This window comes from Amaricoccus sp. (genome assembly GCF_017995835.1).
Taxonomy (GTDB): domain Bacteria; phylum Pseudomonadota; class Alphaproteobacteria; order Rhodobacterales; family Rhodobacteraceae; genus Amaricoccus.
Genome location: NZ_JAGOID010000006.1, coordinates 1 through 55,820, shown reverse-complemented (window position 1 = coordinate 55,820; position 55,820 = coordinate 1). Strand labels below are relative to the sequence as shown.

At 72.5% G+C, this 55,820-nt stretch carries 52 protein-coding genes (1 of these 52 running past the window's edge); 31 read left to right on the top strand and 21 right to left on the bottom strand.

What is annotated here, in order from left to right; translation table 11 throughout:
* Positions 1-667, top strand: the 3' portion of a protein-coding gene (locus KBA23_RS02145) for an ArgK/MeaB family GTPase (protein WP_290736264.1). The gene continues 275 nt to the left of window position 1, outside the view; 667 of the gene's 942 nt are visible here — the last part of the coding sequence; its start codon lies beyond the left edge, outside the window; the stop codon is at positions 665-667.
* Between the two features lie 173 nt (positions 668-840).
* Entirely contained in the window at positions 841-1,611 is a 771-nt protein-coding gene (locus tag KBA23_RS02140; protein ID WP_290736261.1) for a cell wall hydrolase, read from the top strand.
* Positions 1,612-1,627: 16 nt separating this feature from the next.
* On the opposite strand, the gene KBA23_RS02135 is transcribed toward KBA23_RS02140, so the two are convergent.
* Positions 1,628-2,197 carry a CAP domain-containing protein gene (locus KBA23_RS02135; RefSeq protein ID WP_290736258.1) on the bottom strand — a complete coding sequence of 190 codons (570 nt, stop codon included), beginning with the start codon at positions 2,195-2,197 and terminating at the stop codon, positions 1,628-1,630.
* A gap of 5 nt (positions 2,198-2,202) precedes the next feature.
* Entirely contained in the window at positions 2,203-2,793 is a 591-nt protein-coding gene (locus KBA23_RS02130) for a CAP domain-containing protein (RefSeq protein ID WP_290736255.1), read from the bottom strand.
* A 268-nt stretch (positions 2,794-3,061) separates the two neighbouring features.
* Between KBA23_RS02130 and KBA23_RS02125 the strand changes: the two genes are divergently transcribed.
* The 5 genes from KBA23_RS02125 to glmM are packed head-to-tail and all read left to right on the top strand — an operon-like array spanning position 3,062 to position 7,564.
* A complete protein-coding gene (locus KBA23_RS02125; protein ID WP_290736252.1) occupies positions 3,062-3,988 on the top strand; it encodes a dihydroneopterin aldolase in 927 nt (308 codons plus the stop codon).
* Positions 3,989-3,991: 3 nt separating this feature from the next.
* Positions 3,992-4,540, top strand: a complete 549-nt coding sequence (locus KBA23_RS02120; RefSeq protein WP_290736249.1) for a thioredoxin family protein — start codon at positions 3,992-3,994, stop codon at positions 4,538-4,540.
* Positions 4,540-5,202 (top strand): HAD-IA family hydrolase, encoded by a 663-nt coding sequence (locus tag KBA23_RS02115; protein ID WP_290736246.1) that lies wholly within the window; start codon positions 4,540-4,542, stop codon positions 5,200-5,202. The genes KBA23_RS02120 and KBA23_RS02115 overlap by 1 nt, the downstream gene beginning before the upstream one ends.
* Positions 5,199-6,227 (top strand): dihydropteroate synthase, encoded by a 1,029-nt coding sequence (gene folP / locus KBA23_RS02110; protein WP_290736243.1) that lies wholly within the window; start codon positions 5,199-5,201, stop codon positions 6,225-6,227. Before KBA23_RS02115 ends, folP begins: the two co-directional genes overlap by 4 nt.
* Positions 6,224-7,564: a phosphoglucosamine mutase gene (glmM, locus tag KBA23_RS02105; RefSeq protein WP_290736240.1), complete on the top strand. Its 1,341-nt coding sequence runs from the start codon at positions 6,224-6,226 to the stop codon at positions 7,562-7,564. Before folP ends, glmM begins: the two co-directional genes overlap by 4 nt.
* Positions 7,565-7,570: 6 nt before the next feature.
* Here glmM and KBA23_RS02100 read toward each other — a convergent pair whose 3' ends face one another.
* The 6 genes from KBA23_RS02100 to KBA23_RS02075 all read right to left on the bottom strand — a co-directional run bounded on the left by KBA23_RS02100 (position 7,571) and on the right by KBA23_RS02075 (position 17,842).
* The gene (locus tag KBA23_RS02100) at positions 7,571-8,773 is read right to left on the bottom strand and encodes an MFS transporter (protein WP_290736237.1); all 1,203 of its coding nucleotides are present in this window, start codon (positions 8,771-8,773) and stop codon (positions 7,571-7,573) included.
* Positions 8,770-11,838: an efflux RND transporter permease subunit gene (locus tag KBA23_RS02095; RefSeq protein WP_290736234.1), complete on the bottom strand. Its 3,069-nt coding sequence runs from the start codon at positions 11,836-11,838 to the stop codon at positions 8,770-8,772. The genes KBA23_RS02100 and KBA23_RS02095 overlap by 4 nt, the downstream gene beginning before the upstream one ends.
* Before the next feature lie 10 nt (positions 11,839-11,848).
* A complete protein-coding gene (locus KBA23_RS02090; RefSeq protein WP_290736231.1) occupies positions 11,849-12,931 on the bottom strand; it encodes an efflux RND transporter periplasmic adaptor subunit in 1,083 nt (360 codons plus the stop codon).
* Between the two features lie 211 nt (positions 12,932-13,142).
* Complete coding sequence (gene trpE, locus KBA23_RS02085; RefSeq protein WP_290736228.1) at positions 13,143-14,657, bottom strand: anthranilate synthase component I; 1,515 nt, start codon at positions 14,655-14,657, stop codon at positions 13,143-13,145.
* Positions 14,658-14,664: 7 nt separating this feature from the next.
* Positions 14,665-16,530: a peptidylprolyl isomerase gene (locus tag KBA23_RS02080; protein WP_290736225.1), complete on the bottom strand. Its 1,866-nt coding sequence runs from the start codon at positions 16,528-16,530 to the stop codon at positions 14,665-14,667.
* A gap of 100 nt (positions 16,531-16,630) precedes the next feature.
* A complete protein-coding gene (locus tag KBA23_RS02075) occupies positions 16,631-17,842 on the bottom strand; it encodes an aminotransferase (RefSeq protein WP_290736221.1) in 1,212 nt (403 codons plus the stop codon).
* Between the two features lie 255 nt (positions 17,843-18,097).
* Here KBA23_RS02075 and KBA23_RS02070 point away from each other — a divergent pair, with 255 nt between their 5' ends.
* The 3 genes from KBA23_RS02070 (at position 18,098) to KBA23_RS02060 (ending at position 23,157) form a co-directional block, all read left to right on the top strand.
* A complete protein-coding gene (locus tag KBA23_RS02070) occupies positions 18,098-19,915 on the top strand; it encodes an ATP-binding cassette domain-containing protein (protein WP_290736218.1) in 1,818 nt (605 codons plus the stop codon).
* A gap of 93 nt (positions 19,916-20,008) precedes the next feature.
* Complete coding sequence (locus KBA23_RS02065) at positions 20,009-20,878, top strand: LysR family transcriptional regulator (protein ID WP_290736215.1); 870 nt, start codon at positions 20,009-20,011, stop codon at positions 20,876-20,878.
* A gap of 404 nt (positions 20,879-21,282) precedes the next feature.
* A complete protein-coding gene (locus KBA23_RS02060) occupies positions 21,283-23,157 on the top strand; it encodes a M10 family metallopeptidase C-terminal domain-containing protein (RefSeq protein WP_290736212.1) in 1,875 nt (624 codons plus the stop codon).
* An 89-nt stretch (positions 23,158-23,246) separates the two neighbouring features.
* On the opposite strand, the gene KBA23_RS02055 is transcribed toward KBA23_RS02060, so the two are convergent.
* The 3 genes from KBA23_RS02055 to KBA23_RS02045 form a co-directional block, all read right to left on the bottom strand.
* Complete coding sequence (locus KBA23_RS02055; protein WP_290736209.1) at positions 23,247-24,869, bottom strand: MBL fold metallo-hydrolase; 1,623 nt, start codon at positions 24,867-24,869, stop codon at positions 23,247-23,249.
* A 141-nt stretch (positions 24,870-25,010) separates the two neighbouring features.
* A complete protein-coding gene (locus tag KBA23_RS02050; protein ID WP_290736206.1) occupies positions 25,011-25,868 on the bottom strand; it encodes a MaoC family dehydratase N-terminal domain-containing protein in 858 nt (285 codons plus the stop codon).
* Positions 25,869-25,871: 3 nt separating this feature from the next.
* A complete protein-coding gene (locus tag KBA23_RS02045) occupies positions 25,872-27,035 on the bottom strand; it encodes an acyl-CoA dehydrogenase family protein (protein ID WP_290736203.1) in 1,164 nt (387 codons plus the stop codon).
* A gap of 234 nt (positions 27,036-27,269) precedes the next feature.
* Between KBA23_RS02045 and KBA23_RS02040 the strand changes: the two genes are divergently transcribed.
* The 5 genes from KBA23_RS02040 (at position 27,270) to KBA23_RS02020 (ending at position 30,957) form a co-directional block, all read left to right on the top strand.
* Positions 27,270-27,611 carry a gamma-glutamylcyclotransferase gene (locus KBA23_RS02040; RefSeq protein ID WP_290736200.1) on the top strand — a complete coding sequence of 114 codons (342 nt, stop codon included), beginning with the start codon at positions 27,270-27,272 and terminating at the stop codon, positions 27,609-27,611.
* A gap of 115 nt (positions 27,612-27,726) precedes the next feature.
* On the top strand, positions 27,727-28,629 hold the full coding sequence (locus KBA23_RS02035) for a co-chaperone YbbN (protein WP_290736197.1): 903 nt from the start codon (positions 27,727-27,729) through the stop codon (positions 28,627-28,629).
* Between the two features lie 41 nt (positions 28,630-28,670).
* Positions 28,671-29,327 carry an LON peptidase substrate-binding domain-containing protein gene (locus KBA23_RS02030; protein WP_290736194.1) on the top strand — a complete coding sequence of 219 codons (657 nt, stop codon included), beginning with the start codon at positions 28,671-28,673 and terminating at the stop codon, positions 29,325-29,327.
* Positions 29,328-29,413: 86 nt separating this feature from the next.
* Positions 29,414-29,566, top strand: a complete 153-nt coding sequence (locus KBA23_RS02025) for a Trm112 family protein (protein WP_290736280.1) — start codon at positions 29,414-29,416, stop codon at positions 29,564-29,566.
* A gap of 80 nt (positions 29,567-29,646) precedes the next feature.
* Positions 29,647-30,957: an MFS transporter gene (locus tag KBA23_RS02020; RefSeq protein WP_290736192.1), complete on the top strand. Its 1,311-nt coding sequence runs from the start codon at positions 29,647-29,649 to the stop codon at positions 30,955-30,957.
* Between the two features lie 7 nt (positions 30,958-30,964).
* Here KBA23_RS02020 and KBA23_RS02015 read toward each other — a convergent pair whose 3' ends face one another.
* Both KBA23_RS02015 and KBA23_RS02010 read right to left on the bottom strand, forming a co-directional pair.
* The gene (locus tag KBA23_RS02015; protein WP_290736189.1) at positions 30,965-32,092 is read right to left on the bottom strand and encodes an aminotransferase class V-fold PLP-dependent enzyme; all 1,128 of its coding nucleotides are present in this window, start codon (positions 32,090-32,092) and stop codon (positions 30,965-30,967) included.
* Positions 32,089-33,105 (bottom strand): DUF2125 domain-containing protein, encoded by a 1,017-nt coding sequence (locus KBA23_RS02010; RefSeq protein ID WP_290736186.1) that lies wholly within the window; start codon positions 33,103-33,105, stop codon positions 32,089-32,091. Before KBA23_RS02010 ends, KBA23_RS02015 begins: the two co-directional genes overlap by 4 nt.
* Before the next feature lie 63 nt (positions 33,106-33,168).
* On the opposite strand from KBA23_RS02010, the gene KBA23_RS02005 reads away from it, so the two are divergent.
* Positions 33,169-33,705 (top strand): gamma-glutamylcyclotransferase, encoded by a 537-nt coding sequence (locus KBA23_RS02005; RefSeq protein ID WP_290736184.1) that lies wholly within the window; start codon positions 33,169-33,171, stop codon positions 33,703-33,705.
* A 187-nt stretch (positions 33,706-33,892) separates the two neighbouring features.
* A complete protein-coding gene (gene gluQRS / locus KBA23_RS02000) occupies positions 33,893-34,702 on the top strand; it encodes a tRNA glutamyl-Q(34) synthetase GluQRS (protein WP_290736181.1) in 810 nt (269 codons plus the stop codon).
* Here gluQRS and hisI read toward each other — a convergent pair.
* Complete coding sequence (hisI, locus tag KBA23_RS01995) at positions 34,697-35,068, bottom strand: phosphoribosyl-AMP cyclohydrolase (protein ID WP_290736178.1); 372 nt, start codon at positions 35,066-35,068, stop codon at positions 34,697-34,699. The genes gluQRS and hisI overlap by 6 nt on opposite strands.
* A 75-nt stretch (positions 35,069-35,143) precedes the next feature.
* Between hisI and KBA23_RS01990 the strand changes: the two genes are divergently transcribed.
* Positions 35,144-35,602 carry an iron-sulfur cluster assembly scaffold protein gene (locus KBA23_RS01990; protein ID WP_290736175.1) on the top strand — a complete coding sequence of 153 codons (459 nt, stop codon included), beginning with the start codon at positions 35,144-35,146 and terminating at the stop codon, positions 35,600-35,602.
* Positions 35,603-35,631: 29 nt separating this feature from the next.
* Here KBA23_RS01990 and KBA23_RS01985 read toward each other — a convergent pair whose 3' ends face one another.
* On the bottom strand, positions 35,632-36,567 hold the full coding sequence (locus tag KBA23_RS01985) for a cation diffusion facilitator family transporter (RefSeq protein WP_290736172.1): 936 nt from the start codon (positions 36,565-36,567) through the stop codon (positions 35,632-35,634).
* A 103-nt stretch (positions 36,568-36,670) separates the two neighbouring features.
* Here KBA23_RS01985 and rlmJ point away from each other — a divergent pair, with 103 nt between their 5' ends.
* Together rlmJ and KBA23_RS01975 are read left to right on the top strand one after the other, a co-directional pair.
* On the top strand, positions 36,671-37,438 hold the full coding sequence (gene rlmJ / locus KBA23_RS01980) for a 23S rRNA (adenine(2030)-N(6))-methyltransferase RlmJ (protein WP_290736169.1): 768 nt from the start codon (positions 36,671-36,673) through the stop codon (positions 37,436-37,438).
* Positions 37,435-37,737 (top strand): hypothetical protein, encoded by a 303-nt coding sequence (locus tag KBA23_RS01975; protein WP_290736167.1) that lies wholly within the window; start codon positions 37,435-37,437, stop codon positions 37,735-37,737. Before rlmJ ends, KBA23_RS01975 begins: the two co-directional genes overlap by 4 nt.
* Before the next feature lie 82 nt (positions 37,738-37,819).
* On the opposite strand, the gene KBA23_RS01970 is transcribed toward KBA23_RS01975, so the two are convergent.
* From KBA23_RS01970 to KBA23_RS01960, 3 genes are all read right to left on the bottom strand, one after another.
* Positions 37,820-38,365 carry a HutD family protein gene (locus tag KBA23_RS01970; RefSeq protein WP_290736165.1) on the bottom strand — a complete coding sequence of 182 codons (546 nt, stop codon included), beginning with the start codon at positions 38,363-38,365 and terminating at the stop codon, positions 37,820-37,822.
* Positions 38,366-38,462: 97 nt separating this feature from the next.
* A complete protein-coding gene (locus KBA23_RS01965) occupies positions 38,463-39,194 on the bottom strand; it encodes a GntR family transcriptional regulator (protein ID WP_290736161.1) in 732 nt (243 codons plus the stop codon).
* Positions 39,191-40,555, bottom strand: a complete 1,365-nt coding sequence (locus tag KBA23_RS01960; protein WP_290736158.1) for a formimidoylglutamate deiminase — start codon at positions 40,553-40,555, stop codon at positions 39,191-39,193. Before KBA23_RS01960 ends, KBA23_RS01965 begins: the two co-directional genes overlap by 4 nt.
* Positions 40,556-40,662: 107 nt before the next feature.
* Here KBA23_RS01960 and hutI point away from each other — a divergent pair, with 107 nt between their 5' ends.
* The 10 genes from hutI to KBA23_RS01910 all read left to right on the top strand — a co-directional run bounded on the left by hutI (position 40,663) and on the right by KBA23_RS01910 (position 51,213).
* A complete protein-coding gene (gene hutI, locus KBA23_RS01955; RefSeq protein WP_290736155.1) occupies positions 40,663-41,865 on the top strand; it encodes an imidazolonepropionase in 1,203 nt (400 codons plus the stop codon).
* Positions 41,834-43,399 (top strand): histidine ammonia-lyase, encoded by a 1,566-nt coding sequence (hutH, locus tag KBA23_RS01950; protein ID WP_290736152.1) that lies wholly within the window; start codon positions 41,834-41,836, stop codon positions 43,397-43,399. The genes hutI and hutH overlap by 32 nt, the downstream gene beginning before the upstream one ends.
* Positions 43,396-44,193 carry an N-formylglutamate deformylase gene (gene hutG, locus KBA23_RS01945; RefSeq protein WP_290736149.1) on the top strand — a complete coding sequence of 266 codons (798 nt, stop codon included), beginning with the start codon at positions 43,396-43,398 and terminating at the stop codon, positions 44,191-44,193. Before hutH ends, hutG begins: the two co-directional genes overlap by 4 nt.
* The gene (locus tag KBA23_RS01940) at positions 44,190-45,341 is read left to right on the top strand and encodes a CoA transferase (protein ID WP_290736146.1); all 1,152 of its coding nucleotides are present in this window, start codon (positions 44,190-44,192) and stop codon (positions 45,339-45,341) included. Before hutG ends, KBA23_RS01940 begins: the two co-directional genes overlap by 4 nt.
* A complete protein-coding gene (locus KBA23_RS01935; protein ID WP_290736144.1) occupies positions 45,338-46,495 on the top strand; it encodes an acyl-CoA dehydrogenase family protein in 1,158 nt (385 codons plus the stop codon). Before KBA23_RS01940 ends, KBA23_RS01935 begins: the two co-directional genes overlap by 4 nt.
* 19 nt (positions 46,496-46,514) lie before the next feature.
* On the top strand, positions 46,515-48,179 hold the full coding sequence (gene hutU / locus KBA23_RS01930) for a urocanate hydratase (protein ID WP_290736141.1): 1,665 nt from the start codon (positions 46,515-46,517) through the stop codon (positions 48,177-48,179).
* 43 nt (positions 48,180-48,222) lie between these two features.
* Positions 48,223-49,044, top strand: a complete 822-nt coding sequence (locus KBA23_RS01925; protein WP_290736138.1) for a transporter substrate-binding domain-containing protein — start codon at positions 48,223-48,225, stop codon at positions 49,042-49,044.
* 75 nt (positions 49,045-49,119) lie between these two features.
* On the top strand, positions 49,120-49,767 hold the full coding sequence (locus tag KBA23_RS01920) for an amino acid ABC transporter permease (RefSeq protein WP_290736135.1): 648 nt from the start codon (positions 49,120-49,122) through the stop codon (positions 49,765-49,767).
* Positions 49,767-50,435 (top strand): amino acid ABC transporter permease, encoded by a 669-nt coding sequence (locus KBA23_RS01915; RefSeq protein ID WP_290736133.1) that lies wholly within the window; start codon positions 49,767-49,769, stop codon positions 50,433-50,435. Before KBA23_RS01920 ends, KBA23_RS01915 begins: the two co-directional genes overlap by 1 nt.
* Before the next feature lies 1 nt (position 50,436).
* The gene (locus KBA23_RS01910) at positions 50,437-51,213 is read left to right on the top strand and encodes an amino acid ABC transporter ATP-binding protein (protein WP_290736130.1); all 777 of its coding nucleotides are present in this window, start codon (positions 50,437-50,439) and stop codon (positions 51,211-51,213) included.
* 51 nt (positions 51,214-51,264) lie between these two features.
* On the opposite strand, the gene KBA23_RS01905 is transcribed toward KBA23_RS01910, so the two are convergent.
* The 3 genes from KBA23_RS01905 to KBA23_RS01895 all read right to left on the bottom strand — a co-directional run bounded on the left by KBA23_RS01905 (position 51,265) and on the right by KBA23_RS01895 (position 53,945).
* Complete coding sequence (locus tag KBA23_RS01905; RefSeq protein WP_290736127.1) at positions 51,265-52,533, bottom strand: hypothetical protein; 1,269 nt, start codon at positions 52,531-52,533, stop codon at positions 51,265-51,267.
* Positions 52,534-52,596: 63 nt separating this feature from the next.
* Positions 52,597-52,758, bottom strand: a complete 162-nt coding sequence (locus tag KBA23_RS01900; protein WP_290736124.1) for a hypothetical protein — start codon at positions 52,756-52,758, stop codon at positions 52,597-52,599.
* A 23-nt stretch (positions 52,759-52,781) separates the two neighbouring features.
* Positions 52,782-53,945, bottom strand: coding sequence for a calcium-binding protein (locus KBA23_RS01895; protein WP_290736119.1), 1,164 nt, complete (start codon positions 53,943-53,945; stop codon positions 52,782-52,784).
* 154 nt (positions 53,946-54,099) lie between these two features.
* Here KBA23_RS01895 and KBA23_RS01890 point away from each other — a divergent pair, with 154 nt between their 5' ends.
* Positions 54,100-55,641: a winged helix-turn-helix domain-containing protein gene (locus KBA23_RS01890; protein ID WP_290736114.1), complete on the top strand. Its 1,542-nt coding sequence runs from the start codon at positions 54,100-54,102 to the stop codon at positions 55,639-55,641.
* Positions 55,642-55,820 lie beyond the last annotated feature (179 nt).

Genomic DNA, 55,820 nt, shown 5'->3' with positions numbered 1-55,820 from the left:
GGGGGGCGCGCTGCTGGGCGACCGCACCCGGATCGAGACCGACCCGGAGGATCGGGGCGTGTTCGTGCGCTCGATGGCGGCGCGCAGGCGTCTCGGCGGGCTCGCGGACATCACCTATCCGGCCATGACGCTGATGCGCGCGGTGTTCGACCTCGTGATCGTCGAGACCGTCGGCGTCGGCCAGTCCGAGACCGAGATCGGCGACGTGGCGGACCTCGTGGTGTTCTGCGCGCAGCCCGGATCGGGGGACGCGCTCCAGTTCATGAAGGCGGGGGTGATGGAGGTGCCCGACGTGGTGCTCGTCACCAAGGGCGACCTCGGCCTGCCGGCGCGGCGGGCGGCGGCGGACTTGCGGGGCGCGCTGTCGCTCGCCGCCGGGAACGGGCCGGCGCCCGACGTGTCGATCGTCTCCGCGCTGGACGGGACCGGCGTCGACGCCGCCCTGGACCGGATCGCGGCGCGCATGGCGGCGGCGCCCGACGCGCCGGCGCGACGGCGCGCGCAGGGCCGCGCCTGGGCCGAGGCGCGCATCGCCGATTCGTTCGGATCGGTCGGGCTGGCGGCGCTCGGTCCGCGGATCGCGGCTTCGCCGAGCCCGTTCCAGGCGGTCGCGCGGCTGCTCGAGGCGGGCCGCCGAGCGGTTCACGACTGTCTTAAAGAAGTCTGAATCCCTTCGCCTTTCGTCCCGCCTGACCGGTCGAGGCGCGCGCCGCGATTGGCGGGTTTCCGCTTACTCATTGCAATCGTTTGGACTTTTGGCGGCCGGCACGGTCTCTATGCCCGCGAAATCGTCAACGACGCGATCCCGTCAGGGTCGCGCGCCAGGGCTTGAGAGGGACAATGACCGGACGCGCCACCATCGGCTGGGCTCGAATCGTGCGGCCTGCCGCGTTCGCCGCGGCGCTCGTCGCCGGTCTCGGGAGCGGGCTCGCCGCCGGTGGCGCCGCCGCCGATACGGGCGCCGATGGCGACGCCGCCGCCGGGCAGCTGTCCCGCATCATGTCGCGCGAGTCGGCCGCGATGGACGCGGTCGGGGCGGGTCGGATCGAGAAGCTGGCCGGCGCCCGCGCCGAAGCGGCCTCCCGGATCACGGTCGCGGCGCGGCAGGCCGCGCCCGACCTGCCGACCCCCGACCGGCCGGCGTCGGTGGGGCCGGCGCGGCTCGACTTCGCTGCGCTCGACGGGATGGCGCCGGCCTCCGGCGACGCGCAGTTCCAGTGCCTGGCCGAGGCGGTCTACTTCGAATCGCGCGGCGAGCCGCTGGCCGGCCAGATCGGCGTCGCCGAGGTAGTCCTGAACCGCGTCGATTCGCCGCAGTATCCCGGAACGGTCTGCGGGGTGACGCGGCAGGGCGCGGGCGGCGGCGGCGGTTGCCAGTTCTCCTATGCCTGCGACGGCCGGTCCGACGCGATGGCGAGCGGCGTCGCCCGGGCCCGCGCCGAGAAGATCGCCCGCATGATGCTGGACGGCCGCGCCCGCGACATCACCGACGGCGCGACCAACTTCCACGCCACCTATGTCCGGCCCGGGTGGTCGCGCACCTTCACCCGCACCGCGGCGATCGGCGCCCATATCTTCTACCGCCAGCCGACCCGCGTCGCGCAGCGCTGACGCGCGGAGCGGGGCCTCAGCCGGCGAAGACCTGCGCCACGTAGATCTGGCCGCAGTCCGGGGCGGCGGCCACGATCCCGAAGGCGCCGCCGGCGCGGCGGAATCGCGGATTGGCGATGTTGGCGAAGTGCTTCGCGGAGCCGATCCAGCGCGGAACCGAGACGGTGGCGACGTCCTGCGCCAGCCGGTGCGGCAGGTCGGCCGAGACGGCGGCGCAGCCGAGGTCGTAGCGGGAGAGATTGTCGCGCAGGATGTTCTCGCCGGCGGTGCGCGGCCGCGCCCGGGCGGCGCGGAGCCGGGCAGGGAAGTTCGGCGTCCCGGGTATCTCGTGCTCCATGATCCGCGCGTTCGCCATGATCCCGGCCTGGGCCCGGGCGGCGGCGGTCAGCCGGGCGTCGCGCGCCAGCGGCTTCAGCCCGAGGGAGACGCGCTCGCTGTTGATGCCGGCGAGGAGCGCGGCGCAGAAATCGTCGCCCGACAGGAGCGCGTCCGCGCTGATGGTCGCGGCCCGGGCGGGCGCCCGCAGCGCCGCGCCGAGGCAGATCGCCAGGAGCCATCCCGTCGCTTGCCGTCGAGATGGCTCCATGATCGTCACCCCGTGAAGTTCTGCGCCAGGTAGACGTCGCCGCAGGCCGGTCCGCCGGGATCTATGGCGGCGCCGGCGCCCATGCGGCGGAAGTTCGGGTCGAGGATGTTGTCGCGGTGTCCCTTGGAGTTCATCCAGCGCGTCACCGCCGCGGTGGCGAGGCTCGCGTGGGTGTGCCGCGGCACGGGCTCGCCGGTGTCGGCATAGGTGAAGGCGCAGCCGACGGCGCGGGTCGAGATCGGCCGGCCGACCAGGCGAAACGCCTTGTCCATGGCGATGTTCTCGCCGGCGCGCCGGTAGGGCACGCCGTTGCCCTGGAGCCGCTCGACCAGCTTGCCGCCCTTGGGCACGGCGAGCCGGTGGCTCATCAGGCGGTGCGCGGCCATGTTGGCGGCGTGGCCGGCCGCGACGCGGGCGAGCTTCGCGTCGTTGGCGAGCGATCGCTGGCCGGCGCGGCGACGCTCGACGTTGACGTAGAAGAGCACCGCTTCCTGGAACAGCCGTTCGTCCGGGCCTTCCGGGCCGACGGGCCGATCGAATCGGGCCGGATGGCTGTCCTGCGCGCCAGCGCCAGAGGCAAGGAGGCAGATCGTCATGGTATTAACCAGCCAATTCGGGATGAACCGCCACATCTCGTCTACACCTGTTCGGGCGGCTCTCCTGCGTATACGATGCGCCGTGGCCGCGGGTCGTCAACCATCGTTCTGCGACCGGGATGGCGGCAGCAGATGCCCGCGCACGCGCGGCGGGCAAGACGAGCCTGTGGGCGCCGGCTTGCGGCCGGGTTAACGCGACCGCGACGGCGGTCGGGCCGGCGCTTGCGGCCCGGGGCCGGCGGCGCTATGGGGCGCGCATGGGCGCCCCATGAACGAGACAGCGATCGCCTTCGAGCCGCCGCACGTGCGCGCCGCCGCCGACGGCCTGCCGCTCGATCGCATCTCGCTGCGCGACCATGTCCGCGCCGTCGAGATCGGCGCCTTTCATGTCGAGCGCGGCGTCGCCCAGCGCGTGCAGTTCGACGTGGTGCTCGAGGTCGTGCCCGGCCTTGCCGGGCAGAGCGACGACGTCGACCGGGTGCTGTCCTACGACACGATCATCGAGGCGATCACCGCCGCGCTCGCCGCCGAGCGGGTGAACCTGCTCGAGACGCTGGCCGAGCGCGTCGCCGCCGGGTGTCTCGCCGATGCGCGGACCGTCCGCGCCTTCGTCCGGGTGCAGAAGCTCGACCGCGCGCCGGGGGCGCTCGGCGTCGAGATCGTGCGCCGGCGGCTGCCGGACGGGGCGGTGCGCCTGCACGGGCCCGAGGCCGCCGCCGCGCCGGGCGTGGCGCGGGTGATCCATCTCGGCCGCGCAGCGCTTGGCGGACCGGACGCGGCCGCCTGGCTCGCCGCCGCGCTGGCCGCGCCGCGCGCGGCGCTGACGGTCGCCCCGGCGACGCCGCAGGCGGCGGCGGCGGACGAGCCCGGGTTCCGCATCGGGCTGCTCGCCATCGACCAGGCGGCCTGGGCGCTCAGCGCCCGCGCGCCCGGGCTCGCCGTGGCGTCGAGCCGGGCCGAACTCGACTGGGCGGCGCGCGCGGGACGCCCGGCGGTCTGGGCCCCGGCGCGGATGCTCGCTGACGCCGCGCCCCGGCCTCCGCTCGACGCGAGCCGCCCGGCCGAGGCCGCGGCCTGGCTCGCCGGCGAGCTCGGCGCGGGGGAGGTCGTCGTCTGCGGCGACGCCGCCCCCGAACGGCTGCCGTCCGGCGTGGCGCTGCGCCTGGCGTCCTCGCCTGCGCGTATCGGAGCCTGAGCCATGGCCGCCATTCCGCCCGTCTGCGACTTCGGCCTCTCCGCCCCGGATTTCGCGCTGCCCGACACCGAGGGCCGCATCCGCACCCGCGACGAGCTGAAGGGGCCGAAGGGGCTGCTGGTCGTCTTCATCTGCAACCATTGCCGTTACGTGAAGGCCATCGCCGGTCGGCTGGCGGCGGAGGGGCGGGCGCTCGCCGCGCTCGGGTTCGGCGTCGTGGCGATCAACGCCAACGACCCGACCGACCGGGCGGAGGACGCGCCCGAGCGGATGGGGCCGTTCGCCCGCGCCCATGACTTCACGTTCCCCTATCTCCACGACGCGACGCAGGAGGTGGCCCGCGCCTATGGCGCCGTCTGCACGCCGGACTTCTTCGGCTACAACGCCGCGCTGGAGTTGCAGTATCGCGGCCGGCTCGACGCGAGCGGGCGGGAGGCGGCCCCGGACGCGCCGCGCGAGCTTTATGCGGCGATGGAACGGATCGCGGCGACGGGCCGCGGGCCGGAGGCGCAGGTCGCCTCGATCGGCTGCTCGATCAAGTGGAGGGCGTGATGGCGCGGCTGGTCTTCGATCTCGACGGCACGCTGGTGCATTCCGCGCCGACGATGACCGTCGCCGCGAACGCGATGCTCGCCGAGATCGGCCGGCGACCGGCGCCGGAGGCGACGGTGCTCGGCTTCGTCGGCCACGGCATGCGCCGGCTGGTCGAGCGCCTGCTCGAGGTGACGGGGGGCGTGCCGGAGGGCGGTGTCGAGCCTCATCTCGCGGCCTATCGCCGTCACTACGAAGCCGATCCGGTCACCGGCACGTCGCCCTATCCCGGCGTGCCCGAGGCGCTCGCCCGGCTGGCGGCGGACGGCCACGGCATCGCGGTCTGCACCCAGAAGCCGGACCGGCCGGCGCGGGCGATCATCGACGGCGTCGGGCTCGGCCGGCACGTCGCGGCGCTGACCGGGGGCGACAGCCTGCCCGGCGTGCTCAAGCCCGACCCGCGGCTCTTTCGCCACGCCGCCGACCGGCTGGCCCCGGGGCCGGAGATCATGATCGGCGACAGCGCCACCGACGCGGAGACCGCGCGCGCCGCGGGCGCGAAGTTCCTGCTCCACACCGAAGGCTACAACGCCCGGCGGCCGGAGACGTTCGGCGCGGACGGGGTCTTTGCCGACTATGCCGAGCTTCCGGGCCTCGTGAGCGCCGTGCTCGCCCGCGCGTGACCTGGTTCCGGCCGATCCCGCAAACCGAGCGTTCGCGGCCGCCGGGCGCGCTGGCGCTCGCCGGCGGGCCGCTGTGGTTCGACCGCGTGGCCGTCCATGTCCGGGGCGCGCCGCCGCGGATCGTTCCGGCGACCGAGGCGCCGGCCGCGGCGCTCGCCGCGCTGACGGCGCCGCGGGCGCCCGTCTGCGGCCTCTCGCTGGACCGGCCGCGGATCATGGCGGTGATCAACGTCACGCCCGACAGCTTCTCCGACGGCGGGCGGCACCTGCGGCGCGAGGACGCGCTGCGCCAGGCCGAGGCGCTGGTGGCAGGGGGCGCCGACATCCTCGACATCGGCGGCGAGAGCACGCGGCCCGGGGCCGATCCGACGCCGGAGGCGGTGGAGATCGACCGCGTCGTGCCGGTGATTGCGGGCTTGCGCGCCGCCGGCGTCGCCATCCCGATCTCGATCGACACCCGCAAGGCCGCGGTCGCCCGCGCCGCCTTCGACGCGGGGGCGGACCTGCTCAACGACGTCTCGGCGCTCGGCTACGATCCCGACAGCCTGCCGGCGGCGGTCGCGGGCGGCTGGCCGGTGGCGCTGATGCATGCGCAGGGCGATCCCAGGACCATGCAGGACGCGCCCGCCTACGACGACGTGCTGCTCGACGTCGCCGACTATCTCGCCGCGCGAGTCGCGGCGGCGGAAGCGGCCGGCGTGCCGCGGGCGCGCCTCCTGGTCGATCCGGGCATCGGCTTCGGCAAGACGGTCGAGCACAATCTCGCGCTGATTCGCGGGCTCGCGATCCTGCACGGGCTCGGCTGTCCGATCCTGTTCGGGGCCTCGCGCAAGCGCTTCATCGGCACGATCGGCGGCGCGCCGGAACCCTCCGGTCGCGGTCCCGGCTCGATTGCCGTAGCGCTCGAGGCTTTGCGGCAGGGCGCGCAGGTGATACGAGTTCATGACGCAGCCGAGACGCGACAGGCGTTCGCCCTGTGGGCGGCCCTCAACGCTCCGGACCCGGACAGAGGCGACATGAAATGAGCAGGAAACTCTTTGGCACCGATGGCGTGCGCGGCCGCGCCAACGACGATCCGATGACCCCGGAGACCGCGCTGCGGCTCGGGCAGGCGGCGGGGCGCTTCTTCACCAACGGCGGGCACGCGCACCGCGTCGTCATCGGCAAGGACACCCGCCGCTCCTGCTACATGCTGGAGACGGCGCTGACCGCGGGCTTCACCTCGGTGGGGATGGACGTCTTTCTCGTCGGCCCGATCCCGACGCCGGCCGTGGGCTTTCTCACCCGCTCGATGCGCGCCGATCTCGGCGTGATGATCTCCGCCTCGCACAACCCCTATCAGGACAACGGCATCAAGTTCTTCGGCCCCGACGGGTTCAAGCTCTCCGACGCCGCCGAGGAGGAGATCGAGGCCCTGCTCGAGGGTCCGCCGGCGCTGGCCGTCCCCGAGCGCATCGGCCGCGTCACCCGGATCGACGACGGGCGCGGCCGCTACATGGAGTTCGCCAAGACCACCTTCCCGCGCGGCCTGCGGCTCGACGGGCTGAAGGTGGTGATCGACTGCGCCAACGGCGCCTCCTACCGCACCGCGCCGCAGGTGCTCTGGGAGCTCGGCGCCGAGGTCGTGCCGGTCGGGGTGACGCCGAACGGCTTCAACATCAACGACGGTTGCGGCTCGACCGACGCCGCGGCCGCGGCGGCGGCGGTGGTCGCGCACGGGGCCGATCTCGGCGTCTGCCTCGACGGCGACGCCGACCGGGTGCTGATCCTCGACGAGACCGGAAAGCTCGCCGACGGCGACCAGTTCATGGGGCTGATCGCCGACCGCTGGGCCGCCGAGGGGCGGCTGGAAAAGGGAACGCTGGTCGCGAGCGTGATGTCGAACCTCGGGCTGGAACGCCACCTCGCCGGGCAGGGGCTGCGGCTGCTGCGCGCTCCGGTCGGGGACCGCTACGTGGTCGAGGCGATGCGCGAGGGCGGCTACAATCTCGGCGGCGAGCAGTCCGGCCATATCGTGATGACCGACTACGTGACGACGGGCGACGGGCTGATCGCCGCGCTGCAGTTCCTGTCGGCGATGGTGGAGACCGGCAAGCGCGCCTCGGAGATCGCCCGCGTGTTCGACCCCTATCCGCAGGTGCTGCGCAACGTCCGCTACCGCAAGGGGGCGACGCCGCTCGATCAGGCGCGCGTGCGTGCGGCCATCGCCGAGGGCGAGGCGCGCATCGCCGGCCGCGGGCGGCTCGTCATCCGCAAGTCGGGCACCGAGCCCTTGGTGCGCATCATGGGCGAATGCGAGGATCCGGCGCTGCTCGACGACGTTCTGGGCCAGATCGAGGCCGAGGTCGCGGCGTTCGCCTGACTGCGCTCAGGTCGCGGCGGCGGCCGGCCTGCCGGTGGGGAGCAGGGCCGCGGCGGCGAGGGTGGCCCCGGCCGCAAGCGCGGCGAGGGCGAGGAAGCCGGGACGGTGGGTGACGTCCGCGGCGCCGACCCAGCCCGCGATCGGATAGGCGACGAGAAGCGCCGCGTTGGCGAGCGCGAACATGGCGGCGTAGGCGCTGGCATGGCGGCGCGGCGGCGTCAGGCGGCGCAGCATCATCGGCGCAGGCGTCACCGCGAGCGCCGCGCCGAGGCCGACGAGCGCCCAGACCACCAGAAGACCGGTCCACGCCGACGCCGCCGCGGCGCCGGCGAGGAGCGCCGCGGCGACGAGGGCGCAGCCGGCGGTCATGATCCGCCGCTCGCTGTAGCGGGCCAGCAGGCCCGGCACGGCCAGCGCGCCGGCGACGGAGCCGAGGCCGAAGATCGCGAAGGCGGCGGTTGCGGCGCGGGCGTCTAGCCCGAGATCGCCCTGGACCAGCACGACGGTGTTGACGGTCACCATCGCCGCGCCTGCGGCGGCGGCGAGGTGGACGGGCACGAGGCCGCGAAGCTCGGGCCGCGCCAGCAGCCGCAGCCCCAGCGTCATGCGCCAGAGCGCGAAGCCGGCGGGGGCGGGCGGCAGGGTCGGCAGGCGCGTGCGGGCGATGATGACGGCGGAGACGAGGAACGCGGCGACCACCGCGACGAAGAGGCCGCGACCGCTGAGGAACAGCAGGAGTCCCGCCGCCACGGCCGGGCTCAGGCCGTTCTCGAGCTCGACCGCGACGCGGGACTTGGCCAGCGCGCGGGCGTAGTCGTCCGGGTCGGGCAGCAGGTGCGGCACCAGCGCCTGGTAGGTGGGCGTGAAGGTGGCCGACGCGACCGTGAAGACGAGGATGGCCGCATAGAGTTGCCAGGCGGCGGTGGCGAAGGGGAGCGAAACCAGTGCCGCGGCGCGCACGAGGTCGAGCGCGATCAGGAGCGGCTTCTTGGCGGTGCGGCCGGTCAGCGCCGCGGCGACAGGCGGCACGATGACGTAGGCCGCAACCTTGATCGTCAGTGCGGTCGCGAGGATCTTGCCGCCGCCCTCGCCCGACAGGTCGAAGGCGAGCAGCGCCAGCCCGACGATGGCGACCCCGGTCCCGATCAGGGCGAGGACGTAGGCAGAGAACAGCCAGGCGTAGTCGCGCGCCCCGGGGGACCGCATCATGTCGGCGCGGGGTCTTCGCTGACCGGGGCGGCCGGGTCGTCGCGGTAGAGCGTGGTGTAGAGCACCGGCATGAAGACGAGCGTCAGCAGGGTGGCGACGAGGAGCCCGCCCATGATCGCGAAGGCCATCGGACCCCAGAACAGCGTGGGGGCGATCGGCAGCAGCCCGAGCACCGTCGAGAAGGCGGTGAGCGTCAGCGGCCGCATGCGGTTCTTGGCGGCCGAGACCGCGGCCTCGCGCACGCCGAGCCCCTCGGCGCGCTCGTCCTCGATCTGGGTGATGAGGATCACGGCGTTCTTGGCGATCATGCCGATCAGCGCGAGGATGCCGAGGATCGCCACGAAGCCGAGTGGGCGGCCGAAGAGCAGTAGCGCGCCGACGACGCCGATCAGCCCGAGCGGCAGCAGCACCACGGTGATGAAGGCCGCGCGGAAGCTCTGGAGCTGGACCATCAGCAGCGTGACCATGATGAAGATCATCAGCGGCACGACGGCGAAGACCGCCTCCTGGCTCTCGGCCGAGGTCTCGACCGTGCCGCCGGTCTCGATGCGGTAGCCCTGCGGCAGGGCGGCGGCGAGCGCGTCGACGTCGGCCTCGATCGCGCCCACGGCCGCTTCCGGCAGGAGGCCGGGGGCGACGTCGGCGAGGACGGTCAGGGTGGGGGCGCCGTCGCGCCGCCAGACCAGCGGCTGCTCCTGGTCGTAGCGGAAGCTGGCGAACTGCTCGAGCGCCACGGTGCGCCCGCCCGGAATGGGGATTTGCAGGTTGGCGAGACGGTCCAGCGCGATGCGGTCCTCGGCGTCGGAGCGGGCCACGACGTCGATCGAGTAGATTCCATCGCGGAGCTGGGTCACGGTCGCGCCGGAGACGGCGGTCTGCAACGCGTCGGAGAGCTGCCGACTGGACAGGCCGAGCCGGCGCGCCTGGTCCTGGTCGACGTCGATCACCAGCGCGCGGGCGGGTTCGATCCAGTCGAAATGCACGCGGCGCGCGCCGGGGAAGCTCGCGATCACCTCGGCGAGCTTCAGCGCCTCGGCGCGCAGCACCTCCACGTCGGGGCCGGAGATGCGGTACTGGACCGGCCAGCCGATCGGCGGGCCCATCTCCAGCGGGCTGACGCGGACCACCGCCTCGGGGAAGGTCTCGACGAGCCAGGCGTCGAGCGCCTCCTCGAGCCGGATGCGCTCGTCGAGGCCGTTGGCCATGACGACGAGCTGGCTGTGGTGGTCCGAGGGCGGCAGGATGGCGAGCGGCAGGTAGAAGCGGACGACGTTGCGGCCGACATAGGACGAGAAGTGGTCGACGTCCTCGTTGGCGGCGAGCCAGCCCTCGATCTGCTCGACGGCGTCGAGGCTCGCGTAGATCGAGCTCGACCGGGGGAGCTGGAAGTCGACGACCAGCTCGAAGCGGTCCGAGGGCGGGAAGAACTGGCGGCTGACCTTGCCGAGGCCGACGACGGCGAGGGCGAAGAGGGCGATGGTCACCGCGATGGTGATCCAGCGGCCGCTGATCGCGAGGTTGAGGAAGCGGCCGTAGGTTCGCAGGAGCCAGCCTTCCTGTCGCTGGGCGCCGGGGGCGGGCGGCTTCAGGATGAGCCCGCCGACGATGGGCGTGAACAGCACGGCGACGAACCACGAGGCGATGAGCGCGATCGCGACGACCTGGAAGAGCGAGATCGTGTACTCGCCCGCCATGCTCTCGGCGAAGCCGATGGGCACGAAGCCCGCGATGGTGATGAGGGTGCCGGTCAGCATCGGCGCGGCGAGGCGGGAATAGGCCCATTGCGCGCCCTCGGCCACGGTGTCGCCGACGGCGAGGCGGCGCAGGATCGCGTCGGTCGTCGTCATGGCGTCGTCGACGAGCAGCGCGAGCGCGATGATGAGCGCGCCGAGCGAGACGCGGTGCAGGTCGATCCCGAGCGTCTGCATGATCAGGAAGACCGTGGCGAGCGTCACCGGGATCGCCACCGCCACCACGGCGCCGGGACGGACGCCGAGGCTGAGGAAGCTGACGCCGAGGATGATGGCGATGGCCTGGTAGAGCGAGGTGGTGAAGTCGCCGATGGCGCGGTCGACGACGACGGGCTGGTCGGAGACGAGGTGCGGCTCGACGCCGAGCGGCATGTCGGCGACGATGGCGGCCATCGCCGTGTCGATCTCGGCGCCGAGTTCGAGGATGTCGCCGCCCTCGCGCATCGAGATGGCGAGGCCGATCGCCGGCTCGCCGTCGACGCGGAACATCGGCGCGGGCGGGTCGACATGGCCGCGGCGGACGTTGGCGACGTCGCCGAGGCGGAAGCTGCGGCCGCCGGCGACCAGCGGGGTGTCGAGGATGTCGGTCTCGTCCTCGAAGGCGCCGCTGACGCGCAGCGTGAGGTTCTCGAGGCCGCTGTTGATGACGCCCGAGGGGCGCACGGCGTTCTGCGCGGCGATGGCGGCGAAGATCTGGCCGTAGTCGAGCCCGAGGGCGGCGACCTGGTCGGGGAGGAACTCGACGAAGATCGTCTCGTCCTGCACGCCGAGGAACTCGACCTTGGCGATGTCGGGGGCCCGGCGGATCAGCTCGGTGCGGACGCGGTCGACCTCGTCGCGAAGCTCTCGGTCGGAGAAGCCGTCGGCGGTGAAGCCGTAGACGATGCCGAAGACGTCGCCGAAATCGTCGTTGAAGAACGGGCCGAGGACGCCCGGGGGCAGCGTGTGGCGGATGTCGCCGACGGCGTTCCGGACCTCCTGCCAGACATCGGCGACGTCCTCGGGCGGGAACGGGCCTTCGAGCTCGACATAGATCGTGGTGACGCCCGGCCGGGTGATCGAGCGCAGGGCGTCGAGGCCGGTCGTCTCCTCCAGCCGGCGTTCCAGCCGGTCGGTGAGCTGGTCGAGGGTCTCCTCCATGGTCGCGCCGGGCCAGACGGCCGAGACGAGCATGGTCTTGATGGTGAAGGTCGGATCCTCGTCGCGGCCGAGGTTCGCGAAGGCGAAACCGCCGGCGATGACGGCCACGACCATCAGGTAGATGGTCAGCGCGCGCGAGCGGATCGCCCAGCCGGAAAGGTTCGGACCCATCATGGCGCGGCCCTCACGCGCCGGAGCCGAGGAGGCGGACTTCCTGTCCCGGGCGCAGCGCCTGCACCCCGGCGGTGACGACGATCTCGCCGACGGCGAGGCCGTCCGAGACGGCGACGCTTGCCGGGTCGAACCGCGCCACCCCGATCGGGCGCAGCGCCACGGTGTTGGTGGCGGGGTCGACCACCCAGACCGCGGGCCCGCCCTCGGCCGAGGTGAGGGCGCTGGCCGGCAGGACGATGCCGGCGTCCCCGCCGAAATGGACGCGGGCGGTGACCGGCGTGCCGAGGCGCATCTCGGCGGGCGGGTCGATCAGGCCGACGCGGACGCGGAATGTGCCGGTCACCGGGTCGGCGCGCGGGGCGATCTCGCGGACGCGGCCCCGGGCCGTCACGTCGGGGCGCAGCGTCATCAAGACCAGAACCTCCGGGTCGGGCGGGCTCGCCTCCATCGCCGCGGCGGCGACGTCGAAGACGCCGTCGAGGCCGCCGTCCTGGCTCTTCTGGACGATCATCCGGCCGGCGGGGACGACCTCGCCCGGCTCGGCGCCGATCTCGGTCACCACGCCGGGAGCGTCGGCGACAAGCTCGGTGTCGGCGAGGCGGCGGCGCGCGATGCCGGCCTGGGCCGCGGCGGCGTCGACGCCGGCCTGCGCCGTGGTGAAGACCTGCTCGGCGCGTTCGAACGCGGCGCGCGCCGCGATCTGGCGCTGGTAGAGGTGGCGATGGCGGTCATAGTTGATGCGCGCCTCGGAGAGCTGGCCCTCGGCGGCGGCGAGGCTCGCCTCGGCGGCGCGCAGCCCGTTCTCCTCGTCGGTCGGGTCGAGGCGGGCCACGACCTGGCCGGCCGTCACCGTGTCGCCGACGTCGACGAGGCGCTCGACCATGCGGCCGCCGATCCGGAAGGCGAGGTTGACCGTCGTGCGGCTCTCGACGACCCCGGCGAAGGCCAGCTCGCGGCCGCCGACGCTCTCCTCGACGACGATGGCGCGGACGGGACGGATCTCGGCCGGGGCCGGGGCGTCCTCGTCATCGCAGCCGGCGAGCGCCGCCAGCACCGCCGCCGCAAGGCCGAGGCGCCATCCCGCAATTGCCATCGTTCGCTCCCGCACACGCAAGTACCGTCACGGGGTAGCCCGCGCGGTTCGCGGCCGCAACCCGGATTGCGGCGTCATACCGGCGGGCTCACGAAACGACTCGCGGACCTTTTTGACCCTTAACGATTTTATCGTGTGTATTCAGGTAGTTACCCATCTATCACGCGTGTTAGCCCGTGTAGCGCCGGGTGGCCTGGTAGACTCGCGTGCATCAGTTGCCGCCGCGCGCCGCGACGAAGAGGCCGGCGTCGCGGGCGGCCTGGGTCAGCGCCTTGGACTTGTTGACGGTTTCCTGCAACTCCGCCTCGGGGTCGCTGTCGTAGACCACCCCGCCGCCGGCCTGGACGTAGAGCGCGCCGTCCTTCACCACGCCGGTGCGCAGCGCGATGCAGACGTCCATGTCCCCGCCGGCGGCGAAATAGCCGACGCCGCCGCCATAGACGCCGCGCTTCTCGGTCTCGAGCTCGTCGATGATCTCCATCGCCCGCACCTTGGGCGCGCCGGAGACGGTGCCGGCAGGCAGGCCGGCGAGCAGCGCCGAGAGGGCGTCGTGGCCCGCGGCGAGGTCGCCCTCGACGTTCGAGACGATGTGCATGACGTGGCTGTAGCGCTCGATCACGAACTGCTCGTTCGGCTCGATGGTGCCGACCCGCGCCACCCGGCCGACGTCGTTGCGGCCGAGATCGAGCAGCATCAGGTGCTCGGCCCGCTCCTTGGGGTCGGCGAGAAGCTCGTGCTCCAGCGCCAGATCCTCGGCCGGGGTCGCGCCGCGCGGCCGGGTGCCGGCGATCGGGCGGATGGTCACGCGCCCCTGCTTGACCCGGACGAGGATCTCCGGACTCGCGCCGACGACCTGGAAGCCGCCGAAGTCGAAATAGAACATGTAGGGCGAGGGGTTGGTCCGGCGCAGCGCCCGGTAGAGCGCGAAGGGCGGCAGGTCGAAGTCCAACCGCCAGCGTTGCGACGGCACGACCTGGAAGATGTCGCCGGCGCGGATGTATTCCTTGGCCTTCTCGACGGTGGCGCGGTAGGCCTCCGGCGTGACGTTCGAGACCGGGGCGCCGACGGCGGCGGCGGTTCCGAGGTCGCGGCCCGCCTGCGGCGGCGCGCGGTCGAGGTCGCGCACGGCGTCCATCACCCGCTCGGCCGCCTGGGCGTAGGCCGCGCGCGCGCTCAGGCCGGAACCGGCCCAGGCGGGGCTGACGACGGTGACCTCGCCCTTCACGCCGTCGACGACGACGACGACGGTCGGCCGCAGCATCACCGCGTCGGGCAGGCCGAGCGGGTCGGGGTTGGGCTCGGCCAGCCGCTCGACGAGGCGCACCATGTCGTAGCCGAGATAGCCGAAGAGGCCGGCCGACATGGCGGGCAGGTCGGCGGGCAGGTCGATGCGGCTCGCGGCGATCAGCCGGCGCAGGCTCGCCAGCGGATCGTCGGGCTCGTTCTCCCAGGCCTCGGGGTCGAAGCGGGCGGAGCGGTTCGTTCGCGCCGTGCGGCCCCGGCACTGCCAGACCAGATCGGGCTTCATCCCCATGATCGAGTAGCGGCCGCGGACCTCGCCGCCGGTGACGCTCTCCAGCAGGAAGCTGTCCTTGCGCGCGCCCGTCAGCTTCAGCATCAGCGACACCGGGGTGTCGAGGTCGGCGACGAGCCGGGTCCACACCACCTGGTTGCGGCCGGCGTCGAAGGCGGCGGCGAAGTCCTCGTAGGCGGGCGAGAGGGTCATCCCGGCCTCAGGGGAACTGCGCGAGCACGCGGTCGATCTGCGCCTGGTCGATGCGGACGCCCGACTGCGCCTGCAACGCCTGCGTGAAGAGCGCGAGCACGTCCTCGGCGGCCTGCGCGCCGAGCTGGCCGCTCACGTTCTGCACCAGCGCGGCGCCGTCGGCGTCGGTGGCGTCGAAGGGGATCACCTCGGCGACCTCGACGACCGCGACGCGGCCTTCGGCGTCGACGACCGCCGCGCTCCCCGCGGCGGTGGCGAAGACCGCATCGACGAGGCCGGCGGGCGCGCCCTGGACCGGGGCGGTGCGCGCCACTGGTCCGGCGGAGCGCACCAGCCGGCCGAGCCGGGTGGCGAGATCGCCGATCGGCAGCCCGCCATCGAGTTCGGCCTTCAGGCCCCCGGCCATCTCCGTGAGCCGCCGCGCGTCCTCCGCGGCCTTCCAGTCCGCCGCCACGCGGTCGCGGATCCCGGCGAGCGGGATCGGCGCCGGCGGCTCGATCGCGTCGACGCGCAGGGTGACGAGGCCGTCCGAGGCGAGGGTGACGAGGTCGGTCTCCGCGTCGACGTCCGCCGCCTCGGCGGCGGCGCGGAAGGCGGGATCGTCGGCGAGCCCGCCGGTGGTGTCCGCCGCGAGGTCGATCTGGCCCATCTCGAACTCCGACCCGGAGGCGATCTCCTCGATGCGCGCGCCGCCGGCGATCATGTCCTCGACGGCGCGGCCGGCGTCGACGACCTGCTTGCGCGCCTCGGCGAGGGCGCGGTCGGCGGCGATCTCGGCGCGGGCGGTCTCGAAGGGGACCGTCGTCGGCGCGAGGATGGCGTTGATGCGGAAGAGCGACGGCCCGAGCGGCGTGGCCGCCGGCCCGACGATCCCCGGCCCGGTCGCGTCGAAGACCGCCGCGGCGGCCTCGGGCGCGAGATCGGCGCGCCGCACCTCACCCTGGTCAAGCTCGGCGGGGGTGAGGCCGCGGGTCGCGGCGAGGGTGTCGAAGGTGATCTCGCCAGCCGTGATGCGCGCCAGCGCCGCGGCGGCATCTTCGGTCGTGCCGAAGCCGATGCGCTCGACGCTGCGCCGCTCCGGGGTCGAGAAGCGGTCGCCGGCGGCGTCGTAGGCCGCCCGCAGGTCGGCCTCGGGAACCTCGATCGTCGCGGCGAGCGCGGCGGGATCGAGGAGGGCGTAGGTGATCCTGCGCGTCTCCGGCCGGGTGTAGCGGGCGATGTTCGCTTCGTGGAAGGCGGCGAGTTCGTCCTCGGTCGGCGGCGGGGTCGGCGTGGCGAGGAGCATCGGGTCGAGCTCGATCCAGTCGAAGCGCCGCTCTTCGCCGGCATGGGCGAGCAGCGCCGTTGCCTCGGTCTCCGGCATGGAGGTGGCGCCCTGGACGGCGCCGGCGATCAGCTCGCGCGTTCCCTCGCGCCGGAGCATCGCCTCGAAGCGGTCGGGCGTCAGGCCGGCGCGCTCGAGCGCGAACCTGTAGGCCTCGCGGTCGAAGCCGCCGTTGACGCCGCGGAAGGCCGGCGTCGCCAGCACCATTTCCTGCACGGTCGCGTCCCCGGTCGAGATCTCGCGCCGCGCCGCCTCGTCGTCGAGGGCGGCGTCGGTGACCAGCCGGCCGAGCACCATGCGGTCGACGCCGAACTGGCGCGCCTCGGCCATGGGCAGCTGCCGGCCGAGCTGGCGGGAGAGCGCGTCGACCTCCTGGCCGACGGCGCGGGCGTACTCGTCGGCCGCGATCTCCTGGTCGCCGACCTCGGCGACCGAATAGCCGCCCGAGCCGGTCGCGGTGATGCCGAACCCGCCGAAGCCGATCACGATGATGATCAGGATCGCCCAGACGACGAAGTTGGATTTGCTGGCGCGAAAGGTCTTCAGCATCGGGGCGCGCGTCCTCGTCCGGGCGGATGCGGCGTCTTAGTCGCTGCCCCGCGGCGAGGCAAGCGCGCCCGAAGCGCCGGTGTGGCGCCCGGCGCGCGGTTCACCCCGCCGCAGGCGCCTCCCGGAACGCCGCCGTGAACGCGGCGAGGCGGCGGCCCGTTTCCGCGAGACCCTCGGGGCCGGAGTTGGCGAAGGCGACGCGCAGCGTCGCCTCGGCGACGCCGTCGCCGCCTTCGGCGCGCAGGGGCGCGAACATCGTGCCCGGCAGCATCAGCAGCGAGGCGTCGTGGACGAGCCGCTTCGCCACCACGTCGGAGGGCGCGGCGAAGGGGTGGCGCACATAGGCGAAGTAGGCGCCGGCGCCGAGAAGCTCCCAGCCGTCGAGGCCGGCGAAGGCGGCGCGGGCGGCGTCGCGGCGGCGCAGGATCTCGGCGCGCTCGCCGGCGACCCAGCCCATGAGGTTCCGCAGCCCCCAGAGCGCGGCGCGCTGGCCGAGCTGGGGCGCGCAGATCACCACGCTGTCGAGGAACTTCTCGGCCTCGGCGAGACGGGCGGGGTCGGCGACGATCACGCCGGTCCGGTGCCCGGTCAGGCGGAACGCCTTGGAGAAGGAATAGAGGTGGATCAGCCCCTCGCGCCAGTCGGGATCGGCGAAAAGCTCGTGCGGCCGGCCCTCGCGGCCGTCGAAGTCGCGGTAGGTCTCGTCGAGGACCAGCGCCGCGCCCGCCGCGCGCGCCAGCCCGGCGAAGGCGGCGACCGTCGCGCCGGGATATTCGGCGCCGGTGGGGTTGTTCGGGGTGACGAGGACGATCGCCTTGACCCGCGGCCCCATCAGCGCCCGCGCCGCGTCGAGGTCGGGCGTCATGTCGGGCCGGCAGGGGATGGGGATGGTCTCGATCCCCGTCGTGTCGAGCCACATCTTGTGGTTGAAGTACCAGGGCGTCGGCAGCATCACCGCGTCGCCCGGCGCGGCCAGCGTCGCCATCGCGGCGCAGAAGGCCATGTTGCAGCCGGCGGTGATCGCCACGTCGGCGGCGCGGATGTCGCCGCCATAGGCGGCGCTCCACTGCGCGGCGATCTCGTCGCGCAGGTCGGGATTGCCGAGGACCGGGCCGTAGAGGTGGCACTCGGGATCCTTCAGCATCTCCGCCATCGCGGCGCGCAGCGGCGCGGGCGGCGGCTCGACCGGCGCCGCCTGGCTGAGGTTGATGAGCGGCCGCTCCGGCGGGAAGACCGCGTCGGCGACCCAGCGCCGCGCCTCCATGACCGGGGGCGGCGGGGTGGCGGCGATGAGGGGGCTGAGCGGGGTCATGGGCGGGATGCTACGCGCGCGACGGGGCGTCCATCAAGCGCCGGATGCGGGCGTCGCGCCGTCATCCCGACCGCCCCGCCGCCACCGCCCGGCTGCGCCGGCCGGACCCGGGCGCCGCGTCGGCGTCGCGCCGGTGGCGGCGTCGCGCCCGCGGCGCGCTGCGGCGTCGCGCCCGGCGGCGCCGTCTCCCCGCCCCGGCGCGCCCCGGCGCGGGCCGGGCTTGACCGCCGCCGGCCGGCCCCTTAGCTCGCCGCCATGGCCGAGCCTCCGCTCCTGACCCTCTCCGACGTGAGCCTGACCTTCGGCGGCGAGCCGATCCTCGCCGGCGTCGACCTCGCCGTGCGTCCGGGCGAGCGCATCGCGCTGGTGGGTCGCAACGGTTCGGGCAAGTCCACGCTGATGAAGCTGATGGCCGGGCAGGTCGCCGCCGATTCCGGCGAACGCTTCGTGCGGCCGGGTGCGACGATCGGCTACATGGCCCAGGAGCCGGACTTCGCCGGGTTCGCGACGGTCGGCGCCTATGTCGAGGCGGGGCTGCCCGAGGCAGAGGCATGGCGGGCGGCGATGGCGATGGAGGGGGTCAAGCTCGACGCCGGCATCGATCCGGCCGTCGCCTCGGGCGGCGAGCGCCGCCGCGCCGCGCTGGCGCGCGTTCTCGCCGGGGCGCCCGACCTGATGCTGCTCGACGAGCCGACCAACCACCTCGACGTCGAGGCGATCGCCTGGCTGGAAGCCTGGCTGCGCGACAGCCGTGCCGCGGTCGTCGTCGTCAGCCACGATCGCGCCTTCCTGCGCGCATTGACCGAGGCGACGCTGTGGGTCGACCGGGGCGTGACGCGCCGGCTCGACCGCGGCTTCGCCGCCTTCGAGGACTGGCGCGACACGGTCTTCGAGGAGGAGGATCTGGCGCGCCACAAGCTCGACCGGCTGATCAAGGCCGAGGGCCGCTGGGCCGTCGAGGGCATCTCGGCGCGACGCAAGCGCAACCAGGGGCGGGTGCGCCGGCTGGCGGAGATGCGCGACGAGCGGCGGGCCCGGATCGCGCGCGCCGGAACCGCCCGCATGGCGTTCGGCGAGTCGCGGACCTCCGGCAGGCTGGCGATCGAGGCAGAGAACATATCGAAGGCCTACGGCCGGACGATCCTGCGCGATTTCTCGCTCCGGGTGCAGCGGGGCGAGCGGATCGCCATCGTCGGGCCGAACGGGGTCGGCAAGTCGACGCTGCTCGGGATGCTGATCGGGCAGATCCCGCCCGACGCGGGGACGGTGCGGCTCGGCGCCAATCTCGACCTCGCGGTCTTCGACCAGGCCCGCGCCGCGCTCGACCCGGACGCATCGCTCTGGGACACGCTGAACGGCGACGCCGAGATCGGCGTCTCGGGGCGCAACGACCAGGTGATGGTGCGCGGCACGCCCCGGCACGTCGTCGGCTACCTGAAGGACTTCCTGTTCTCCGAAGGCCAGGCACGCGGGCCGGTCTCGGCGCTGTCGGGCGGCGAGAAGGCGCGGCTGCTGCTCGCCCGGCTGATGGCGCGGCCCTCGAACCTGCTCGTCCTCGACGAGCCGACCAACGATCTCGACGTCGAGACGCTCGACCTGCTGGAGGAGCTCGTCGACGACTATCCCGGCACGGTGCTCCTTGTCAGCCACGACCGCGACTTCGTCGACCGGGTGGCGACGACGACGATCGCCATGGAGGGCGACGAAGGCGCGACGATCTACGCCGGCGGCTGGTCGGACTACCGCAGCCAGCGCCGCCCGGATGTCGCGCCGGATGCCTCGGCGCCGGCGCGGCCGAAGCCGGCGGCGGAGCGCCGGGCCGCGCCGGCGCGGGCGCCGCGCCTGAGCTTCGGGCAGTCCCACCGGCTGGAGCGTCTGCCCGGGGAGATGGAGCGCCTCGGCGCGGAGATCGCCCGGCTCGAGGCGCTGCTGGCCGATCCCGGCCTCTACGCCCGCGACCCGGCGCGCTTCGGCAAGGCGAGCGCGGCGCTCGCCGAGCGGCAGGCGGCGCTCGCCGCCGCAGAGACCGAGTGGCTGGAGCTCGAGGAACTCCGCGAGGCCGCGGGCGGGTAGAAGCGGCTCTGGTAGGAGCGGCTGGGGCCGGCCCTCGCGAGTCGCGGCGAAATCTGCTATGACGCGGGCTTTCCGGCAGGGTGGGGGGCGGCGGTGCGCAACCTCGACACGGCGGCGCTGCGGGCGCTGGTGGCGGTGGCGGAGATGGGCGGCGTCACCCGGGCCGCCGCCCAGCTCAACCTGACCCAGTCGGCGGTGTCGCTACAGGTCAAGCGGCTCGAGGAGACGCTCGACCAGTGCCTGATCGAGCGGGTCGGGCGCGGCGTCGCGTTGACGCTTCAGGGCGAGCAGCTCGTCGGCTATGCCCGTCGGCTGCTCGCGCTCAACGACGAGATCGTCGTTCGGATGTCGGGCGCGACCGCGGGCGGCGAACTGCGGGTTGGCGCCCCCTGCGACCTGATCCACCTGCACCTGCCGCAGGTGATCCGCGCATTCGGCGAGCGCCGGCCCGACGTGCGGATCGTGCTGGAGTCGCATGTGAGCGGCGCGCTGCACGAGCGGCTGCGGGCGGGCACGATCGACCTGATCCTGACCACCGACCTCGAACCCGCGCCCGGAGCCGAGACGCTGGCCGAGGCGCCGCTGGTCTGGATCGGCGCGCCCGGGGGCAATGCCTGGCGGCGGAGGCCGTTGCCCCTCGCCACCGTGGTCGGCTGCGCCTTCTCTCGCGCCGCCGTGGAGAGGCTCGGCGCCTCCGGCTTCGACTGGGAGATCGCGATGGAGGCGTCGAAGGTCAGCGTCGACGGCGCGGTCGCCGCGGACATGGCGGTCTACATGATGCTCGAGGGCACGATCCCGCCCGGGTTCGAGGTGATCGACCACCGTGGCGCGCTGCCCGACCTGCCCGGCTTCGGCATCAACATGGCGGCGACCCAGGGCCCGCGCCGGCGGCTCGCCGCGCTGCTCGCCGCCGACATGCGCCTCGCCTATGCCGCCCACGGCATGCGGATCGCCGCCGAGTAATACCGGCGAGCCTACCAGGCCGCCCGGCGCAGCACGGGCTAACACGCGTGATAGATAGGGTAACTGCCTGAGTACAAACGATAAAAGCGTTAAAGGCCAAAAAGCGCCCGCGAGTCGTTTCATGAGCCCGCCGGTATAAGGCGCGGGTCCGCGCCGACGGGGGTCGCCGGCGCCACGGAACGACGACCGATGAGGGTTCGTCATGAATCGGATTGCGAGAACTCGTTGGACGCGTGGGGTCGCCACGGGGCAGTTTGTCGGCGGTGACTGAACCGAAGAAGGACCACCGAGACCTGCGAGCCTGACCGACGCCCGCCACATTTCGGCAGGGGCGCTCCTTTCCAGTTCCGCCGCGCCCAATTCCGGCTGCGGCTCCCTCATCGTCATATCGAGAAGGCAGTACCATGACCGGCATCAACGTGCCCGTCGGCAACGTCGTCGACCGCGTAGGCGACGCCCGTGTGGACGGACTCATCGGCCTCAACTGGGGCTCGAACAATCTCAGCTACAGCGACCCGAACTCCCCTTCCGACTACGGCGCGTTCTATCCCGTGCCGATCCTCAGCGTGACGCAGATCTCCTCCGGCCAGCTCCTCGCCGTGCAATGGGCGCTCGACGCCAACGGGCCGATCGCGAGCAACGTCAACGCCGGCGTGTTCTCGGTCGAGGCGTTCACCAACGCCAACTTCGACTACCGGGGCGGCGGGACCGGCGCGGCTGTGCTGCGCTTCGCCAATTCCGAGGATCCCGGCACGGCGTATTCCTTCATGCCCCAGCAGGGCGACGTGCGCAGCGGCGACGTGTTCTTCGGGGGCTCCGGGCGGCTGCCGGTGCACGGGACGGCCGACTACCTGACGATCCTCCAGCAGGCCGCGCACGGCCTCGGGCTGAAATACGCCCATGACGCCTCGCAATGGGGGCCGGTCTCGGCCGCCTGGGACGCGCTCGAGTACACGGTCATGTCGTTCCGCTCCTATGTCGGGGCCGAGATCGGCGAGTACTCCAACGAGATCGGCGGAATGCCGCAGACCTACATGATGGGCGACATCCGCGCGCTCCAGCAGCAATACGGCGCGGACTTCTCCACCAACGCCGGGGCGACGGTGTACTCATGGAGCCCGACCACGGGCGACGCCTTCGTCAACGGCGCGCGGGCGCTCGACCCTTTGCAGAACCGGATCTTCATGACCATCTGGGACGGCGGGGGCTACGACACCTATGACCTCTCCAACTATTCCTCCGACCTCCGGATCGACCTGACCCCGGGCGGCTCGTCGAAGTTCGCGGACGTGCAGCTCGCGGCGCTCGGCGACGGCCATTACGCCCGCGGCAACGTCTACAATGCGCTCCAGTACCAGAACGACCCGCGCTCGCTGATCGAGGCGGTGATCGGCGGGTCGGGCGACGACGACATCCTCGGCAACGCCGCCGACAACGCGATCGAAGGCGGGGACGGGGACGACGTGCTGTCGGGCGGCGCCGGGAACGACGCGATCGACGGCAACGGCGGCAACGACACGATCTATGGCGGGCCGGGGAACGACGACATCCGCGGCGGCGCCGGCAACGACGTCATCTGGGGCAACGTCGGCGACGACATCATGGGCGGTGACGCCGGGAACGACACCTACCACGTCGACAGCCTCTCGGACTTCGTCTTCGAGTTCGCGGGCGAGGGAACCGACACGGTGATCTCGACGGTCGTCCACACGCTCGGGGACAACTTCGAGAACCTGACGCTTGTGGGCTCCTTCGCCACCGGCGGCACGGGCAACGCGCTCGCCAACCGTATCGCCGGCAGCGACTTCGCCGAGACCCTCGTCGGGCTCGGGGGGGCGGACACCCTCGTCGGCAACGGAGGCGCGGACTTTCTCCGCGGCGGCGACGGGCGCGACATCCTCGTCGGCGGCGTTGGCGCGGACGTGCTGATGGGCGGGCGCGGGCCGGACGTGTTCGACTTCGACGCCGCCGCGCATTCCCCGGGCGCGGCGCGCGACATTCTGCGCGCGGCGGATGGCGGCGTCGCTTTCGACGGCGCCGGTTCGGCGGCGGGCGATCTGATCGACCTCGCCGGCATCGACGCCGACGCAACCCGGTCCGGCAACCAGGCCTTCGCCTTCGGCCGGACCGGCGCGGGCGGGCTCTCGGTCGTGGAGTCCGGGGGGAACACGCTCGTCCGGGGCAACACGGACGGCGACGCGGCCTTCGAGTTCCAGCTCCTGATCGAGGACGGTGGCGTCCTCGCCGCGGCCTACCGGGCGTCCGACTTCGTCCTGTGACTCCGGAGCGGCCCCGGCTCACCATGTGACGTGGACCGGGGCCGCAGGACGGTGCGGCGGCCGCGGGTATGTCCCCGCGCCGGCAGGGGTCAACTGCCTCGCTTGCGCGGCTCCGCGCCGCCATCGTCCAGCGCCCGGCGCAGCCGGCGGATCAGGACGTCGCGCGCGCGTTCATCGGCGGCGTCGGCCAGCGCATCGTTGATGTCGAGGATCAGCCGCGAGACGTCGTTGTGCCAGTCGAGCCGCGCCACCCGTTCGGAGGGGAGGCGCGGGGCGCCGGCGGGGGGCAGGCTTCGCGCCCCCGCCGGCGCCAGCTCGAAGCCCTCGTCGAGCACGGGCGTCAGCACGCGGTCCGGGTCGAGGACGCCGGCCAGCCGCGCGGCCAGTCCGTCCATCGCCGGCGGCTCGCCGTGGACGAGAAACACCTCGCGGGCGATCGGCAGCCGTTCGCGGATCCACTCGGCCAGCTCCGGCCCGTCCGCATGGCCGGAATAGAGGTCGATCGAGCGGATGCGGGCGCGCACCGGGAAGTCCTCGCCCTGGATGCGCACGGTGCTCGCGCCGTCCTGGAGGATGCGGCCGAGCGTGCCCTCGGCCTGGTAGCCGACGAAGAGCACGGTTGCCTCGTCGCGCCAGATCCAGTTCTTCAGCCGGTGGCGGATGCGGCCCGCCTCGCACATGCCGCTGGCGGCGATGACGATGTGGAAGCCCTGCTGGCGGTCGAGCGCCTTGCTCTGCTCCACCGTCTCGGTGAAATGCACCTGGCGCGAGCGCAGCCCGGCGAGCAGCCCCGCGCCCTCCTCGAGCTCGCGCGCGTGGCGGGCGAAGATGCGCGTGGCGCGGCTGGCGAGCGGCGAGTCGACGTGGATCGGGATCTGCGGCAACTCGCCCTCGGCCATCAGCCGGGTGAGATCGACGATCAGCTCCTGCGCGCGTTCCACCGCGAAGGACGGGATCAAGAGCGCGCCGTTCGGATGGATCGCGGCGCGGACCTCCTCGCCCAGCAGCGCGCGGCGGCTCGCGTCGGTCGCCTCGGGCCGGTCGGTGTCGCCATAGGTCGCCTCGCAGACGACGTAGTCGAGATCGCGCGGCGCCTCGGGATCGGGGTGCAGCAGCTTGAAGTCCGGGCCGATGTCGCCGGAGAACAGCAGCCGCAGCGGCCGCTCCGGGCCGGCGCCGGCCCCGGCGATCTCGATCTCGACCGAGGCCGAGCCGAGCAGGTGGCCGGCGTTCCAGAACCGGGCGCGGACGCCGGGCAGGACGTCGAACCAGCTCCCGTAGGATTCGCGGCGGAAGAGCCCGAGGCAGGCGTCGGCGTCGGCGCCGGTGTAGATCGGCTCGACCGGCGCGGCGCTCCAGCGCGCCTTGCGCCGGTTCAGCTGCTCGACCTCGATCGCCTGGATATGGGCGCTGTCGGGCAGCATGACGCTGGCGAGATCGGCGGTGGCGGCGGTCGCATGGATCGGGCCGGCGAAGCCGTCCTTGACCAGCTTCGGCAACAGGCCGCTGTGGTCGATATGCGCATGGGTCAGGATCGCCGCCGCGATCCCGTCCGGTCGGAACGGGAAGGCGCGATAGTTCAGCTCCTTCTCCGTCTTCGAGCCCTGGAACATGCCGCAGTCGATCAGCAGCTGACCCGCGCCGGCCTCCAGCCGGAAGCACGAGCCGGTGACGGCCCGGGCGGCGCCGTGAAAGGTCAGCCGTGGCGTCATCCGCACCTCCGAAGCCGACGGTCTCGGCGGTTCTGGTCTGCTCTGGCGCAGGCTATCGACCGCATGGCCCGGCGTCCATTCCTACTCCTCGAAGCGCACCGCGTTGACCACGGCGAGGGGCCTTCATCCCGGCGCCCCGGTTCAGTCCCACTCGGCTTCGCCGAGCGTGGCGACCGGCCCGCCCGCCTTCGCTGTCCAGACCTTGAGCCCGCCACCCGCCGCTTCTTCGGCGTGGAGCGCGATGGCGTCGTCGTCGAAGAGCGGCGAGAGGGCGCGGAAGCGGAACCGGGTCGGCGGCGCCCCACGCAGCTCGTGGGCGTAGCGGTAGAGCAGCGTCGTCTGGATCGGCCCGTGGACGACGAGGCCGGGATAGCCCTCGACCTCCTGCGCATAGCGGCGGTCGTAGTGGATGCGGTGGCCGTTGAAGGTGATCGCCGAGTAGCGGAAAAGCAGGGTCGGCGACACCGGTTGCGGCCGGCTCCAGGCGCCGGGCGCGGCGGCGGGCGGGGTCTTGCCCGGGCCCGCGGGACCGCCGTCGGGGCGGTAGACGATGTCCTCGGTCTCGGTGAGGACCGGCCGGCCGGCGACGGCGATGCGGTTCTCTATCGTGACGAAGCAGAGCGCGCCGCTGCGCCCCCGCTTGACGGCGACGTCGGTGATCCGGGCGATGCGCTCGATCGTGTCGCCGACGCGCAGATCGTCGCGGAAGGCGACGAAGCCGCCGGCGCGCATCCGCCGGGGCAGGGGCACGGGGGGCATGAAGCCGCCCCTCAGGGGATGACCGTCGCGGCCGAGCGCGCGCATCGGCCGGATCGCCGGGGTCAGGCAGAAGTGGATGAAGCGCGGCGCGATCTCGCCCGTCTGCGGGAAAGGCGCGTCGACGTCGAAGGTGGCGTTGAATTTCGCCACCAGGTCGGCGCTGACCACGTCGGTCGCGACCTCCTCGCGGCCGATCCAGCCGCGCAGGCGTTCGGCGTCGATCGTGGCGGTCTCGCTCATGGCTCAGAAGCTCCGCGGCAGGCCGAGGACATGCTCGGCGACGAAGGAAAGGATGAGGTTCGTCGAGATCGGCGCGACCTGGTAGAGCCGGGTCTCGCGGAACTTGCGCTCGACGTCGTACTCGCAGGCGAAGCCGAAGCCGCCGTGGAACTGGAGGCAGGCGTTGGCCGCCTTCCACGAGGCGTTGGCGGCGAGGTGCTTCGCCATGTTGGCCTGGGCGCCGCAGGGCTCGTCCGCGTCGTAGCGGCGGCAGGCCTCGAAGCGCATCAGGTTCGCCGCCTCGACGTCGATGAAAGCCTCGGCGATCGGGAACTGCACGCCCTGGTTCTGGCCGATCGGGCGGCCGAAGACGGTGCGCTCCTTGGCGTAGTGCGTGACCTTGTCGGTGAACCAGTAACCGTCGCCGATGCACTCCGCGGCGATCAGCGTCCGCTCGGCGTTGAGGCCGGTCAGGATGTACCTGAAGCCCTCACCTTCCTCGCCGATCAGGTTCTCCTCCGGGATCTCGAGGTTGTCGAAGAACAGCTCGCTGGTCTCGTGGTTGACCATGTTGAGGATCGGTCGGATGGTCATGCCCGACTGCATCGCCTGCGCAATGTCGACGATGAAGATCGACAGGCCCTCGGACTTCTTCCGCACCTCGGCAAGCGGGGCGGTGCGGGCGAGCAGGATCATCAGGTCGGAGTGCCGGACACGGCTGATCCAGACCTTCTGGCCGTTGACGACGTAGCGGCCGTCTTTCTTCACGGCGGTCGTCCTGATCTTCGTGGTGTCGGCGCCGGTCGTCGGCTCGGTGACGCCCATCGACTGAAGCCGCAGTTCGCCGGCGGCGATCTTCGGCAGGTACTTCCGGCGCTGCGCCTCGGAGCCGTGCCGGACCAGCGTGTTCATGTTGTACATCTGACCGTGGCAGGCGCCGGAATTGCCGCCCGCGCGGTTGATCTCCTCCATGATGACGCTCGCCTCGGTGAGCCCGAGACCGGAGCCGCCGTACTCCTCCGGGATCAGCGCGGCCATCCAGCCCGCCCTGGTCAGCGCGTCGACGAACGCATCGGGGTAGGCGCGGGCCTCGTCGACCTTGCGGTGGTACTCGGCCGGGTACCCGGCGCAGAGGGCGCGGACCGCGTCGCGGATGTCCTGGAACCGGTCGGTCGTCGTCGCGGGCATCGGAACGGGCCTTTCAACGTGGGCGGTCGGGTGCGCGGGCGGCGCGGAGCGGGATCGGCGAACGTGTCTGCCTCCCGTCCGCGTTCCGTGACGCCCGGCGCCCCGAAGCTATCGGAGCGCCGGACGCGGTCCAAGCGGTTGGTGATGCCGCCAGCCACGTCCCGCGATGACGCCTGTTGCGGACGTGCGGCGGCTGCTACGATCCGCACCGGCGGACAGGCAGGGGACGGACGAGTGGACGACGACGCGCGGACGCGGCTCGCGACCTACGGGACGCTCGGGCCGGGACGGCCGAACCACCATCACCTGGCGCCGCTCGGCGGGCGCTGGCTCAAGGGCGAGGTGCAGGGGCGGCTGGTCGCCGAAGGCTGGGGCGCGTCGATGGGCTTCCCCGGCCTGGTGCTCGACCCGTCGGGGCCGGCCGTCGCCATCGACCTGCTCGAGTCGGCGGAGCTGCCGCGCCACTGGCCGCGGCTCGATGCGTTCGAGGGCGTGGGCTACGAGAGGGTCGAGACGGTGGTCGCGACGGCGGAGGGCGCGCTGCGGGCCTGCATCTACGTGCTGGCGCGCGCGTAGCGCCGCGCGGGAATGCGCTTGACGGAGGGAGAACGCTGCACCACCTAGGCCGCGAACGGGAAGCATGCCGGCTGCGGGGCCGGCCTGCGCGAGGAAAGACGGAGACGGCCACGCCATGGAACTGAACGCGGCGGCGACGACGGATCAGGGGCTGATCAGGGACGGCACCGACCAGAGCTTCATGGAGGACGTGGTTCAGGCCTCGATGGACGTTCCGGTCATCGTCGATTTCTGGGCGCCGTGGTGCGGGCCCTGCAAGCAGCTCGGGCCGGCGCTGGAGAAGGCGGTGACCGACGCCAGGGGCAAGGTGCGGCTCGTCAAGGTCAACATCGACAAGCACCCGGCGATCGCGGGCCAGCTCAGGGTGCAGTCGATCCCGGCGGTCTTCGCCTTCATCGGCGGGCAGCCGGTCGACGCCTTCATGGGGGCGCAGTCGGCCTCGCAGATCAAGGCCTTCGTCGACCGGCTGATCGCGGCGGCGGGGCCGGCCGCCGGCGTCGAGGAGGCGCTCGACGCCGCCGACGAGATGCTGGCCGAAGGCGCGGTCGCCGACGCGGCGCAGACCTATGCGGCGATCCTTGCCGAGGACGACGCCAGCCTCCGGGCGATCGCGGGACTGGCGCGCAGCCATCTCGCCATGGGTGATTTCGAGAAGGCGAAGGGCGTCCTGGAGCTGACGCCGAAGGGCAAGGAGAGCGACGCGCTGATCGCCGCCGTCCGGGCGCAGATCGAGCTCGCCGAGGCGGCGGGCGACATCGGCGCGGCGGGCGAGCTGGCGGCCAGGGTCGCGAAGGATCCCGACGATCACCAGGCGCGGTTCGACCTCGCGGCGGCGGAGCTCGCCCGCGGCGACGCGGACGCGGCGATCGAGGGGCTGCTCGAGCTCTTCCGGCGCGACCGGGAGTGGAACGACGGCGCGGCGAAGGCGCAGCTTTTCAAGGTATTCGACAGCCTCGGGCCGAAGTCCGAGGCGGCCGCGCGCGGGCGGCGGCGGCTCTCTTCGATGATCTTCGCCTGAGTCGACGCGCCTTGACGCAGCAAGACTAGCCCGAGGGGGCCATGGGCCGGAAGTTCAGCCTCGCCGATCTACCGGACAGCATCCCGATCTTCCCCCTGCCGGGGGCGCTGCTGCTGCCGCGGGCCCGGCTGCCGCTCAACATCTTCGAGCCGCGCTATCTCGCCATGCTCGAGGACGCGCTGAAGACGCCGCACCGGCTGATCGGCATGGTCCAGCCGGTCGGCGCGCCGCAGGGCCACGGGGCGGAGCGGCTGCACCGGATCGGCTGCGCCGGTCGGGTGACGGCGTTCCAGGAGACCGAGGACGGGCGCTATCTGATCACGCTTTCCGGCGTGAGCCGGTTCCGCATGGCCCGGGAGGTGGAGGGCTTCGCGCCCTATCGCCGGGCCGAGATGGACTGGACGGGCTTCGCGCGCGACCTCGGCCGCAGCGAGACCTGCGAGGATTTCGACCGGGCGGAGTTCCTCGAAGTGCTGGCGCGGTTCTTCGAGGCGGCGCAGCTGTCATCGGACTGGGAAAGCCTGAAGGAGGCGGACGTGGAGCTGCTGGTCAATTCGCTGTCGATCCTCTGCCCGTTCGACCCGGAGGAAAAGCAGGCCCTGCTCGAGGCCCCGACGCTCGAGGAGCGCCGCGAGACCCTGGTGACGCTGATGGAGTTCGCGCTGCGCTCCGGCGGCGGCGAGGGGACGCTGCAATGACCCGGGACGCGGACGTCGCGCCGGGAGGGCAGGGCGAGGACGCCGACGCGTCCGCCGCGCCGGCGCGCGCGGAGGTCGATCGCCGCCTGCTGGAGCTGCTGGTCTGCCCGGTGACGCGCGGCCCGCTCGTCTACGACGCCGAGCGGGGCGAGCTGATCTCGAAGCGCGCGAAGCTCGCCTTTCCCGTTCACGACGGCATCCCGGTGCTGCTCGTCGACGAGGCGCGGCGGCTGGACTGATCGCGCGGCGCATCGGCGCTGGACATGCGCCGTTGCGGTCGCTAACGCGGTTCGGCGACGCGGTATGCCGGGGGCTGGCGATGCGGATTTCCTTCGACGAAGCGCTGGAGACCGCCGGGGCGGGCAGGTTCCAGCGGCGGCTTCTCGGGATTTTCGGGCTGGTCTGGGCGGCGGACGCGATGCAGGTGCTCGCGGTCGGCTTCACCGCCGGCTCGATCGCCAAGAGCTTCGGGCTGACCGTGCCGCAGGCCTTGCAAACCGGCACGCTGTTCTTCCTCGGGATGCTGATCGGCGCGACGGTCTTCGGGCGGCTGGCCGACCGGTTCGGGCGGCGCAACGTGCTGATCTGGACGGTGGCGGGCGACGCGGTCTTCGGGCTCCTGTCGGTGTTCGCGCCGAGCTTCGCGGTGCTTCTCGTGTTCCGCCTCCTGACCGGGATTGCGGTCGGGGGGACGCTGCCGGTCGACTACGCGATGATGGCGGAGTTCCTGCCGGCGCGGAACCGCGGCCGCTGGCTGGTGATCCTCGAAGGGTTCTGGGCGGTCGGCACCGTCGCTGTGGCCATGGTCGCGTGGTGGGCGGCCTCGGCCGGGGCGACGGAACCCTGGCGCTGGATCTTCGCCGCGACCGCGGCGCCCGCCTTCGTCGGTTTCTGGCTGCGGATGCGGCTGCCCGAAAGCCCGCTCTACCTGCTGAACGCCGGCCGCAACGCCGAGGCGCGGGCAGTGGTGGATCGGCTTCTCGTCGCCAACGGCAAGCCGGCGCTGGGGCCGGGGGTCGAGCTGACGCACGCCGCGACCGCGCCGGGCGGCAGCCTCTTCACCCCCGACCTGCGGCGGCGCAGCGTGATGATCCTCGCGGTCTGGTTCCTGGTCTCGCTCGCCTATTACGGCGTCTTCGTCTGGGTGCCGGCCAAGCTCGCCGCCGACGGGTTCGGCTTCGTGCGCGGCTTCGGCTTCCTGGTGCTGGTGGCGCTGGCGCAGCTTCCGGGCTATGCGCTCGCCGCCTACGGGGTCGAGAAGTGGGGGCGCAAGCCGACGCTGATCGGCTTTCTGGTGCTGAGCGCGGCGGGCTGCCTGATGTTCACCTTCGCCGGCAGCTCCGGCATGGTCGCCGTGGCGCTGCTCTTGATGAGCTTCGCGCTGCTCGGGAGCTGGGGCGGGCTCTACGCCTACACGCCCGAGCTCTACCCGACCGGCAAGCGGGCGACGGGGATGGGCACCGCCGGGGCGATGGCGCGGCTCGGCGCGCTGCTCGCGCCCTCGGCGCTGGGGCTGCTGTTCGTGCAGAGCTTCGCCGGGACGATCGGCTTCTTCGCGGTGCTGCTGATGGTCGCGGCCGTGGCGACGGCGCTGATAGACGTGGAGACGCGGGCGCGGGCGCTGGCCTGAGGCGTGGTCAGAGCGCGGCGGCGAGGGCCTCGATCAGGCGCTCGACGTCCTCGTCGTCGTTGTAGAGGTGCGGCGTCACCCGCAGCGTGTCGCCGCGCAGGCTGACATGCACCTGCGCCGCCGCGAGCCGGTCGGGCAGGTCCGGCGGCGGCGGGGCCGGAAAGCGCAGCCCGAGGAAATGCCCGGCGCGCAGCGACGGGTCCGAGGCCGCGAGGCCGAGCCCGGCGGCGCGCGCGGCGATCTCGCCCGTGCGCGCCGCGAGCGTCGCCTGGATCGCTTCGACGTCCCAGGCGAGGATGCGCTCGAGCCCGACGCGGAGCGCGGGCAGCAGCGCGAAGTTCGGGGCCTCGCCCATGTCGAAGCGCCGCGCGCCGGCGCGGTGGTCGTCGCGGTAGTCGATCAGCCGGGCGAAATTCTCCGAGCCGGCGCGGCCGAGCCAGGTCTGCTCCAGCGGCCTGCCGTCGCGGCGATGCGGCGCGACCCAGAGGAACCCGGTCGCATAAGGGCCGAGCAGCCACTTGTAGGCGGCGGCAGCGACGAAGTCCGGCCGGACCCCGGCCGCGTCGAAGGGGAGCGCCCCGGCGGACTGGGTGAGGTCGAGGACGAGCGCCGCGCCGACCGCGCGGGCGGCGGCGCCGACGCGGGCGAGATCGACGAGCGCCCCGTCGGTCCAGCGGCAATGGGCGCAGGCGACGACCGCGGTGCGCGAGTCGATGGCGGCGAGGAGCGCGGCGGTGAGGTCGGGCCCGGGGGCGGCGGTGACGACCTCCGCGCCTGCGGCCGCGGCGGCGGCGCGCCAGGGATAGAGGTTCGAGGGGAACTGCTCCGCCGGGACGACGATGGTGCGGCCGTGCCCGAGCGGCAGGTTCTGCGCCGCGGTGGCGATGGCGTAGCTTGCCGACGGCACGAGCGCGACGCCCTCGGCGTCGGCTCCGATCACCCGCGCGAAGAGCGGGCGCAGTTCCTCGGTCTGGTCGTGGAAGTCGGCGGGCCGGATCGTCCACGGCCGCGCCTTGCGGGCCAGCGCGGCCCGGCCGACCTCGACCGCCTCGGCGAGCATCGGGCCGATATAGGCGCAGTTGAGATAGGCGACCTCGCGCGGCAGGTCGAAGAGCGCGCGCTGGCTCGGGATCACGGCGCGGCGAGGCGGGGCGCGGGCCCGAGCGGGATCGGGCCGAGCCGCACCGAGCCGTCGGCGAATTCGAGCGGCGCCTGTATGCTGTCGCGATCGCCCCCCAGCCGGGCGATCAGCCCGAGCCCGCCCTGGAGCGCGCTCGCCACCCCGGAGGGGAGCGCGCCCGAGCGTTCGGCGATCTCGACCATCTCGCGCCAGTTGCGGGCGCGCAGGTCGATGCGACCCTCGGCGAGCCCGTTCGCGTCGGCGACCAGCGCGCCGGTGGCGCGCAGGTCGAGCCGGCCCCAGGCGAAGACCGCCTCGTCGACCGTCAGCCGCTCGATCGAGGGTCGCACGCCCTCGACGGCGGAGCGGTCGAGCGGGCGGTCAAGGACCGCGGTCGCCTTGAGACGCAGCGTGTCGATCTTGTCGGCCACGACGCCCGCAGGCAGGCTCCGGGCGAGCGCCGCGGGCGGCGTGACGCCCGCGGCGTCGAGGGCGACGTCGTAGGCGTTCGGCGGCGCGTCGGCGGCCTCGGCCTCGCGCACCGCGAGGACGCCCTCGGCGAGCCCGACCCGCCAGCCGCGGTCGCCGGCGAGGACGACATCGCCGAGCTCGATCGTGGCGCGGCGCAGGCCCAGCCGCGGGTTCGGCTGGAAGATCACCGACCCGCGCATGGTTTGCGACGTGACGTTCGTGACGCCGAAGGGCGTGGAGAAGCTCTGCTCGGGCGGCCAGATCGCGATCAGGTGGTTCGGCTGGTAGGCGAGCGCGGTGAACTGGAACTCCGGCGCCGTCCAGCTCCAGCCGCCCTTCGGATTGGCGAGTTCGAGACCGCGGATCGTGGTGTCGACGCGATAGGGAAAGCCGCCCACGTCGATCGCCGCGGCCTCGGCGACCCAGCCCTCGGCGCGGCGGGCGGCAAGCCAGCCCTCGAGCGCCCGGTCCTTGGCCGTGGCGATGAAGAACCACCAGGCGGTCCAGGCCAGGGCCGCCGCCACGATCACGCCGAGCATTGCATAGAGCATTCGCATGGCCTACCTCCTCGCCGACGTCCGGGCCGAGCGCAAGCCCCCCGGAAGAGGAGACAGCGGGACATGCCCGACAGCGTCTGGGTCTTCGCCTACGGCTCGCTGCTCTGGCGGCCGGGCTTCGACTTCGCCGAGCGCCGCCCGGCGACCCTCGAGGGCTACCGGCGGGCCTTCTGCATGACCTCGATGCACTATCGCGGCACGCCCGAGACGCCCGGCCTCGTCCTCGCGCTCGACGTCGAACCGGGCGGGCGCTGCGCCGGGCTCGCCTACCGGGTCGAGGCGGAGCGGGCCGAGGCGGTGGTGGCCTACCTGCGCGAGCGCGAGCTTGTCTCCTACGCCTACGACGAGATGCGCCTGCCGGTGCGGCTCGACGACGGCCGCGAGGTGGAGGCGCTCGCCTACGTGACCAACCGCGACCACCCGCAATACGCCGGCGGGCTCGGGCTGGACGAGCAGGCCGCGGTGATCGCCCGCGCCGTCGGGCCGATGGGTCCGAACGTCGAATACCTGACCAACACCATCGCGAGCCTCGCCGCCCTCGGCATCGAGGATCCCGACCTCGCCCACCTCGCCGACCTGGTCCGCGCCCGCCAGGGCTGACCGGCGGGGCCGGGAGACGGCGCCGGGATCGCGAAGCGAGGGTTAACCTCTCGCCAAGAAGTGGCGGGCCTGATTCCATCCGCCTTCCGGCCGCTCCAACCGATTACGGCGAGGGCCGAATTCCCGCCGCTTGCGCCCGGGGCCCGGCCGCCCTACCTGATCGCCATCAACCACGCCGGACGCTGACTTGCGCACCCGTTTCGCCCCTTCCCCGACGGGGCGCCTCCATCTCGGCCACGCCTTCTCCGCGCTTGTCGCCGCCGATCTGGCGCGCGCCGAGCGCGGCGAATTTCTCCTGCGAATAGAAGACATTGACCGCGGTCGCTGCCGCCCGGAATTCGAGGCCGGCCTCGTCGAGGATCTTCGCTGGCTCGGCCTGACCTGGCCCGAGCCGCCGCTGCGCCAGTCCGCCCGCGCCCCCGCCTACGCCGCCGCCCTCGACCGCCTGCGCGCCCTCGGCCTCCTCTACGCCTGCCGCTGCACCCGCCGCGACATCGCCCTCTCCGCCCCGCAGGAAGGCGCGGAAGGCCCAATCTATCCAGGCACTTGCCGCGGGAAGCTCCTGCCCGAGGCAGGCGCCGCGCTCCGCCTCGACCTCCGCGCCGCCCTCGCCCAGGCCGGCCCCCTCGCCTGGCATGAGGTCGGCCCCTGGCACGCCGGCGCCCGGCGGCTCGACCCCCGCCTCGCCGCCGAGCTCGGCGACCCGGTGCTGGCGCGAAAAGATCTCGGTGTTTCCTACCATTTGGCGGTCGTCGTTGACGACGCGGCGCAGGCGATCACCCACGTCGTCCGCGGCGAGGATCTCCGCCCCGTCACCCCGCTCCATCGCCTCCTCCAGGCCCTCCTCGACCTGCCGACGCCGGTCTGGCTGCACCACCGTCTCGTCCGCGACGAAGCCGGCCGCCGCCTCGCCAAACGCGACGACGCCCGCGCCCTCGCCACGCTCCGGGCCGACGGCGTGACGCCCGCGGAGGTGCGGGCGATGGTCGGACTATGAGACCGGCGCGGCGATCGTCACTTCAACCCCGTCGCGCAAGGCCGTGAAAAAGCACGAGCGGCGGTTGGTGTGGCAAGCCGGACCGGTCTGCTCGACGATCAGCAGCAGCGCGTCGCGGTCGCAGTCGATGCGCAGCTCGACCAGCCGCTGGACATGGCCCGAAGTCTCGCCCTTGCGCCAGAGCGCACCGCGCGAGCGCGACCAGTAGGTGACGCGGCCGGTCCGCAGGGTCTCGCCAAGGCTCGCGGCGTTCATCCAGGCGAGCATCAGCACCTCGCCGTCGGTGGACTGGGCGATGGCGGGCAGAAGGCCACGCGCATCCCAGGCGAGCGTGGCGGGGTCGAAGACGGGGGGGCTGTTGTCCATATGGGGGCTCCCCTTTGCGACGGGCGGCTGGCGCGTTATCTATGCGGGGAAGACCGCCTTGCATAGGACGTCCGGATGAGCGGCGAGAACGACCTGATCAAGCTCTATTCGCAGCGCATCCTGGCGCTGGCCGCCGACATTCCCCATGCCGCGCGGCTGGCGGCGCCGCAGGTGAGCGCGAAGCGCCGCTCGCCGCTCTGCGGCTCGACGGTGACGGTGGACCTGACGCTCGCGGACGGGCGGATCGCCGATTTCGGGCAGGACGTGAAGGCCTGCGCGCTCGGCCAGGCCGCGGCGGCGGTGGTGGGCGCGAACGCGATCGGGCGGACGCGCGCGGAGATCGCCACGGCGCGCGACCAGCTCTCGGCGATGCTGAAGGCGGGCGGGCCGGTTCCCGACGCGCCCTTCGACGGGCTCGAGGTGCTGCTGCCGGCGCGGGACTACAAGAACCGTCACGCCTCGATCCTGCTCGCGCTCGAGGCGACGCTCGCGGCGTTCGACGAGGCGCTCGACGCCGCGCGGGCGCAGGCGTGAGGAAAGCCTGACCCGCGTCCGGGGCGGCGTCAGCGCGCGGGCTCCGCGTGACCGATCGCCATGACGTCGCCGCAGGCATGCCGGGCGCATTCGAGTTCCAGCGTGGCGTGGGCGATACCGTAGCGGTCGCGCAGCATCGTCTTGGCGCGAACCTTGATGGCGTCGGCGTCCACCCAGCGGCCCGCCTCGACCACCAGATGCGCCTCCAGCGCCGCCGCGTGCTCCTGCATCTGCCAGAGATGCAGGTGGTGGGCCTCGCGCACCCCTTCGACCTCGGCGAGCGAGACCGCCACTCCGGCCGCGTCGAGTTCAGGCGGGCTGCCGAGCATCAGGATGCGGATCACCCCGCCGATCTCGGAGAGGGCCATCCACAGGATGTAGCCGGCGATCGCGAGCGTTACGATTGGGTCGGCGAGACGCCAGTCCCAGAGCAGGATCGCCGTGCCCGCGAGGATGACCGCCACCGAGCCGAGCGCGTCGGCCACGTTGTGCAGGAAGGCGGCGCGGATGTTCATGCTGGTCTTCGACATCGTCCAGGTCAGCGCCGCGGTGGCGAGGTCCACCGCCAGGGCGACGCCGGCGATCACGACGACGAGCCAGCCGTCGACGCCCTGCGGGATCAGGAGCCGCCCGACGGCCTCCGCGGTGAGGTACAGGCCGACGACGATCAGCGTGGTGTAGTTGATCAGCGCGGCCACGACCTCGGCGCGACCGTAGCCGAAGGTCATCGCCGGGTCGGCCGGTCGGCGCGCGATCCGGCGGGCCGCGTAGGCGATGATCAGCGAGATCGCGTCGGAGAAGTTGTGGAGCGCGTCCGCGATCAGCGCGAGGCTGCCGGCGAGGATGCCGCCGAGAACCTGCACGACCGTAAGGCCGAGGTTGATCGCCACGGCGGCGGCGACGCGACGGTCGCCCGCGTCGGGATCGACGTGGTGGTGATGGTGGTGGTGATGTCCGTGGCCCAAGCCCGGCCCTCCGCGGCGATCCGGGCCAGCATAGACCCTCCGCCATGCCTCGGAAAGTCGCGGCCGGCTGGTCTTCGGGGCCGGCTTCGGCTATCCGGGCGCGATGTTGTCCTACCAGCATGCCTATCACGCGGGGGGGCCGGCCGACGTCCACAAGCATGCGGCGCTGGCCGCGATGCTGGCGCTCCTGACGCGCAAGGGACGGGGGATCAGCTACGCCGAGACGCATGCCGGACGCGGGCTTTACGACCTCGACGGGCCGGAGGCGGCAAGGACCGGCGAGGCGGCGGCGGGAATAGGGCAGGCGGAGGCCGACCCTGCGAGCCCCTACGGCGAGGCGCTCGCCATGGTGCGCGCCGAGTTCGGGCCGCGGTTCTATCCGGGCTCGCCGGTGATCGCCTGGGCGTTCCTGCGGCCGCAGGACCGGATGACCCTGATGGAGCTGCACCCGGCCGAGCACGCGGCGCTGCACGAGACCATGGCGGGGTCGGGGGCCTCGATTCATCACCGCGAGGGCTTCGAGCGGCTGCTGGCGCTCGCGCCGTTGTCGCCGCGGCGCGGGCTGGTGCTGGTGGATCCGTCCTACGAGGTGAAGACGGAGTATGCCGATGCGGCGCGCTTCGCGCTCCGGCTGGCGGCGAAGTGGCCGCAGGCGGCGATCATGATCTGGTATCCGGTTCTGCCGGCGGGCCGGCACGCGGAGCTTCTCGCCGGGATCGCGCCGCTGCGCCCGCTCGTGAACGAGGTGACGTTCCGCCATCCGCCGTCGCGCGGCATGACCGGCTCGGGGCTCGCCATCGCGAACGGGCCCTATGGCGCGCGAGAGGCCCTCGACGCCGCGATGACGGCGGGGACGGGGATATTCGCATGACGGAAAGCGACGACACGGCGCGGCGCGCAGCCGAGGCCGACCCGCGGGGGCTGATCCGGGAGGCCTACCGGATGGCGATCGGGCCGGCGGAATGCCGGTCGATCCTGCTCGACTGGGCGCTCGGACAGCCGACGGCCGGACCCGCCGAGATCGCCCGGCTGCTCGATCTCTATGCAGGCGAGGCCCCCGACCACCCGATGACGACGGTTCTGCGCGAGGGTCTGGCGACCCCCGCAGCGCCGCGACGGCGGGGCCGAAGAGCGCACGGGGCGGCGGGCGACGGGTCCGCGAAAGAATAGCCGGCGGGGGCGGGCAGGGGGGCGCCCGGTAGGAAGTGCCCGCCGGCTCAGGTCGCGCCTCCCCGCCGGCCGAATGCGGCGCTCAGCCGGCGATGCGGACGTCGAGGGACCGGGCTCCCGCCAGCGAAGCGACGAGCGAAGGCGCGGCGGCTCCGAGGTCGACGAGATCGAGCCGCGCGAGCCCGGCCCGGTCCTCGAGCAGCAACGCGAGCCGCGCGCGCTCGTTCGCGCCCCGGCCGCCGGGCGCGAGCGGACCGCGCGTCACCGTCGCTCGCAGCGGGCGGCGCGTCATCACGTTGAAATCGAGCAGCGCCCCGCCCTCCAGCCGCGCGGAGGCGGGTGTGTCGCCGGGAAATGCGAGGGGCTCGCTCGTCGCATCGAGCCTGTGCTCCTGCCCGTCGAGGGACAGGATCATCGCGTCGCCCTCCAGCACCGTCAGCACGCGGTCCACCCCGGGAAAGGCGGAGAACGGCCCGGAGGCGGCGACGATGGCGGTGCTGATCCGCCAGTCGAAGCTCTCGAAATCCGCGCCCGGCGGCGCGGCCACGATCTCGGCGGTCTCGCCGCCGCCGTTCTTCCAGGGGCGGAACGCCCGGTCCGCACGGCGGAAGACTCCCGGTTCGGTCATGCCCCAGCGTCCCCTTGAAGGCTCCCGTCGACGCTCGTCATCCTGCGGCGATGCGTGGCTCGCGACAAGGCCCGGATCATCGGCGAAGGCGGCGGGTTCATTGGCTGTCGCTCCGACCATTCTCCGCGCCCACGCGGTGGCCCGGGCGGAACGCCAGCCGGACCGTGGTGATCGGCCCGATATCGTTCCAGGTGGTGCGGTGCAAGATCAGCAGCGCCCGCCCGGGCTCGGTCCGCAGGAGCCGCGCGTCGCGGCGGTTGGCGTTCTCGGCCGCGAAGGCAAAATCGGCCCGCAGATAGGGAATGTTGCGCACCAGCCACTCGTTGGCATTCAACTGCCAGAAGTCGAGGCGATCCAGCCCCGGCGCCGCGCGCGGGTTGATCCAGCGGTCCTCGAGCTGGAACGGCCGGCCGTCCCCGTAGTGCACCGTCCTCATGTGGACGAGCACCTCGCCCTCCGGCAGGCCGAGCCGCTCCGCGATATCCGCCGGGATCGGGCTGCGTCGCTGCGCCACCACGCGGTGACTGTAGTCCATGCCGGCGTGCTCGACCTGCTCGCGCACGAGCGAGATCGTGAAGGTCGCCTTGCGCACCGGGTCGACCGCGACGCGGGTGCCTGCCCGGCGACGGCGGTCGAGAAGCCCTTCGTCGGCCAGGAGCTGCAACGCCTTGTTGACCGTCGCGCGCGCCGCGTCGAACTCAATCGCGAGGTCAGCCTCGTCGGGGATGCGATCGCCCTGACGCCATTCGCGCTCGACGATGCGGCGGCGCACTTCGGCGGCGATGCCCTGCACCTTGGAGGAGGTCGGGCCGGCGCGCCGGTCGGTCACATCCGTTCCCGCAGTCGCCCGACGCAGGCCACATAGTCGGCCGTGATCCGGTCATGGTCGCTGTGCCGCCCGTCGCGGACGACGTGGCGCCCGGCCGCCCAGACGTCGCGCACCAGTCCGTCGCCGCCGGCGAAGATCAGGCTGTCGAGCAACTCGTCGCCCTCGCGCCCGGCCAGCACCGGGTTGGCGACCGACAGCGCGCAGAGATCGGCCCAGAGTCCCGCCCGGATCGCGCCGGTATCGCGGCCGGCGGCGGTGGCGCCGCCGTCGAGGCCGGCCTCGTAGAGCACGCGGCCCGTCGAGCGCCCGGGCTCGGCGAGGATGGCGCGGCCGGTGTCGCGCAGGCGCTGGCTGTATTCGAGCGTGCGCAGTTCCTCGCCGAGCGCGATGCGGATGTTGCTGTCCGACCCGAAGCCGAGCCGCCCGCCGGCGTCCTTCCAGATCGTGCCGTTGAAGATGCCGTCGCCGAGGCTCGATTCTGTGATCGGGCAGAGGCCGGCGGCCGCGCCGGTCGCCGCGAGGCGGCGGGTCTCGTCCTCGGTCATGTGGGTGAGGTGGATCAGCGTCCAGCGCCGGTCGGGGGCATGGTGGTCGAGCAGCCATTCGACCGGGCGCCGGCCGGTTGCGGCGACGACCTCCTCGATCTCGGGGATTTGCTCGGCAAGGTGCATGTGCAGCGGCCGCCCGGGCCTCAGCCCCGCGCACATGGCGAGCGCCTCGGGGCTGACCGCGCGCAGCGAATGCGGCGCGACGCCGATGCCGGCATCGGCAGGCAGGTCGCCGAGCGCCGCCTCGGCGGCGTCGAGCAGGCGGACGAAGCCGTCGGGATCGGTGCCGAAGCGTCGCTGGCCGGGGCCGAGCGGGCGGCGGTCGAGGCCGCCGAACTGGTAGTGAACGGGCAGGAGCGTCAGGCCGATGCCGGTGCGCTGCGCCGCAGCGGCGATGCGCGCGGACATCTCGGCGAGGTCGTCATAGGCTTGGCCGTCGGGGCGGTGGTGGAGGTAATGGAACTCGACATTCGTGGCGTAACCGGCCTCGAGCATCTCCATCTGCACCAGAGCGGCGATCGCTTCGACGTCGTCCGGGGTCAGGTGATCGAGGAAGCGGTACATGATCTGCCGCCAGGTCCAGAACGTGTCGCGCGGCTGCGGCCCGCGCGCCTCGGAGAGCCCGGCCATCGCCCGCTGGAACGCGTGCGAATGCACATTGGCCATCGCCGGAAGCAGCAGGTCGATTCGCTCGCCCTCGGGCGCGGCGCCGGGCGCGACCGCGGCGATCCGTCCATCCGGCGCGACCTCGACCCGCACGTTTTCCGCCCAACCCTCGGGCAGCAAGGCCCGTTCCGCCCAGAGCACCGTCATCGTCGCCTCCTCCTTGACCCTTCCGTCATACAGCAAAATAAGTCTAGACATAATAGAAAAATACATCTAGACATAATCAACCCGAACACGCAGCCGGAGGGGAGCGGATGCAGGTTCTCGCCAATGCCACGATCGCGAAGATCGGCGTTGAATCAGGCGGTTACGACCTCGTCGAGGCGGGCGCGCTGGCGCTTGACGGGGACCGCATCGCCTGGGTCGGCCCGCAGCGCGACCTGCCGGCGGAGTTCGCCGCCGCGCCACGTCGCGATCTTGGCGGGCGGCTGGTCACGCCGGGGCTGGTCGACTGCCACACGCATATCGTCTTCGGCGGCGACCGCGCGCGCGAGTTCGAGATGCGCCTCGAAGGGGCGGGCTACGAGGAGATCGCCCGCGCCGGGGGCGGCATCCTGTCGAGCGTGCGCGCCACCCGCGCCGCCGACGAGGCGGCGCTGCTCGCCGCGGCGCTGCCGCGGGTCGACACGCTCATCGCCGAAGGCGTCACCACGCTGGAGATCAAGTCGGGCTACGGTCTCGACATCGAAAACGAATGCAAGATGCTGCGCGTCGCCCGCGCCATCGGCCGCGAGCGGCCGGTCACGGTGGCGACGACCTGGCTCGCCGCCCATGCGCTGCCGCCGGAATATCGCGACGACCGCGCGGCCTATATCCGCGACGTGGCGATCGCCGGCATGGACAAGGCCCATGGCGAGGGGCTGATCGACGCGGTCGACGGCTTTTGCGAGGGAATCGCCTTCTCTCCGGACGAGATCGGCCGCGTGTTCGACCACGCGGCGACGCTCGGCCTGCCGGTGAAGCTGCACGCCGAGCAACTCTCCGACCTTGGCGGCGCCGCGCTGGCCGCCCGCCACGGGGCGCTGTCGGCCGACCATCTGGAATGGCTCGGCCAGGACGGCATCGACGCGATGGCGGAGGCGGGAACCGTAGCGGTGCTGCTGCCCGGCGCCTTCTACACGCTGCGCGAGACCAGGCTGCCGCCGGTGCAGGGCCTGCGCGACGCGGGCGTGCCGATCGCGCTCGCCACCGACTGCAACCCCGGCACCTCGCCGCTGACCTCGCTGCTCCTGACCATGAACATGGGCGCGACGCTCTTTCGCATGACCCCGGCCGAATGCCTCGCCGGCGTCACCCGCAACGCCGCCCGCGCGCTGGGCCTCCGCGATCGCGGCACGCTCGGCCCCGGCCAGCGCGCCGATCTCGCGATCTGGGACGCCGCCTCGCCGGCCGAGCTCAGCTACCGCATCGGCTTCAACCCGCTCCATGCCCGCGTCTTCGGAGGTGAATTTGTCTGAGATCGTCCTGACCCCCGGCCGCGCCACCCTCGCGGAACTGGAGCGGATCTGGCGCGACGGCCTCGCCGTGCGCCTCGACGAGAGCGCCCGCGGCCCCGTCGCCGCCGCCGCCGCCCGCATCGCCGCCGCGGCCCAGGGCGACAAGGCCGTCTACGGCGTCAACACCGGCTTCGGCAAGCTCGCCTCGATCAAGATCGCGGCCAAGGACACCGCGACGCTGCAACGCAACCTGATCCTGTCGCATTGCTGCGGCGTCGGCGAGCCGGTCGAACCCGAGACGGTGCGCCTGATCCTCGCGCTGAAGCTGCTCTCGCTCGGCCGCGGCGCCTCCGGCGTCCGCCCCGAGGTGATCGCGCTGATCGAAGGGATGCTCGCCAAGGGCGTGCTGCCCGTCATCCCGTCGCAGGGCTCGGTCGGCGCCTCGGGCGACCTCGCGCCGCTCGCACATATGGCCGCCGCCATGCTCGGCGAGGGCCGCGCCAATTTCGAGGGCCGCGAGATGCCGGCCGCCGAGGCGCTCGCCGCCGCCGGCCTCGCCCCGGTTGTGCTGGCGGCGAAGGAGGGCCTCGCGCTCATCAACGGCACCCAGGTCTCGACCGCCTTCGCGCTCGCCGGGCTCTTCGACGCCTTCCGCGCGGCGCGCGCCGCGCTCGTCGTCTCGGCGATCTCGACCGACGCTATCATGGGCTCTACCGCGCCGCTCTACGACGAGATCCACCGGCTGCGCGGCCATCGCGGCCAGATCCTCGCCGCGAGCGTGATCCGCGGCCTGCTCGCCGGCTCGGTGATCCGCGAGAGCCACCGCGAGGGCGACACAAGGGTGCAGGATCCCTACTGCATCCGCTGCCAGCCGCAGGTGACGGGCGCCTGCCTCGATCTGCTCTGGCAGGTCGGGCGCACGCTGGAGATCGAGGCGAACGCCGCGACCGACAACCCGCTGGTGCTGACCGATGTCGACGAGATCGTCTCGGGCGGCAACTTCCACGCCGAGCCGGTCGCCTTCGCCGCCGACCAGATCGCGCTCGCCATTGCCGAGATCGGCTCGATCTCGCAGCGCCGCATCGCGCTGATGGTCGATCCGGCGCTCAGCCACGATCTGCCGCCGTTCCTGACCCCCGACCCCGGCCTGAACTCCGGGCTGATGATCGCCGAAGTCACCTCCGCCGCGCTGATGAGCGAGAACAAGCACCTCGCCACGCCCTGCTCGACCGACTCGACCCCGACCAGCGCCAATCAGGAGGACCATGTCAGCATGGCCGCCCATGGCGCGCGGCGGCTGCGCCGGATGAACGCCAACCTCGCCCAGATCGTCGGCATCGAGGCGATGTGCGCCGCCGCCGGCGTCGAGTTCCGCGCGCCGCTCGCGACCTCGGCCCCGCTCGCCGCGGTGATCGCCCGGCTTCGCGCCGACATTCCCGCGCTGGAGCAGGACCGCTATCTCGCGCCCGATCTGGCGAAGGCCGCGGAACTCGTGCGCAGCGACGCGCTGGTCGGCGCGCTGCCCGCGGCGCTTCTCGCCGAGGTCCGGCCATGATCCCGGTGGAAGTGGTTCAAGGTGATGGCCCGGTCATCCTCGGCCTGCCGCATACCGGCACATGGCTGCCAGACGCCATCCGCGCCAGGCTGAACGACCGCGGCCGTGTGCTCGCCGATACCGACTGGCATATCGAGCGGCTCTATGACGGCCTGCTGCCCGGGGCTACGACGGTGCGCGCGACCTTCCACCGCTATGTGATCGACGCGAACCGCGGCCCGGACGACGCCAGCCTCTATCCGGGACAGAACACCACCGGCCTCGTGCCGCTGACCGATTTCGACGGCGAGCCGATCTGGACCGACGCGCCCGGCGCCGCCGACGTCGCCGAGCGTCGGGCGGCCTTTCACGCCCCCTACCACGCCGCGCTCGCCGCCGAGGTCGAGCGGGTGCGGGTGAGGCACGGCGTCGCCATCCTCTACGACTGCCACTCGATCCGCAGCCATATCCCGTTCCTGTTCGAGGGGACGCTGCCGGATTTCAACATCGGCACCAACAACGGCGCGACCTGTGACCCGCGCGTCGAGGAGACCGTGCGCGGCGTCTGCGGCGCCACCGGCCGGACGATGGCGGTCAACGGCCGCTTCAAGGGCGGCTGGACCACGCGCCACTACGGCCGGCCCGAGACCGGCGTCCATGCGATCCAGATGGAGCTGGCGCAATCGACGCATCTCGCCACCGAGACGCCGCCCTTCGCCTATGACGAGGCCAGGGCCGCCGCGCTGCGCCAGCCGCTCGGCGAAATCCTGCGCGCGCTCGCGGCACTTGCGCCCGGCCTGAGGACGTCGGCATGAGCGGACCCTTGAGCGGCATCCGCGTCCTCGATTTGTCCCGCGTCCTCGCCGGCCCCTACTGCACCGCGCTTCTCGCCGACCTCGGGGCGGAGATCATCAAGATCGAGCCGCCGCAAGGGGACGACTACCGCCACATCGGCCCGTTCAAGGATGGCGAAAGCGCGCTCTTCACCCTCAACAACCGCGGCAAGCGGAGCCTCGTGCTCGACCTGAAGGATCCGGCCGACCTCGCGCTGGCGCGGGCGATCGCCGCGCGCGTCGATGTCGTCGTCGAGAACTTCCGCCCCGGCGTCGCCGCCCGCCTCGGCCTCGGCGCCGAGGCGCTGCGCGCCGAGAACCCGCGGCTGATCTACTGCTCGATCTCCGGCTTCGGCCAGGAAGGGCCGTTCCGCGACCTGCCCGCCTACGACCTCGTGGTGCAGGCGATGTCGGGGCTGATGGCGGCGACCGGCGAGGAAGGCGGCGCGCCGCTCAAGGCGGGCGAGAGCGTCGCCGACCTGATCGCCGGCCTGTTCGCGAGCTGGTCGATCCTCGCCGCTCTGGTGCGGCGGGGCGCCACCGGCGAGGGGGCGACGCTCGACGTCGCCATGTACGACGCGCTCTTCTCGATGCTGACGACGAGCCACGCGCTGCACCTCTACGCCGGCGTGGCGCCGTCGCGGGTCGGCAACCGGCATCCGCTCTCGACCCCGTTCGGCTGTTTCGCGACCAGCGACGGCCAGGTGGTGATCGCGGTCCTGAACGGCAAGCAGTTCCAGCGCCTCGCCGCGCTGATCGGCCGCCCCGAGATCGCCGACGACCCGCGCTTCGCCACCGACGAGAGCCGCACCGCGCACGAGCCCGAGATCCGCGCGGTCATCGAGGCCTGGTCCGGCCGCCTGACCACCGAGGAGGCCGTCGCCGCCCTCGCCGCCGAGGGCCTGCCGACCGCGCCGATCCGGGACATCGCGCAGGCCGCCGCCAGCGCGCACTCCGCCGCCCGCGGGCTGGTGACAGGGCTGGCGCATCCGGTCCTCGGCTCCGCGCCGGTCGTCGGCCAGCCGGTGCGCTTCGACGGCGCGAAGCCGGTCGCGGCGACCTCGGCTCCGCGGCTCGGCGGCGACCGGGCCGCGATCCTCAAATCCCTCGGCCTGGAGACCTGCGCATGACCGACCCCTGGCACATGCTCTCCGAGGAGGAGCGGCTCTTCTGCGACGTGCTCGAACGCCTCTGCGCCGAGCGGATCGCACCACGCGCCGCCGAGACCGACGAGACCGCGCGCTTCGTCCACGACCAGCTCGCGACGCTGGGCGGCGCGGGCATGATGGGCGCGAACCTGCCCGAGGAATACGGCGGCGGCGGCATCTCCGCCCCGGCGCTGCTGCGCGCCGTGGCGATCGTCGCCGGGGCCTGCGGCTCCACCGCCTCGGCGCTGACCGCGCATTATCTCGCCACCGACTCGATCCTGATCGGCGGAACCGAGGCGCAGAAGCAGGCGCTGCTGCCCGGCGCCGCCGAGGGCCGCGCACTCGGCGCCTTCGCCCTGACCGAGCCGACCGCCGGTTCCGACCCCGCCGACATGAAGACCCGCGCGCGGCGCGAGGGTGGCGGCTGGCGCCTCGAAGGCGCCAAGTGCTTCATCTCCAACGGCGCCGTCGCCGATTTCCTCGTCGTCTATGCCGTCACCGATCCGGCACGCGCGCATCGCGGCATCTCCGCCTTCATCGTCCCGAAGGGCACGCCCGGCCTCTCCGCCGGCGCCCCCGAGCGCACGATGGGCCTCAAGGGCGGGCATGTCTTCACCCTCGGCCTCGACTGCCATCTGCCGGAAGACGCGCTGCTGGGCGGCGTCGAGGGGCAGGGGTTCAAGACCGCCATGCAGGTGCTCGACAACGGCCGGATCGAGGTCGCCGCCCAATGCCTCGGCCTCGCGGAAGCCGCGATGGCCACCGCCATCGCCTATGCGAAGGATCGCGTCATCGGCGGCCAGCCCCTGACCGACCGCCAGGCGATCCGCTTCATGATCGCCGACATGGGCCTCGCCTTCCAGTCGGCGCGGCTGCTTGCGCAGGACGCCGCCCGCCAGCGCGACGCCGCGCACAAGGGGGGCGGGCGCTTCTCGCTCGCCGCGTCGATGGCGAAGCTCCACGCCTCCGAGGCGGCCGGCCGCATCGCCGACACCGCGCTCCAGCTTCTCGGCGGCTACGGCTACACCCGCGACTTCCCGGTCGAGCGGATCGTCCGCGACCTCCGGATCATGCGGATCTACGAGGGATCGAGCGAGATCCAGCGCAGCATCATTTCGGCACAGCTTCTGGCCTGACCCCGAGGGAGGAACGACAATGACCAATCCCCGCCACAACATCCGCGACGTCTTCCCGCCCACGGGATCCGAGATCACCGCCAAGAGCTGGCTGACCGAGGCGCCGATGCGGATGCTGATGAACAACCTGCACCCGGACGTCGCCGAGAACCCGCACGAGCTCGTCGTCTACGGCGGCATCGGCCGGGCGGCGCGGACCTGGAAGGACTTCGACCTGATCGTCGATACGCTGAAGGGGCTCGAGGCCGATGAGACGCTGCTCGTGCAGTCGGGCAAGCCGGTCGGCGTCTTCCGCACCCACAAGGACGCGCCGCGGGTGCTGATCGCCAACTCGAACCTCGTGCCGCACTGGGCGACCTGGGACCATTTCAACGAGTTGGACAAGAAGGGCCTGGCCATGTACGGCCAGATGACCGCCGGCTCCTGGATCTACATCGGCTCGCAGGGCATCGTGCAGGGCACCTACGAGACCTTCGTCGAGGCCGGGCGCCAGCACTATGGCGGCAGCCTCAAGGGCAAGTGGATCCTGACCGCCGGGCTCGGCGGCATGGGCGGCGCCCAGCCGCTCGCCGCGGTGATGGCCGGCGCCTCCTGCCTCGCGGTCGAATGCGACGAGACCCGCGCCGACTTCCGCCTGCGCACCCGCTATGTCGACGAGAAGACCGACAGCCTCGACGAGGCGCTCGCCATGATCGAGCGCTGGACCAAGGCCGGCGAGGCGAAGTCGGTCGCGCTGATCGGCAACGCGGCCGAGGTCTTCCCCGAACTCGTGCGCCGCGGCGTCCGTCCCGACATCGTCACCGACCAGACCAGCGCCCACGACCCCGTGCACGGCTACCTGCCGGCCGGCTGGAGCGTCGGCGACTGGCGCGCGCGCCAGGAGACCGACCGCAAGGGCGTTGAACGCGCCGCCCGCGCCAGCATGAAGGTGCAGGTCGAGGCGATGGTCGCCTTCCACGAGATGGGCATCCCGACCGTCGACTACGGCAACAACATCCGACAGATGGCGTTCGAGGAAGGGCTCGAGAACGCCTTCGCCTTCCCGGGCTTCGTGCCGGCCTATATCCGGCCGCTGTTCTGCCGCGGCATCGGCCCGTTCCGTTGGGCCGCGCTCTCCGGCGACCCCGAGGACATCTACAAGACCGACGCCAAGGTGAAGGAACTGGTCAACGACCCGCACCTGCACAACTGGCTCGATATGGCGCGCGAGCGCATCGCCTTCCAGGGCCTGCCGGCGCGGATCTGCTGGGTCGGCCTCGGGCTGCGGCACAAGCTCGGCCTCGCCTTCAACGAGATGGTGCGGACCGGCGAGCTTAGCGCCCCCATCGTCATCGGCCGCGACCACCTCGACAGCGGCTCGGTCGCCTCGCCCAACCGCGAGACTGAGGCGATGCAGGACGGATCCGACGCGGTCTCCGACTGGCCGCTTCTGAACGCGCTCCTCAACACCGCCTCGGGCGCCACCTGGGTGTCGCTCCACCACGGCGGCGGCGTCGGCATGGGCTTTTCGCAGCATTCCGGCATGGTGATCTGCTGCGACGGCAGCGCCGACGCCGACGCCCGCCTCGCCCGCGTGCTCTGGAACGACCCCGCCACCGGCGTCATGCGCCACGCCGATGCAGGCTACGACATCGCGCTCGACTGCGCGCGCGAATACGGGCTGAAGCTGCCCGGCATCCTCTGAACGAGGGAACGACCACCAACTCTAGTCCGACAAGGAGAACGAAATGAACATCAGAAACACCGTCGGGGCGGCGCTCTTCGGCTTCGCCGCCTTTGGCCTCGCCGCCGGCGGCGCGGCGGCGGACCAGCTCGCCGACGTCAAGGCGGCAGGCAAGATCGTGACCGCCACCGACATGCACTATGCGCCCTTCGACATGCTGATCGGCGGCGTCTATCAGGGCATGACCAAGGACCTCTTCGACGAGGTGGCCAAGGAGCTCGGCGTCGAGCCGGTCTATCAGGACATTCCCTGGACGGCGGAGCTTCCGGGCCTCGAGGTCGGCAAGTTCGACATCGTGATCGCGCCGGTCACGATCACCCCCGAGCGGCTGGAGCGCTACACCTTCTCCCTGCCGATCGCCAACGCGACGGTGGGCCTCGTGAAGGCGGCCGCCAACGACGGCATCGTCAAGCCGGAGGACATCAAGGGCAAGACCGTCGGCGTCCAGCAGGGCACCGCACAGTTCCGCCAGCTCCAGGCCTTCGCCGAGAAGATCGGCGGCGCCGACGTCAAGGAATACGGCACGACCGACGAGGCCTATGCCGACGTCGTCGCCGGTCGCCTCGACGCCGTGGCGGGCTCCCTGCCCAACCTCTCCTACCTGGTCAAGGAGCGCGGCGACGTCTTCGCGTTGCTCGAGCCCGCCACCTTCGGCGATCCGAAGTACTTCGCCTGGGTGCTGCGCAAGGGCGAGGACAGCGCCAGCCTCGCCGAGGCGATCAACGCCGCGATCCTGAAGATGACCGACGACGGCCGCATCAAGGCGATCCAGGAGAAATGGCTCGGCTCCTACACCGAGCTGCCCCGCGAAGTGCCGGCCAGCTGACGTCCCCGATGCGGGCGGGGCGCGCAGCGCGCCCCGTCCTGCACCTCTCCCACGTATCCCCGCACTGGAGCGCGCATGTTCTCCATCGCCGCCTTCTTCGACAGCTTCGGGCCCCTGCTCTGGGCGGCTCGCTATACGCTCCTGGTTTCCGTCCTCGGCATCGGCCTCGGGCTCGTCATCGGCGCGCTGATCTGCGCCGCGCGCCTTTCGCCCATTCCCGCGCTGAGACGGTTCGCCGCGATCTGGGTCAGCTTCCTGCGCGGGGTGCCGCTGCTCGTGCAGCTCCTGCTGTTCTACTACCTGCTGCCGGTGATCGGCATCGACGTGCCGGCGCTGGTCGCGGCGGTCGTGACCGTCGGCGTCTGCGCCAGCGCCTACATCTCCGAGATCTGGCGCGGCGCCATCGCCGCGCTGCCCCGCGGCCAGACCGAATCCGCGGTCGCCATCGGCATGAATCCCACCGACGTCTGGACCCGGGTGATCCTGCCGCAGGCGGTCAGCCTGTCGCTGCCGGCGCTGGTCAACGAGCTGATCCTGCTCGTCAAGGCGTCGTCGCTCGTCTCGGTGGTCGGCATCATGGAGATCACCCGCGCCAGTCAGGCGGAGGCCGCGACGACCTACCGGCCGCTCGAGGTCTACATCGCCGCCGCCTGCGTCTACCTGATGATCAACCTCGTCCTTGCGGGCGTCGGCCGCTACCTCGAGCACAGGATGGCGATCTGATGGACTTCGACCTCTCGATCTTCGTCCAGTACGGCCCCATGCTGCTCCGGGGCTTCGCGCTCACCGTCCTCGCCTGGCTTCTCGGCACGCTCTTCGGAATGGCGCTCGGGCTCCTGATCGCGCTCGCCCAGCGCTACGGATCGAAGCCGGTCCGCTGGCTCATCCAAGTCTACATCGAGATCATTCGCGGCACGCCGTTCCTGGTGCAGCTCTTCGTGCTCTACTACGGCGGCCCGATGATCGGCCTGCGCCTCGACGCGCTGCCCGCCGGCATCCTCGGCCTGACGCTCTACGGCAGCCCCTACTTCGCCGAGATCTTCCGCTCGGGCTTCCGCGCCGTCCCGCACGGCCAGATCGAGGCCGCCCGCGCCATCGGCATGGCCGAACCGGCGATCGTGCGCCGCATCCTGCTGCCGCTCGGCCTCGTCTCGGCGTTGCCCGCGCTCGTCAACTTCTCGATCATCCTCACCAAGGAGACGGTGATCCTGTCGATCATCACCGTGCCGGAACTCATGTACCAGGTGCAGCGGATGTCCACCGAGACCTTCCGCTTCCTCGAAGGCAACCTCGTGCTGGCGCTGTTCTTCTGGGGACTCGTCGAGCTCATCTCCCGCTTCGGCCGCCGGATCGAGGCCAGCGTCACCCGCCACCTGACCGAAAGGCCCTGAGATGGTTGAAGCCTCCTCCGTCGAGATCCGCAACCTCGACAAGCACTTCGGCACCTTCCACGCGCTCAGGAACATCGACCTGTCGATCCTGCCCGGCAAGGTCACCTGCCTGATCGGCCCCTCCGGTTCGGGCAAGTCGACGCTGCTCCGCTGCATCAACTTCCTCGAGGAATACGACTCGGGCGAGATCCGCATCGACGGCCAGCTCATCGGCTACAAGACGCCCGGCGGCGCCAGGATGTCGGGCCGCGAGCTGCGCGCCATGCGCCGCAGCATCGGCATGGTGTTCCAGCAGTTCAACCTCTGGCCGCACATGACCGCGCTCGGCAACGTCGTGGAGGGTCTCCAGCGGGTCCGCGGCATGGGCAAGGCCGACGCCGAGGCCCGCGCCGCCGAGGCGCTGAAGAAGGTCGGGCTCGCCGACAAGATGGGCAACCACCCCTCGCGCCTCTCCGGCGGCCAGCAGCAGCGCGTGGCGATCGCCCGCGCCATCGCCATGGAGCCGAAGCTGATGCTCTTCGACGAGCCGACCTCGGCGCTCGATCCCGAACTCGTCGGCGAGGTGCTGAACGTGATGAAGGCGCTCGCCGCCGAGGGCATGACCATGGTCGTCGTCACCCACGAGATGGGCTTCGCCGCCCACGTCGCCGACCGGGTCGCCTTCATGGAGAAGGGCGAACTCGTCGCCGTCGACGTCCCCGACCGCATCCTGCACCAGCCGCAGGACGCCCGTATCCAGGGGTTCCTGCGCACCTATCACGAGCGCAACAGCTTCTAGCGGGCGCGAAAAGAGGGCAGACGCCGCGCGGCGTCTGCCCCTGCAACCCCGTCACCCCCAGTTCGCGTCGTGGCTCGCGTGGGTGTGCAGGTAGCCGCCTTCGACGTGGTGGCGGTCGTAGAACTCGGTGTCGAGCCGGTGGGCCTGGAGATACATCTTCAGGAACACCGGCGGCACTGTTGCGGGGAAGCGGCCGAAGGTGCGGAAGACGTACTCCGCCATCAGGGCCGTGATCTCCACCGCCTCGGCGTCGATCGGCGCGGCTCCGGCCCGGACGTCGGCGTTGTCGCGGTAGGGGCCGCCGAGCTTCGGGTCGAAAGGCCGGCCCGCGCCGAACTTGCGCGCTGCCGCCGCCTCCACCGCCGCGCGCATGTCCGCGTGATGCGGCGGCACATGCGCCTCGAAGACGCCGGGCAGGCCGGTGACATGCGGCAGCGGGTCGCCCTCCAGCATCTCGAAGCGGAAGCCGAGGCCCGGCACCTTCGGGTCGCCGCTGGCGCCGAACACGCTGAAGGCGTTGATGCCGGTATACATCCAGCCGCCGAGCCCCAGAGCCTGCAACATCAGCGCGCCGGTATGGCAGGCCGATCCGAGCTCCACCGAGACGTCGGTCAGCGCGATCTGCTCCAGGAACCGCAGCGGCGCGGCGACCGACAGGTCGAGCCGGTGCGCATAGGCGTCGAGCCCCGGGATCGGCCGGCCGTTGATGTCGTCGTAGATGCCGGTGCCGTTCTGCACGAGGTAGAACAGGAGCAGGATCACGTGCTGGGCGAGGTCGGCGACCGGGAAGATCAGCGTCGAGCCGGGCACATTGGCGCACCAGGTGTTGTGGCCCTCGACATGCGGCTCCTCCGCGGGCAGGGCCAGCCTGCCGTCCGCGAGCTTGACGATGCGGGCGCGGTGCCGTTCGACCCAGTCGTTCAGGTCGCCGGCCTCGCCCGCGGGCGTCATGTCGCGGGTCGGCAGGAAGTAGACGCCGCTGTCGTCGGTGAAGAAGAACTCCGAGGTGTTGAACCCGGCCGAGGACGGAAAGCTGCGCCCGCCCGGCGAGGTGGTGTAGTTCGGCAGCCTCCCGCCGTAGCGCGGGTGGTGGGCGAAGAGCTCGGCCCAGCCGGTGTTGCCGGCGACCGTGGCGAGAAGCAGCGCCTGCTCGCGCGGGTCGAGCGGCTCGGGCGCGTGGCGCGAGGCGAAGGCGAGCGGGCCGTCGGGGATGGTCGCGCCCCTGGCGAAGCGCCGCGAGCGGCGGCCGCGGATCGCCTCGACCAGCGGAAAGGACATGGCCTCCACGAGGCCGTAGGGAATGCGGTTCGCGTCGAGCATGGTCTTGTTCCTTGCGAAGCGGATTGCGGGATCGGGCCCGACCGTGGCGGTCGGGCCCGGACGTCACAGCGGCAGGTCGAGGCGCGCCCGGTCGAACTGCGGCGACCTCGGCTTGAGGGGGTCGAGGCCGATGTCGCGACGCAGGTGGTCGGAGAGCAGCAAAGGGGGCGGCGCCCGCCGGCGGCGTGCGAGGAGTGCGAGGAGGGAAAGGGCTCGGATCTTCATGGCGTGGTCTCCGTGAGAGAAGATCAGAACAGGAACATCGAGGCGCTGAGCTCGCCGAGCGTGACGTCTTCGAGGCGGATCGTGTCATCGCCGAGGGTCAGCACGGTGTCGGCGCCGAACTGGCTCGCGCCGGCGCGGAGGTCGGTGAAGGTCGTCGCCTCGAAGTGGCCGCGCAGGTCGATGCGGTCGCCCTCGGCGCGCTCGAAGTCGGCGATCCGGTCGTCGCCCGAGTCGAAGGGCCGGCGGCCGATGCCGGTGACGTCGGAGGCGGTGAACACGAACAGATCCGCCCCGGCGTCGCCGTCGAGGACGTCGTTCCCGGTCCCGCCGTCGAGCGTGTCGTTCCCGATCCCGCCGACCAGCGCGTCGTTGCCGCCGAAGGCCTCGATCCGGTCGGCGCCGGCGCCGCCGTCGAGCCGGTTGCCGAAGTTGCTGCCGCCCATCCTGTCGCCGAACCCGGTGCCGATCGCGCTCTCGATGTCGAAGAGCGAGTCGAGCCGGTCGCCGGTCAGGCCGCCGCTCGTCAGGTCGAGATCGAGGGGGCCGACCGCGCCGGAATAGTCGACGGTGTCGAGGCCGCTTTCGCCGCGCAGCTCGTTGAAGCCCGCGCCGCCGTCGAGCACATCGTCGCCGACGTCGCCGCGCAACCGGTCGCTGCCCTCGCCGCCGAACAGGCGGTCGTTGCCGGTCCCGGCCGACAGGAAGTCGTTGCCGCCATTGCCGGACAGCACGTCGTCGCCCGCCGCGCCGAAAAGCTCGTTGACGCCCTCGTCGCCGGTCAGCACGTCGGCGAAACCGCCGCCGATCAGGTTCTCGATCCGCACCAGGATATCCTCGACCGCGCCGACCGTGGCGCGGCCGGCGGCGAGGTTGGCGAAGACCCGGGTCGTCGCGGTCTCGAAGCTCGCGGCGTCGACGCCCGACCCGCCGTTCAGCATGTCAGAGCCCGAGCCGCTGACGAGGATGTCGGATCCGTCGCCGCCGAACAGCGAGTTGTCGCCCGTCTCGGCGAACAGCCGATCGTTCCCGGCGCCGCCTTCGAGGATGTCGTTGCCGCCGCCGGCGCGGATCAGGTCGTCGCCGCCGTTGCCGCGCAGGATGTCGTTGCCGCCGTTGCCGAAGATGGTGTCGGCGAGGCTCGTGCCGTTCAGGATGTCGGCGAGGTTGGTGCCGTTGAGGATTGCCATGGTGTCGGTCTCGCGTTCTCGAATGGGGCCGCGTCTGCGGCACGGCGGGTTGATAGCTCGGGTCGCCCTCGTCATGCTTGGCGGCGCCGTGGAGAATTCATGGAGGGCTCGTGGATTCGTCGGGCCGCCGCGGGCGAGGGGAGGGGACCCGGGGATGCGCTACGGCTTCGCGGGATGCGTGCTCGACACCGGCCGCATGGAGCTTCACCGCGACGGCGCACGGGTCGCGGTCGAGCCGCAGGTGCTCGAGCTGCTGATCATGCTCGTCGAGAACCGCGACCGGCTGGTGACGCGGGACGCGATCCTGGCGGAGGTCTGGAAGGGCCGGATCGTCTCGGACGCGGCGCTGAGCAGCCGGATCAAGGCGGCGCGTCGGGCGGTCGGCGACGACGGGCAGGCGCAGCGGCTGATCGAGACGCTGCACGGCCGCGGCTTCCGGTTCCGCGGCGCCGTGGAGGTCGAGGCCGAGGGCGCGCCCGCCCCGGCCCCGCGCCCGCCGACCGGGGCGGACGGGCCGGCGATCGCGGTGCTGCCCTTTCTCGACCGCGGTTCGCCGCCGGATCCGGTGCTGGCCCAGGGGATCGCCGAGGAGCTGATCGCGAGCCTCGGGCGCTTCCGCTGGTTTCCGGTGATCGCCCGGGACTCCGTCATGGCGCTGCACGGACGCGGGCTCGACCCCGGCGCCATCGCCGCGGCGCTCGGCGTCGCCTATCTCGTCGAGGGCAGCGTGCTGCGCCACGGAAGGGAGGTTCGGGTCCATGCCCGGCTGATCGAGGCCGCGAGCGGGCGGCAAGTGGCGGCGGCGCGGCTCGACCGGACGATCGACAACGTCTTCACGCTGCTCGACGAGATCGGCGCCGAGCTGGTGCAGGCGATCCATCCCGGCCTGATCGGGGCGGAGCTCGAACGCGCGACGCGCGCCGCGCCGTCCGAGGCCACCGCCTGGCAGCTCTTCATCCGCGCCCAGACCCTGCTCGCCGGCCCGAGCGGCGCGGCCAACGCCGAGGCCCGGGCGCTGATCGAGGCCGCGATCGCGGCCGAGCCGGGCGCGGGACGCAGCCACGCCGCGCTGGCGCTGACGCATCTCTGGGACATCACCTTCGGCTGGACGCCGGACCCGGCCGCCTCGGGGGCGCGGGCGCAGGTGGCCGCCTCCCGGGCGCTGGCGCTGGCGCCGGCGGATTCCTGGGCGCTGCTCGCCTATGGCTGCTGCCGGCTGATGGCGCGCGACCACGCCGGCGCCCTCGCCGAGCTGCGCCGGGCGGTGGAGGCGGAGCCGGCTTCGGCGCTCGCCCATGGCACGCTGGCGCTGGCGCTCGCCTTCGCGGGCGAGGCGGAGGCGGCGCTGGAATCGGTCGACCGGGCCGCCCGGCTCAGCCCGTTCGATCCGCGCTCCGGCATCTGGATCAACGCCGAGGGCGTGGCGGCGGTGCTGTCGGGCCGGTTCGAGCGGGCCCTCGCCGCCGGGCGCCGCCTCGCCACGCTGAAGCCCGACTATCCTGCCGGCCACCGGATCATGGCCGCCGCCGCCGCGGGCCTCGGCGACGCCGCCGCGGCCCGCGAGGCGGCGGCGCGGCTGCTGGAGCTCCTGCCGGAGCATCGCGCCGCGCAGGCGGGGGCGGCGCTCCCCTTCGGATCGCCCGCGCTCGCCGAGGCCTATGTGGCCCTGCTGGTCGCCGCGGGCCTGCCGCGGTAGGCGTCATTTCTGACGGGTCGGCGGCGAGCCGCCCGCGCCAGCGCGCGCGAAACCGGCGCCCGGTGTGTCCGGGCGCCGGGCTGGGGTCATACGGCCTCCGCCTGAATGCCTCGCGTCGGCATTAGCGATTCAATTCCGACTCTTTTGCTTGGCATATGCGTTGTGCATACGTCGTGCAT

Coding starts and splice junctions, on each gene's coding strand:
- hutG (WP_290736149.1), top strand. CDS start 43,396: ATGATCCCGGTGGAAGTGGTTCAAGGTGATGGCCCGGTCATCCTCGGC.
- glmM (WP_290736240.1), top strand. CDS start 6,224: ATGAGCAGGAAACTCTTTGGCACCGATGGCGTGCGCGGCCGCGCCAAC.
- KBA23_RS02120 (WP_290736249.1), top strand. CDS start 3,992: ATGGCCGCCATTCCGCCCGTCTGCGACTTCGGCCTCTCCGCCCCGGAT.
- KBA23_RS02035 (WP_290736197.1), top strand. CDS start 27,727: ATGGAACTGAACGCGGCGGCGACGACGGATCAGGGGCTGATCAGGGAC.
- KBA23_RS01890 (WP_290736114.1), top strand. CDS start 54,100: ATGCGCTACGGCTTCGCGGGATGCGTGCTCGACACCGGCCGCATGGAG.
- KBA23_RS01920 (WP_290736135.1), top strand. CDS start 49,120: ATGTTCTCCATCGCCGCCTTCTTCGACAGCTTCGGGCCCCTGCTCTGG.
- KBA23_RS01990 (WP_290736175.1), top strand. CDS start 35,144: ATGAGCGGCGAGAACGACCTGATCAAGCTCTATTCGCAGCGCATCCTG.
- KBA23_RS01910 (WP_290736130.1), top strand. CDS start 50,437: ATGGTTGAAGCCTCCTCCGTCGAGATCCGCAACCTCGACAAGCACTTC.
- hutU (WP_290736141.1), top strand. CDS start 46,515: ATGACCAATCCCCGCCACAACATCCGCGACGTCTTCCCGCCCACGGGA.
- KBA23_RS01935 (WP_290736144.1), top strand. CDS start 45,338: ATGACCGACCCCTGGCACATGCTCTCCGAGGAGGAGCGGCTCTTCTGC.
- trpE (WP_290736228.1), bottom strand. CDS start 14,657: ATGACCCTCTCGCCCGCCTACGAGGACTTCGCCGCCGCCTTCGACGCC.
- KBA23_RS02005 (WP_290736184.1), top strand. CDS start 33,169: ATGCCCGACAGCGTCTGGGTCTTCGCCTACGGCTCGCTGCTCTGGCGG.
- KBA23_RS02135 (WP_290736258.1), bottom strand. CDS start 2,197: ATGGAGCCATCTCGACGGCAAGCGACGGGATGGCTCCTGGCGATCTGC.
- KBA23_RS02070 (WP_290736218.1), top strand. CDS start 18,098: ATGGCCGAGCCTCCGCTCCTGACCCTCTCCGACGTGAGCCTGACCTTC.
- rlmJ (WP_290736169.1), top strand. CDS start 36,671: ATGTTGTCCTACCAGCATGCCTATCACGCGGGGGGGCCGGCCGACGTC.
- KBA23_RS02095 (WP_290736234.1), bottom strand. CDS start 11,838: ATGATGGGTCCGAACCTTTCCGGCTGGGCGATCCGCTCGCGCGCGCTG.
- KBA23_RS02020 (WP_290736192.1), top strand. CDS start 29,647: ATGCGGATTTCCTTCGACGAAGCGCTGGAGACCGCCGGGGCGGGCAGG.
- KBA23_RS01900 (WP_290736124.1), bottom strand. CDS start 52,758: ATGAAGATCCGAGCCCTTTCCCTCCTCGCACTCCTCGCACGCCGCCGG.
- KBA23_RS02115 (WP_290736246.1), top strand. CDS start 4,540: ATGGCGCGGCTGGTCTTCGATCTCGACGGCACGCTGGTGCATTCCGCG.
- KBA23_RS01970 (WP_290736165.1), bottom strand. CDS start 38,365: ATGACCGAACCGGGAGTCTTCCGCCGTGCGGACCGGGCGTTCCGCCCC.
- KBA23_RS02045 (WP_290736203.1), bottom strand. CDS start 27,035: ATGCCCGCGACGACGACCGACCGGTTCCAGGACATCCGCGACGCGGTC.
- KBA23_RS01925 (WP_290736138.1), top strand. CDS start 48,223: ATGAACATCAGAAACACCGTCGGGGCGGCGCTCTTCGGCTTCGCCGCC.
- KBA23_RS02100 (WP_290736237.1), bottom strand. CDS start 8,773: ATGATGCGGTCCCCCGGGGCGCGCGACTACGCCTGGCTGTTCTCTGCC.
- hutH (WP_290736152.1), top strand. CDS start 41,834: ATGCCCGCGTCTTCGGAGGTGAATTTGTCTGAGATCGTCCTGACCCCC.
- KBA23_RS02140 (WP_290736261.1), top strand. CDS start 841: ATGACCGGACGCGCCACCATCGGCTGGGCTCGAATCGTGCGGCCTGCC.
- KBA23_RS02080 (WP_290736225.1), bottom strand. CDS start 16,530: ATGCTGAAGACCTTTCGCGCCAGCAAATCCAACTTCGTCGTCTGGGCG.
- KBA23_RS02055 (WP_290736209.1), bottom strand. CDS start 24,869: ATGACGCCACGGCTGACCTTTCACGGCGCCGCCCGGGCCGTCACCGGC.
- hutI (WP_290736155.1), top strand. CDS start 40,663: ATGCAGGTTCTCGCCAATGCCACGATCGCGAAGATCGGCGTTGAATCA.
- KBA23_RS02130 (WP_290736255.1), bottom strand. CDS start 2,793: ATGACGATCTGCCTCCTTGCCTCTGGCGCTGGCGCGCAGGACAGCCAT.
- KBA23_RS01895 (WP_290736119.1), bottom strand. CDS start 53,945: ATGGCAATCCTCAACGGCACCAACCTCGCCGACATCCTGAACGGCACG.
- KBA23_RS02030 (WP_290736194.1), top strand. CDS start 28,671: ATGGGCCGGAAGTTCAGCCTCGCCGATCTACCGGACAGCATCCCGATC.
- KBA23_RS02090 (WP_290736231.1), bottom strand. CDS start 12,931: ATGGCAATTGCGGGATGGCGCCTCGGCCTTGCGGCGGCGGTGCTGGCG.
- KBA23_RS01960 (WP_290736158.1), bottom strand. CDS start 40,555: ATGACGGTGCTCTGGGCGGAACGGGCCTTGCTGCCCGAGGGTTGGGCG.
- KBA23_RS02050 (WP_290736206.1), bottom strand. CDS start 25,868: ATGAGCGAGACCGCCACGATCGACGCCGAACGCCTGCGCGGCTGGATC.
- KBA23_RS01940 (WP_290736146.1), top strand. CDS start 44,190: ATGAGCGGACCCTTGAGCGGCATCCGCGTCCTCGATTTGTCCCGCGTC.
- KBA23_RS01905 (WP_290736127.1), bottom strand. CDS start 52,533: ATGCTCGACGCGAACCGCATTCCCTACGGCCTCGTGGAGGCCATGTCC.
- hisI (WP_290736178.1), bottom strand. CDS start 35,068: ATGGACAACAGCCCCCCCGTCTTCGACCCCGCCACGCTCGCCTGGGAT.
- KBA23_RS02010 (WP_290736186.1), bottom strand. CDS start 33,105: ATGCGAATGCTCTATGCAATGCTCGGCGTGATCGTGGCGGCGGCCCTG.
- KBA23_RS02125 (WP_290736252.1), top strand. CDS start 3,062: ATGAACGAGACAGCGATCGCCTTCGAGCCGCCGCACGTGCGCGCCGCC.
- KBA23_RS02060 (WP_290736212.1), top strand. CDS start 21,283: ATGACCGGCATCAACGTGCCCGTCGGCAACGTCGTCGACCGCGTAGGC.
- KBA23_RS01975 (WP_290736167.1), top strand. CDS start 37,435: ATGACGGAAAGCGACGACACGGCGCGGCGCGCAGCCGAGGCCGACCCG.
- KBA23_RS02075 (WP_290736221.1), bottom strand. CDS start 17,842: ATGACCCCGCTCAGCCCCCTCATCGCCGCCACCCCGCCGCCCCCGGTC.
- KBA23_RS01915 (WP_290736133.1), top strand. CDS start 49,767: ATGGACTTCGACCTCTCGATCTTCGTCCAGTACGGCCCCATGCTGCTC.